We start from the raw sequence: 56,586 nt of genomic DNA, 5'->3' as shown, positions 1-56,586 counted from the left end.
TTGGCAATCTTGTGAAAACGGTCCAAGGTCTAGAAAGCGCTTGTGAGTGACGGTACGGTCCCCGCCAGGCCCTGTCGGAGTGACTGTCCCGTGACGGAGGAGTCCCGAGTGAGACGTTTCAACGGTGTTCGCGTCACTGCCCTCGCGGCGGTCGTCCTCGGCGCCTGCCTGACGACCGCTCCCGCCGCCCAGGCCCACGACCGGAAGCCGCCGCCCGGCATGCTCGGCATCGAGAACTGCACCGCGACCGCCTGCCACTTCGACGTGCCGCCCGGCGACTACGACGTGACGGTCCGGCTCGGCGGCGACACCGCGTCCAGCACCAGCATCAGCGGCGAGACCCGCCGCTCGCTGCTGCCGGAGACCGCGGCCGCGGCCGGGCAGCGCGTCACCCGCGCCTTCACCGTCAACGTCCGCACCCCCGAGGGCGAGCCGACCGGACCGGACGGAACTCCCGGCCTCGACCTGGCGATCGGCGGCTCCGCACCCGCCCTCGCCGACATCCGGGTCACCGCGGCCGCCCGGCACACCCGGCAGCTCTTCCTCGTCGGCGATTCCACCGTCTGCGACCAGCCCGCCGCCCCCTACACCGGCTGGGGCCAGCAACTCCCGCAGTTCCTCCGCAAGGGTGTCGCCGTCGCCAACTACGCCGCCTCCGGCGAAAGCACGGTGACCTACCTCCAGAAGCCCCAACTCTGGAGTACCGTCCAGCCGTTGATCCACCCGGGTGACCTGGTCCTGATCCAGCTGGCGCACAACGACAAGACCACGGACGAGGTCACGTACCGGACGAATCTGGAGACCCTCGTCGCGGGCGTACGGGAGAAGGGCGGGCGGCCGGTTCTCGTCACGCCGATCGTGCGCCGCTGGTTCAACGCCGACGGCACACTGAACAATGACATCGCGCTTCTGGTCAACGGGCTCGGCGTCAATCATCCTGAGGTGATCCGCTCGGTCGCCGCCGCCGAGGACGTTCCGCTGATCGACCTGACGGCGAAGACCAAGGCGCTGGTGGAGTCCCTCGGCGTGGAGGGCTCCAAGGCGCTGTACCTGTACAACGAGAAGAAGGACAACACGCACACCTCCGCGTACGGCGCGACCGTCTACGCAGGCCTGGTGCGCGACGCGCTTCTCGCCCAGCACCTGGTGCCCCGGGGCACCGTGCGGGTGGGATGAGCCCCTGGGGCGCCCCGACCGGAACCGGGGCGCCCCAGGTTCGAACGTCGAACGGCACGAGCGGAAAGAGTCCCGATGCAGCTGCCTCCCGAGGACCGCGGTCCCAGCCCGCGCACCGGCTACACCCGCGCCCACTGGGAGGCGGCGGCCGACGCGCTGCTGGCCGCCGTGGAGCCGTACGCCAGCGCGGACCGCGCCCTCTACCACTTCCCCGGAGACCACGGCAGCTGGTCCGGCCGCCTCTCCGACGGCCTGGAGGGCTACGCCCGCACCCTGCTCCTCGCCGCCTTCCGTCGCGACGAGACCGCCCTGCAGCGGTACGCGGACGGCCTCGCGGCCGGCGTGTCGGGAGTCTGGCCGCGCATCGAGGACCGCAGCCAGCCGCTCGTCGAGGCAGCCTCGATCGCCCTCGCCCTCCGGCTGACCCGCCCGCTGCTCTGGGACCGGCTGGACGACGCCGTACGACAGCGTGCGGCGGCCTGGCTCGCCGACGCGCTCACCGCCGAACCCTGGCCCTGCAACTGGGAGTTGTTCCCGGTGACGGTCGGCGGCTTCCTGGCCGGGATCGGCCACGAGACGGAGGCCGCGCACAAGGCGGTCGACCACGGCCTGGCCCGCATCGAGGAGTGGTACGTCGGCGACGGCTGGTACACCGACGGCGACGGCCGCAAGTTCGACTACTACAACGGCTGGGCGATGCACCTCTACCCCGTGCTGCACGCCTGGCTCGCCGACGACACGGACCTGCTCGACCTGTACGGCGGCCGCCTGGAACGCCATCTCGCCGACTACGCACGCCTGTTCGGCGGCGACGGCGCCCCCATGCACCAGGGCCGCTCCCTGACCTACCGTTTCGCGACCACGGCCCCGCTGTGGCTGGGCGCGCTCACCGGCCGTACGCCCCTCGCCCCCGGGGAGACCCGGCGACTGGCCTCCGGCGCCCTGAAGTACTTCCTGGACCGGGGCGCGGTCGACGGACGAGGCCTGCTGACCCTCGGCTGGCACGGCCCCGACGCGGCCGTCCTGCAAGGCTATTCGGGCCCCGCCTCCCCCTACTGGGCGAGCAAGGGCTTCCTCGGCCTGCTGCTGCCGCCGGAGCACGAGGTGTGGACGGCGACGGAGGAGCCGGGGCCCGCGGAACGCACGGACGCGGTCACGCCGATCACCCCCGCCAACTGGCTGCTCCAGTCGACGCGTTCGGACGGCGTGGTGCGCCTCCACAACCACGGTAGCGAGGACGTCCGCTACGACCCCTACTACACCCGCCTCGGCTACTCCACCGTCACTGAGCCCTCGCCGTCGTACGACAACAGCGTGATCGTCGGAGACGACCCGAGCCGGACGGAGATCGAGCCGCTGGGCGTGGGGGAGGGCTGGGCGGCCTCGCGGCACTCGGCCGGTTCGGGCGCCCGGGTGACGAGTGCCGTGCTGGTGCGCGGGGCCGCGGAGGTGCGTGCCTTCCTCGTGTCGGGCGCCGAGCCCGGGACGTCGGTGCGAGTGACCGGCTGGGCCGCCCGGGAGGGCCTCCGGGCGGAACTGCTCCCCGCCGTGGGCCTCGACGACACGCTGACCGGGGCCACGGGGGAGGGCGACACCCTGTTCGTCGCCCTGAGCCGGCTCACCGGGGCGGCGGATGCGGAGCCACTGGGGGACGCGGTGGCCGTACGCGCGGACGGGGAGCGGGAGTTGACGGTGCTGTGGAGCGAGGGTCCCGGCCTGCGGGTCCGGTGGCAGGGGTCCGGCGTGGATGTGGAGGACATCGCGCGGGACTGAGCCGCCTCGGGCCCCGAGGCGGACTTCCGGCCTGGTGGAACAGCTCGGTCGCGGCGCCTTGGGACCGCCGAGTGGCCGGCCGCCGATCCGGCGCGGCCCGTGAAGGTCGTGCGCCGGATGGCGGAGGCACTCGGGACAGCGGCTCACGTCACGGCGTGAGGCGGGCGATCCGTAGGGTCGTCGTGGTCGGTGACGATCCGGTGAGCGGGGTGCCGTAGGTCGGGGTGACGGGCGCGTAGGCCCACGTGAGGGAGCCGTCCTTGAGGACCGCGATGTCGCCGGTGATCCGGGCGCTCACCACGTTGTCCGCGCCCACGAACCTGCCGGTCCAGTCGACGAGTCGCAGATGCGTTCCCGTGAAGGTGCCGGTGCAGGTGCCCGCCGAGCACTTGGCGTTCTTCAACGACTCCCAGGAGACCAGGAGCTTGTCCTTGCCGTACGGCGCGACGTGCACATTGACGTTCTCGACCGTCCTGGCGCTGGTCAGGTAGATCGCCTTGCCGGGGCCGGAGTTGCGGTTCTTCAGGATGGCGATCGCGACCTGGTGGGTGGCGGCCTTCGGGGTGACCGACCAGCCGCGGCCGCTGCTGTCGGCGGAGTTCTTCTTGGCGGAGGCGGCGCCCCGGGAGGCGAACGCGGTGGCGTACCTGCCGGTGGACGACTTCACCAGGTCGCCGGTGCGGCTGGGGAAGGTACCACCGCAGTACCCTGCCCAGCACTGCTCCCGCTGGACGACCGGGGCCACGTCCGGGGCACCGATGCCGGTGGAGACGAACAGGCCCGAGCGCCAGTCGTCGAAGCACAGGGAGGTGAAGGCGCCGGAGGTCTCGGCGTGCAGGGCTATGCCCTCGTTGTGGCTGCAGCCCCAGCTCCAGCCGCCGCTCAGCTTCGTGCCCTTGGCGCTGACGTACGACAGCTTGTCGCCGTAGTGCCCGTCGGCGAAGCCGCCCGCGCCGTGCACCACGAAGTAGGCGCCGTACTTGCTGCCGTTCCAGGTGAGCTGCCCGTCGAGGGTCGGGGAGGTGTCGTGGCTGGCGGTACCGGTGAGCTTGGTGGACCAGGTCTTCTTCCCGCCCGTGTAGCGGACGATGGCGGCGGCCGTGTCCTTCCACTTGTTGGTGTCGGCGACCCGGGTGAGCAGGGCGAAGCCGTCGTTGTGGGCGACCAGTCCGCCGACCTCCTTGGCGCCCTTGACGACGGTGTCGGCTCCGGACCGCTTGCCGGCCGTCGTGAGCGGGGTGACATGGACGCCGTCGGCGGCGGGCCAGGCGACCCGGATGGTGCCGTTGGGGGCGACCGCCGTGGCGGTGCGGTTCCACTCCCGGGTGTTGTTGTAACCCGCGGAGAGATAGGGGTACTTGGCGCTGAGGGCCACCGCCGTGGACGTGACCTTGAGGTCCGGGGTCGGGGCCGCGCCGGCGGTGCCGGCGTACCAGGCGCCGGCCAGCAGTCCGCCGGCCGCGAGGGCGCCGATCGCCGGCTTGCGGAAGGCGTGGACCCGGCGGTGACGTGTGGTGCGTGGTGCGGTTGTCATGCCCTGTGGTTGCCGCCGGCGTCCGGAAGGTTGCCCTGCCGGGGCCGGGTTCTCACTCCGCGAAGATCTGCGCGATCCGGTCCGCGAACGAGCCGGGGTGTTCGAGGGTGCCAAGGTGGCCGCCGGGAAACTCGGTGAAGGTGCCGCCGGTGTGCCGGGCGATGGACTCCGCCGTCCGGTGCAGGAGTTGACCGCGGGAGTCGGTGCCCGCGGCCACGGTGAGGCGGGGCAGGCCGGCCTGCGGCCGGTAGGTGGTGAACGGGCAAAGGACATGGGCGAGGAAGACGGAGAACGGCGTCACCTCCCCGGAGTCCGGCCGTCCGCCGTCGAGTTGCCCGATCAGTTCCGCCCGCAGACGGTCGCCGTCCGGCAGCAACGTGACGCACGGCGGCTCATGGGCGATGACGTGCCGCAGCCGGGCGGGACGGCGGGCCAGCAGGTCGAGGGCGGCGATACCGCCGGCGCTGGTGCCGAAGACGTACGCCGAGTCCCCCTCCGCCAGCACCTCCTCCAGCACCCGGTGCGCGCCCTCGCTCCAGTCCGTGACGCGCTGGTCGGCGAACGTGTCGCCCAGCCTGCCGTGGGCGAGGCCGAGGGGGTCGTAGGTCACGACAGTGAAGTGCGGTGCCAGGTGCTCCGTGAGAGGGCCCAGGCCCATGGGGTGGCCGGCGCCGCCCGGGATGACCAACAGGACGGGGCCGCTGCCGGTGACGTCGTAGTACAGGTCAGACACGGTGGTCGTGCTCCTCTCGGGGCCAGTGTTCGAGTGCGATGTGCAGGGCGTCGATCGCCCGGTCCCAGGAGGCGCGGACGTCCCGCGGCGCGTTGAAGCCGCCGCCGGCCTCCAGGGCGCAGTAGCCGTGGAAGGCGGCGCGCAACAGGCGTACGGCGTCGGTGAGATCGGGCTCGGCCAGGCCATAGCCGCGCAGCATGCCGTAGGTGATCTCCACCGTGCGGCGCATGGCGGGGGCGTCGGGGTCGACGAGCGTCGGGTCGATCCGGATCTGGGTGGCCGCGTAACGACCCGGGTGGGCGAGGGCGTACGCGCGGTACGCGCCGGCGTAGGCGGCCAGCGCGTCCTTGCCGGAGAGCCCGGCCACCGCCGTGGCGATGCCGTCGATCATCTCGCCGCCGGCGAGCAGCGCGAGCCGGTGACGCAGGTCCTGGAGGTTGCGGACATGGGAGTACAGACTCGCGTCCTTCACGCCGAACCGGCGGGCCAGCGCGGACAGTGAGACCTGCTCGAAGCCGACCTCGTCGGCCATCTCGGCCGCCGCCGCGACCAGCCGGTCGGCGGTGATTCCGGCACGGGCCATCCGACACCTCCCTTGGGTTCCTAGGCTGAATCCTAGAGTCCCTAGGTTTGGCTGGCCAGGCGATTGTTCGCGGCTCGCCGGGGCGAGGGATGCCCGCGACCGTCGGCATTCTCCTTGCGGGGATTCGTCCCGTACCGGTCGTCATCGCGCGGAGCATAGGGTTGCCGGGACGGAAGGGGAGCCGTGACACACGAGGCGCGGCGCGTGGCACGGGCGGCGGCGCGGGAACGTACAGCGAAGGCCCGACCCCTTTGGAGACAGCGGGACTTCGGTTTCTTCTGGCTCGCTCAGACACTGTCCGTCCTCGGGGACTCCTTCAGTCTGATCGCGCTGCCCCTGCTGGTTCTGCAGGCGACCGGCTCGGTGGCCCGGATGGGACTGCTCACCGGCGTCGGCGGCGCCGCGATGGTGCTGGCGGCTGTCTTCGCCGGTGTGGTCGTGGACCGCGTCGACCGCCGGAAGCTCCTCATCGCCTGCGACCTGGTCCGCATGGCCCTCTACGGACTGGTCCCGCTGGTCTGGCTCGCCGGACCGCGACTCTGGCTCCTCTATGTCGTCCTGCCCTTGTGCGAGGCCGTCGGCATGCTCTTCGCCGTCGGGTACGTCACCGTCGTCCGCGGACTCGTCGGCACCGGCCGGATCACCGAGGCGAACGGCAGGCTGAACGCCACGGCCGCCGCGGCCGGTGTCCTGGGGCCGCTCGGCGCGGGCCTGGTGGCCGCCTGGGCCGGACCGGCGAACGCGGTGGCCGTGGACGCGGCCAGCTACGCAGTCTCGGCCGCCTGCCTGCTTCTCGTACGGCTCCGGGAGCGTGCCGAGGACGACCGTGCACCCAAGGACACGAGCGTGTGGCGCGACCTGCGCACCGGGATCTCGTACCTCGTCCGCCACCCCGTCCTGCGCTCGCTCACCGGCCTTCTCGCCGTCTTCAGCTTCCTCAGCCTCGGCATCAACGACCTGCTCATCTACCACCTCAAGCACGACCTCGGCCATGGCGACGGCACGGTGGGCACGGTGCTGGCGGTCGGCGCCGTCGGCACGATCACCGGGGCGCTGCTGGTCGCCCGGCTCCGCCGCCGGCTGGGGTTCGGGCCGACCTGGATCGGTGCGACCGCGGTGTGCGGGCTGGCCTTCGCCGGGCTCGGCTGGACGCGCACGGTCCCCGCCGTGGCCGCCCTGAGCGCGGTCTACCTGGCCTGTGTGGGCGTGGCGGGCACCTGCTCCATGTCCCTGCGCCAGGAGATCACCCCCGAGCCGCTGCTGGGCCGCGTCACCTCGGCGCACTGGACGCTCCAGTACTCGGTGGCCCCGGTCGGCGCGGCCGTCCTCACCTGGGCGGCCGAGTGGTACGGCACCGCCCATGTGGCCGCCCTGGCCGGGGCCTGCTGCGCCCTCGTCGCCCTCGCCGGCCTGTGCACCCCGATCCGCGGCGCGGGCCGCACCTGACAGCGCGGGAGGATCAGCCGTTCACCCCCGTGTAGTGGTCCAGCGCCCAGCGCCACAGCAACCTCGCGGCCAGGTAGGCGAGCAGGCCCAGCAGCGGTGAGCTCGCCGCCAGCCAGTACGGGGCGCCGGTGCTGTGGCCGTGGCCGGTGAGGACCGCCGCCGGGAAGTACGCGACGAAGGCGAGCGGGAGGCCGAAGGTGAGGAAACCGCCGACCGCCTTCGGGAGGACGTTGAGGGGGTAGCTGCCGAAGGTGCCGAGGAGTTCCTCCAGCCAGCGGCCCCAGTAGTCGGCGGCCGGGAAGCGCAGCGAGGCCGAGGCCACCACCGTGAACAGGGCCGCCTCCAGCAGCATGCCGCCGAGGACCGCGGCGATCAGGTACGAGATCCGCCCCGCCGTCCAGTCCAGGTGGCTGCGGCTCAGCGCGCCCGCCATCAGGCCCACCGCCACCGTCAGGTCGCCGATCGCGTTGGTCGGGAAGAACTGGAGCTGGACCTGGCGGTAGACCGGCATGGGACGCAGCAGATACGCGTCGATCTTGCCTTCCTGGATGTGCTGGCCCAGACCGTGCACCCGGCCGAGGAAGAGCACGAACAGGCCGTGGGCCAGCATCCGGGTCGCCGGGATGAGCAGGACGTCCGAGCTGTCCCAGCCGCCCATCCCGGTGAACCGGGTCAGCAGCACGGTCGCGAACACGATCACCGACACCTGCCAGACCGCGCCGACCGCGATCATCATCAGGAACTCGGCGCGGTACTCCAGCTGGGCACGGAAGTTGAGCTGGGTGATCCGCCACATGATCCGTAGGGCGTTCATGGACGTCAGCCTCCCTGGGATACGACTCGACGGGCGGCGCGCCGCCACAGGAACCGGGTCAGCAGGCACAGCGCGACCACCCAGGCCGCCTGGACGCCGAGCTGGAAGCCCGCCTCGGACAGTGGAATACGGCCGACGTACAGCGACAGCGGCACGTTCAGCGTGGCCTGGAAGGGCAGGAAGGAGCTGAGCGTCAGGAACCAGTGCGGGAAGAACCAGAGCGGGGCGTACACCCCGGACATCAGGTTCTGCGCGAAGATCAGGATCAGCAGGGCCGCCGTGTTGCGCATCGTCCAGAAGCACAACTGGTTGATGAGCAGCATGATGTAGTGCAGGACCCACTGGCCGAGGAGGAGGCTGAGGGCGAACACACCCGCCACGGCAGCCGACTCGGGGGGTACCACGACACCGGCCGCCAGGCAGATCAGGTATCCGGTCAACGCCCAGGCGAGACCGTACAGTTGCTCGCCCAGTGCGCGCAGCCCGTAGTAGCGCTGCGGGGAGAGCGGACGCAGGTACCAGTAGACGATCGTGCCGTAGTACATGTGCTGCACGATCGTGTCCCGGGCCGCGTACTGGTCCAGCTCACGCAGCCGGGAGGCCAGTACGGCCAGTACGGCGAAGGTGACCGCCTGGTCCCGGGAGAGCCCGGCCGTCGTACCGGTCCGGGCGTACAGGCCGTGCCACAGGGACGCGACCAGCACCACCTGCACGGTCAGCCGCAGCAGCGCGGCGGTGATGCGGGGCGGGGTGTACAGCTCGCCGAGCGGGGTGACCCGGGCGGCGCGCCAGGCGTACGTCAGTGCCATCGTCACACCGCCTCGGCCTTGGCCGCCGACCTGGCCTCGGCGTAGGCCGCCCGCATCACGTCCTCCAGGTCCGCCTCGTCCACCGCCACGCCGGTCACCTCGTACCGCTCGATGACCAGCTTCAGCGCCTCGTGGACGGTGGGCGCGGCCGAGCCGTCCGGGCCGAACACCACCTGCGGCCCGTCCCGGCGCACCAGTGTGATGCCCGGCAGCGGGCCGACCGGGGTGTGCGGGTCCGCAAGGGTGGCCCGCACCTGCCAGGTCGAGCCGAAGTCGCGGCGGATCTCGTCCAGGGTGCCGTCCAGCACCAGCCGCCCGTGGTTGACCAGCACGACCCGCTCGGCGAGCCGCTCGACCTCGGTCATGTCATGGGTGGTCAGCAGCACGGTACGGCCGCGCTCGGCCACCTGGTACCGCAGGAACTCGCGGACCTGCTCCTTCACCACCACGTCCATGCCGATGGTCGGCTCGTCCAGGAAGACCACCGGCGGATCGTGCAGCAGCGCGGCCGCGAGGTCGCAGCGCACCCGCTGGCCGAGCGAGAGGTGCCGCACCCGGGTGTCCCAGAAGGCGGAGAGCTCCAGCAGGTCGTCGAACTCGCGCAGCCGGGCCGCGTGTTCGGCCTTCGGTACCTCGTAGATGTCCCGCAGGATCGCGAACGACTCCCGTACCGGCAGGTCCCACCACAGCTGGGTCCGCTGCCCGAACACCGCCCCGATGTTGCGGGCGTTGCGTTCCCGCTCCCGGTACGGCACCACGCCCGCGACCCGGGCCTCGCCGGAGGTCGGGGTGAGGATCCCGGTGAGGATCTTGATGGTGGTCGACTTGCCGGCGCCGTTCGGGCCGAGCAGGGCGAGGAGTTCGCCCGGGGAGACGTCGAAGGTGATGTCGGAGACCGCGTGTTTCTCGACCCGCTCGGGGTTGACCAGGGACCGCAGGGCGCCGGTGAAGCCCGGGCGCCGGACGGTGGTGTGGAAGGTGCGGGACAGTCCGCGGACCTCGATGCTTCCGGCCACGCCGGGGCCTCCCTCGTTCCGTGCACGACGTACGGCCGGCCGGTTTGGGAGGCCGACCGGCCGCGGATACGTCTCGACGGTCGCAGAGCGCCGAATAGCCCGGCAATGGATTAATCGACCCGCGATTTGGACTTATTCGATCACCGGGAGGGCGCTCCCGGACCCGGGAGGACGGGCGCTGGTCAGCGCGAAGACGGCGCGGTACGGCCCGTCCGTCCCCCGTTCCGCAGCCCCACCGACCGCAGGGCGCCCTCCAGCGCGAACGTGGCCGCGCCCAGGCACACCGGGTCGGTGGGGATGGGGGAGAGGACGATCTCCATGGCGGCGAACGGCCGCCCCAGCGCGTGCCGCCGCACGGCCTCGCGCACCTCGTCGAGGAGCGGTTCGCCGAGCCTGCGGGCCACCCAGCTGCTGAGCACGACCAGTTCGGGGTTGAGCAGGTTGACCAGGTTGGCGATACCGGCGCCGATGTAACGGGCCGTGTCCCGGACCACCTGGAGGGCGACCGGGTCGCCGTCCGCCACGCCCCGGGCCAGCGCGTCGATGGTCGCCGTCTGGTCCTCGGGGTGCAGCAGCGGGCTCCGCGGGCTCGACTCCCGCAGATTCAGCATGATCCCGGGCGCACCGACGTACGTCTCCACACAGCCGTGGTTCCCGCAGTGGCACAGCCGTCCGTCCAGCACGAGCGTCGTGTGCCCCCACTCGCCCGCGCTGTTGCTGACACCCCGGTGCAGCCCCCCGCCGAGCGCGAGCCCGGCGCCGACACCCGTGCCCAGGTTCACCACCACGGTGTCCCCGCGCCCGCGCGCCGCCCCGAACCACTGCTCGGCCACCGCGCAGGCCCGCAGCGGATTGTCCAGATGGAGGGGGTAGGCGATGTGTTCGGAGAGCAGGGCCAGCAACGGCACGTCGTGCCAGTCCCAGTTGGGCGCGTACTCGGCGATCCCGGTGTCCCGGTCGACCTGGCCGGGCACGCTCACCCCGACGCCGAGGACCCGCGCCCCCTCGACACCGGCCTGCGCCACCACCGAGCCGACCGCCGCGGCGGCATGGCCCACCACCTGCTCGGGCCGGTTCTCACCGGGGCGGATGTTCTCCTCGGCGCGGGCCAGTACGTTCAACGCGAGGTCGAACAGCTCGACATGGACGTAGGTCTCCGCGATGTCGACACCGATCAGCGCGCCTCCCGACGCGTTGACCGCCACCAGCCCCCGGGGGCGGCCGCCCGCCGAGTCCTCGAAGCCGACCTCGGTGATCATCCGCAGTTCGAGCAGCTCGCCGACGAGGGTGGCGACCGTGGCCAGGCTCAGCCCGGTGACGGCCGCCAGCTCCTGCCGGGAGGTGGGCGACTCGGCGATGATGTGGCGCAGCACCTCGTAGCGGTTCGCGGTGCGGATGTCCCGTGATGTGTGCTTCACGCGGCGCAACGCTATGGGCTGCGAGGACTTTCGACAAGATATTAGGAAAAGGGTTTTATTAAGTCGCCCGCCCGTTCGGGGGTATCCAGTCCCTCACTCGCCCAGTACATCCTGTACGAAGGGGTTCGCGAACTTCCCACCGGGGTCCAGGGTCCGGACCAGGGACCGGAAGTCGTCGAGCCGCGGATAACGGCCGCGGAGCAGTTCGGCGGGGGCGGTGTACACCTTGCCCCAGTGCGGCCGCGGGTCGAACGGCTCCAGCGCCGCCTCCAGTTCACGCACCACCGGCAGTACGGCCGCCGTGTCGTCGGTCCAGGTGAAGTGCAGGGCGACCGAGTCCCGGCCGTGGGCGGGGCTGAGCCACTGCGGATCGGCGGCGATCGTCCGCACCTCGCAGGTCTGCAGTACCGGGGCGACCGTGCGCCGGATGCCGTCGACGGCATGCAGCGCGTCCAGCGCCGTCGACCGCGGCAGCAGGTACTCCGACTGGAGCTCGTCCCCGCTGCTCGGCGTGAACTCCGCGCGGAAGTGCGGGAGTCGCTCGTGCCAGGGCCCCGGCACCCCGAACTGCTCGGTGCAGTTGCGGCCCGGCATGCCCGGCACCGGGTGCATCGCCTCCGTCGCGGGCGCGGCCCAGTGGAAGTCCACGGCGGGCCGGTCGGTGCGCCGCTTCACCCACACCTGCCTGAAGCCCGGTTCCCGCCAGTCGGTGAACAGGCTCACGCTGTACGCGGCCCCGGACACGGCGGCGAAGTCCAGCCCTTCCAGGGGCAGTTCGACGTACACCGTCTGCTCGACCCGGTAAGCCGGCTCCAGCTCCAGGGTGAGCGCGGTGACGACACCGAGCGCGCCCAGCGAGGTCACGGCCCCGTCGAAGCCGGCGTCCCCGCGTGCCAGGGTCCGCGTCGAGCCGTCGGCGAGGAGCAGCTCCACCTCCCGTACCGGCGCCGCGAGCGACCCGTTGGCCACGCCGGAGCCGTGGGTGCCGGTGGCGACGGAACCGGCCACCGAGATGTGCGGCAGCGAGGCCATGTTGGGCAGCGCCAGGCCGTGCGCGTGGACGGCGCGGGCCAGTTCGGCATAGCGGACCCCGCCCGCGACCCGGACCGTACGGGCGGCCGAGTCCACCTCGATCGCGGAGGGCAGTTCGGCGATCGAGACCAGCACGCCCTCCGGGCCCGGATCGGCGATGCGGTTGAAGGAGTGCCCGCTGCCCAGCACCCGCACCCGCGCACTGCCGGCCACCAGGGCCCGGAGCGCGTCGAGCGAGTGCGGGCGGTGGAACTCCTTGGCCGTGTAGGTGATGTTGCGCGCCCAGTTGGTGACCGTCTGCACCGGATCCGTCATCTCTGTCGTCCCATCCGTGTCGTCCTCCGACGTCCTGCGTCGCACTCCGTCGTCCTGTGGGGAGTGCGTTTCCATTGACCCTCTCATTCGCCGAGACCTACGGTAGAGACCGGTTGCTATCCGCGCGTCACCGAGCCGGAAGGTCACTTCCTTGCCCGAGCGTCCCCAGGCACTGTTCGCCATGACAGCCGAGAACATGCCGCACATCTTTCCGCCGGAGGTGCTCGCGCGTCTGCGCGAGTGTGTAGAAATCGATCCCACTCTGGTGGCACACGACCTCACCGATCCCCGGGTACGGGAGACGCTCGCCCGCACCGAGGTCCTCGTCACCGGCTGGGGCTGCCCGGTCCTCGACGCGGCGGCCCTGGACGCGGCGCCCAGACTGCGCGCGGTGCTGCACGCGGCCGGCTCCGTGAAGGGGTTCACCACGCCCGAGGTCTGGCGGCGCGGCATCGTCGTCTCCTCGGCCGCCGCCGCCAACGCGCTGCCGGTCGCCGAGTACACCCTCGCGATGATCCTGCTCGCCGGGAAGGACGTCTTCGCCTTCCGTGACCTGCTGCGCACCCGCCGCACCTTCCCGTACGGCGACATCGTCCCCGGCATCGGCAACTTCCACCGCCGCGTCGGCATCGTCGGCGCCTCCCGCATCGGCCGCCGGCTGATCGAACTCCTGCGCCCGTACGACCTGGTGGTCAGCCTTGCCGACCCCTATGTCGACGAGGTGGAGGCGGCGCGCCTGGGCGTACCCCTGCTGCCGCTGGACGAGCTGCTGCGCACCTCGGACATCGTCACCGTGCACGCCCCGCAGACCCCCGAGACCAGGCATCTCCTCGGCGCCCGCGAACTCGCGCTGATGCCGGACGGATCCGTGCTGATCAACACCGCGCGGGGTTCGCTCCTCGACCACGAAGCCCTGATCGGGGAACTGCGTACCGGCCGCCTCGCCGCGATCCTGGACGTGACCGATCCCGAGCCGCTGCCCGCCGACTCCCCGCTCTTCGACCTCCCCAACGCCTTCGTCACCCCGCACCTCGCGGGCTCGCAGGGCAACGAGGTGGCGAGGCTCGGTCTCACCGTCGTGGAGGAGGCCGAGCGCCTGCTGGCCGGCGACGGTCTGCTGTACGTCATCGACCACTCGGTCCTGGAGCGGGCCGCGTGACGTCCGTCTCGTAGGGTGACCTGAACATGCGAGGAAGGGGAGCCGAGCGGTGGTGAAGAGAACGCAGCCGGCGCCGAACGGGGACGCCTCGACGGTGCGGGACGTGGCCGCGCGGGCCGGGGTGTCCGCGTCGACCGTCTCCCGGGTCCTCGGGGGCACCTATCCGGTGGCCACCGCGACCCGCGCCAAGGTCATGAAGGCGATGCGCGAGCTGGACTACGTGGTCAACGCGCATGCCCGCGCGCTCGGTGGCGCCACCAACAAGACGGTCGCCTTCGTCGTCGACGACGTCACCGGCCCCTTCTACGCGCACATCGCCCGCGGGGTCGAGGAGCAGGCCTCGGCGGAGGGCCGGCTCTGCATGCTCTGCACCACGCACGGCGACCCGAAGCGCATCCTCGCCGTCGTCGAGACCATGCGGGAGCAGCGGGCCGACGCGGTGATCGTGGTGGGCGGTGCCCTTGAGGACAAGGCCTACCACGACCGGATGACCCACTTCGCGCACGCCCTGGACCGGGCCGGTTCCCGGCTGGTGCTGGTGGGCAGGCCGCCGCTCGGCCCGGGCGTCCCGGCCACCGTCGTCGACTACGACAACGAGGGCGGCGCCTTCGCCCTCACCGGCCACCTCCTCTCCGGCGGCCATCGGCGCATCGCCTACCTCGGCCGCGTCCCGGGGCTGTCCACCAGCGCCCGGCGCATCGCCGGTTTCACCCGCGCCCATGAACTGCTCGGCCTCGCGCCGGACCCGGACCTGATCGTCGACGGCGTCTTCTCCCGCTCGTACGGCTACCAGGCGACCCGTGAACTCCTCACCTCCGGGAAGGAGTTCACGGCGATCTTCGCGGCCACCGACATGATCGCCACGGGTGTGATCCAGGCGGTGCGGGAGTCCGGCCGCCGTATACCGGAGGACATCGCGGTGGCCGGGTACGACGACATCCCGGTCGCCCGGGACGTCCACCCGACACTCACCACGGTCCATGTGCCCCAGGAGGAACTGGGGCGCGCGGCCGTCCGCCTCGCCCTGCACCGCGACGAGCTGCCGGACGGCCAGCATCTGGTACTGGGGACGCATGTGGTGCTGCGGGAGTCGACGCGACGTGCCGGGAGCAGTTGAGGGGCGGAGCCGGGCTGCGGATTTCGTCGCCCTGTGATGGGTTATTGCCGTAATCGGCAATGGTGTGGCCATTGTGCTGCGGTATCGGTAGCGTGCCGGTATGGCCACCGACTCGCTGCCTCCGCTCCTCCCCCGTACCGACCTCACCCGGCACCGCCGGCTGCGTGAGCAGGGCAGCCTCGACCGGGCCGATCTGGAGGCGATCCTGGACGCCGGGTTCGTCTGTCATCTGGGGGTGGTGGTCGAGGGGCGGCCCCTGGTCGTGCCGACCGTCTACGGGCGGGACGACCGGCAGCTGTATCTGCACGGCTCGGTCGCCAGCCGCAGCCTCGCGGGCGGGACCCCGGTGTGCGTCACCGTGACCCATGTGGACGGTCTGGTGCTGGCCCGGTCCGTCTTCGAGCACGGCGTCAACTACCGCAGCGCGATGATCCACGGCACGGCCCGCAAGGTGACCGACCCGGAGGAGAAGCTGGCGGGCCTGCGTCTGCTCACCGAACACTCGGCGCCGGGCCAGTGGTCGTACGTCCGCCGGCCCAACCGCAAGGAGCTGGCGGCCACCACACTGCTCGCCCTCTCCCTGGCCGAGGCCTCCGTCAAGATCCGTACCGGCGCCCCGGAGGACGGCGACGGGCCGGACGCCGAGCTGGGGCTCTGGGCGGGGGTGCTGCCCCTGACCTCGGTGTGGGGTACCCCGGTGACGGATCCCGCACTGGCCCCGGACACGGCCGTACCGGGACACATCGCGCGCCGAGAGGGGACCCGGCACGGCTGACGAACGAGCGGGGGCATACCGTGAGGAGTCGAACGCCTGAGCCGGGAGGAGACACGGGATGGGCAGCCGTACCGCGCTGGTCGAGGATCTGATGGAGAGGTTCCCGCACGTACCGAGGGAAGCCGTCTTCAAGGAGGACCTGCTCCGGGGCGGTGTGGCCTTCGCCCCCTCCGCGCTGAGCGACAACGAGAACGGCGAGGTCAAGCCGAAGTCGTACTTCATCTTCTCCTTCGACCACGGCACCCTGCCCGAACTGGGCGAGGCCGCGCTGCGCCGGCCGCCGGAGGAGATCATCCTCACCGGCGGGCCGTACGACCTGCGCCGGACCGTGGTGTCGGTGCGGGTGAACCCGACCTCGCCGTACCGGGTGGCCGCGGACGAGGAGGGCATGCTCGGGCTCTACCTCGACGGGAAGCGGATCGCCGACGTCGGGGTGCCGCCGATGCCGGAGTACTACCGGCACAAGCTCTCCAACGGGAAGTCCGTGATGGAGGTCGCCCCTACCATCCAGTGGGGTTACCTCATCTACCTCACCGTCTTCCGGGTCTGCCAGTACTTCGGCGCCAAGGAGGAGTGCCAGTACTGCGACATCAACCACAACTGGCGCCAGCACAAGGCGGCCGGACGGCCGTACACCGGCGTCAAGGACGTGGAGGAGGTCCTGGAGGCGCTGGAGATCATCGACCGCTACGACACCGCGAAGACGTCCACCGCCTACACGCTGACCGGCGGCGCGATCACCAAGACCGTCGGAGGGCGGGACGAGGCCGACTTCTACGGCCGCTACGCCAAGGCCATCGAGGAGCGCTTCCCGGGCCGCTGGATCGGCAAGGTCGTCGCCCAGGCGCTGCCGCGTGACGACGTGCAGCGCTTCAAGGACTACGGCGTGCAGATCTACCACCCCAACTACGAGGTGTGGGACGAGTACCTGTTCAAGATGTACTGCCCGGGCAAGGAGCGGTACGTCGGCCGCGACGAGTGGCACAAGCGGATCCTGGACTCGGCCGAGATCTTCGGCGCGCGCAATGTGATCCCCAACTTCGTGGCCGGTGTGGAGATGGCCGAGCCCTTCGGGTTCAAGACCGTCGACGAGGCCATCGAGTCCACCACCGAGGGCCTGCGCTTCTTCATGTCGCACGGGATCACGCCCCGGTTCACCACCTGGTGCCCCGAGCCGACCACCCCGCTCGGCAAGGCCAACCCGCAGGGCGCCCCGCTGGAGTACCACATCCGGCTGCTCCAGGCCTATCGTCAGACGATGGAGGACTTCGGTCTCTCCTCGCCCCCCGGTTACGGCCCGCCCGGACCAGGCCGTGCCGTATTCTCCGTGAGCTCCTTCATGGACAGCCTTCCGGCGCGGGAGACGGCCGACGAGTCGGTCGCGGAGCGGGCGGGGGCCTGATCCGAACCGGAGAGGTGCAGGAGACTCACGGGAACGGTGAGTCGAATGGTGGTCGCGGTCCGTACAAGAGGCCGGAGTTGTGGGTCGCGGCACCGGGCACGGTGCTGAGCACAGTGGTTGACGTGACACCGGGGACCGGTGGTAAGGGTGACGGGGCGAACCCGTGGCACGACCACCGGTATCCGGTTTTGAATATGCCGCTTGTCAGTTGTGCAGGAGACGTGAAAAGCTGCGGTCCTGCCGCGAGGTTCCCCCCAACTCCATGGCCAATATGGTGAGTTGACCTCGCTTTGGATGCAGGAGACCATGACCGACCTGCCGACCCCTCAGGACGCCGCCGAGGCAGCGCTGTTCTCCGAATGCTGGGACGCGGTGCTCTCCTACGCCGACCTGTGCACGTCCGGCTCTCTGACGGCCAATCAACTGGCCACCGAGGCTTTCGCGCTCGGTATGCGCGAGGCCCGCGACACGGACTTCACTCCCGGGCGCGGCACCGGACGGCGCGCCGCCCGGCTGCCGATGATCCCGCTGCTGCTCACCGCGGTCCGCAACACGGCCGCCGGCTGGGAGACCTCGGGACTCGGGCACAAACTCGACCCGGACCTCAGGCTGTGGCTCAACTCCGAGAAGGCCGCGCGTTATACGGGGCTGCCGCTGCAGCGGCCCGTCGCGCTGCGCGGCCTGCGGGACATGCAGGAGGCGGACGCCGAACTGCTGTGGCTGGCCGAGGTGGAGGCGTTGCCCCTGTCCTCCGTGGCGCGCCGACTCGGCCTCGACCCGGTCATCGCCGCCCAGGAGCTGGAACAGGTGCGCGCGCTCTTCCGGGACCGCTGCCACCGCGCCCACCTCGACACGCCGATGGACGCCGAGTGCCGCAGCTACGCCCGGCTCCTCGACGCGGTCACCCGGTCCTCGGCCGCCGACACGCCCGACGACCTCTCCCGGCACCTCGCCACCTGTGTGCAGTGCGCCGAGGCCGCCGCCTGTCTGCGGCTGCACGGCGGCGGACTGCCCGCGGCGCTCGCCGGCGGGGTCATCGGCTGGGGCGGCCTCGCCTACCTGGAGCGCCGCCGCCGCGCGGCCGAGGTCCGGCTCGGGGCCCGGCCGGGCGTCGCCGACAGCGACGGCGACCCCAAGGACGGCAGCGGCCGGAGCAAGGTGCTGCGGCACGGCCTGCTCGGCGCGGCGGTGCTGATCTCCCTGGTGGCGCTCGGCGTGTCGATGATGCCGATGGGCGGTGGCTCCGGCGACGACACGTCCGCGGCCTCCCACGACGACCGGCAGCCGGTCGCCGACCCCACCGCCGTCATCCCGTCCGCCGATCCGACCCCCACCGCCCACACGGCCTCTGCCGCCCCGTCCACCTCGGCGAGCGCGGGCAAGCCGGGCGACAACAACCCCGACCCGGAGCCCCAGGGCACCTCCACGCCGACGGCGAGCACCAGCCACAAGGCAGGCAACTCCGCCGGCCCGAGCCCGAGCGCGGCGGCGGCCACCTGCAAGGTCTCCTACGACCTGGTCAACCAGTGGAACGACGGCTTCCAGGCCACCGTGACCGTCACCACCACCCGGGCGCTGGCCGGCTGGCGGGTCCAGTGGTCCTTCCGGGACGGCCAGAAGGTCACCCAGATGTGGGACGCCAGCGTCAGCCAGAGCGGCGCCCAGGTCACCGCGGACGCCGCCTCCTACAACCAGTCGATCGCCGCGAACGGCACGCTGTCCTTCGGGTTCCTCGGCACCTGGAGCGGCAGCAACTCCTCGCCGTACGGCTTCACGCTGAACGGCGTCTCCTGCTCCTGAGCTGAGGCGTTCGTACAACCGGCGGCCGGAGGGACCCAAGAGGGCGGGTCCACCCGGCCGTTGACTGTCCGTCAGCCTCGTCTGGGCGTCAGCACTGCGACTTGTAGAAGTACTTGCTGACCGACGGGTCGCCCATGTTGTCCTTCGTGATCGCCACCATGTCGGTGCCGATGCTCTTGCTGACCGACTTGCCCTCGAAGGCGTTCGCGAGCTGGTCCACCGCCTGCCGGCCGATCGCCGCCGGGTCCTGGGCGACCAGCACCTGGAGGGTGTTCGCCTTCAGCGCGGCGACCTCGTCGGGCTCGGCGTCGAACGCGGCCACCTTCACCGCACCCTGCTTGCCGGCCTGCTTCAGCCCGGTGGCGATACCCGTACCGGTGTTGGTGTTGCCCGCGAACACCCCTCCGAGGTCCGGGTGGGCGGCGAGTGTCGACTGGATCTGGGAGGCGGCGGTGGCCGGCAGGTCGTTGTCGTAGAGCGTCGGCAGCACCTTGATGTTCGGGTACTTGCCCATCTCCTCCGTGAAGCCCTTGATCCGTGCGTCGGTCGTCGACACACCTGGCTTGACGCTGATGACGATGACCGAGCCCTTCTCGTTCATCAGCTTGGCCAGCGCGTCGGCGGCGACCTGGCCGCCCTTCTCGTTGTCCGACGAGATCCGGGTGATGCCGATCGACGTGTCGGTCACCGTGGTGTCCACCAGCGCCACCTTGGTGCCCGACGACTGGATCTGCTTGAGCGACGGCGTCAGCGCGGTGGTGTCGACCGGCGAGATCAGCAGCCCGTCCGGGCGGGCCGCCGCCACCGAGTCGAGCAGCGGCCGCTGCACCGACACGTCCCACTGCGCGGAACCGTCCGCCGTGAAGTCCATGCCCTTGGCCTTGGCCTCCTGCTGGGCGGCACAGGTCATCGTGATGTAGAACGGGTCGCTCTTCACACCCGTGATCAGCCGGACCTTCTTGCCCTTGGCACCGCCCGAACTCCCCGAACTGCCACCGTCGTTGGACGAGCTGCATGCCGAGGCCGCGCCCAGGGCCAGAACCGTGCCCACCGCGACCAGCAACCCGCGCCTGCTGCGAATGCTCCCCATCACAGAGTTCTCCTTGTCCTGCGTCCTGCGCGATCGAGTAGTCATGCACGAATCCGTCGTCCGCGGGCCCGTCATGCGCGTTCCCGGGTCTTCCTGCGCATCTGGTCGATGTAGACGGCCACGACCAGCACCACGCCCACCGCCACGTCCTGCCAGTACTGCTGGACGCCGATCACGATCAGCCCGGTGGTCAGCACCGCCGGGATGAACACACCGATCACCGTGCCCAGCACCGAACCCCGCCCGCCGAACAGACTGGTCCCGCCCAGGACCACCGCGGTGATCACCTTGAGGTTGTCGGTGGAGTGCCCGGCGATCGACGTGGTGCCGTACGACGCCAGCCACATCACCGCGCCGAGCCCGGCCAGCAGCCCCATCAGGCCGTACACCTTCACCAGCTGGCGGCCCACCGGAATACCCGCCCGCCGTACGGCAGTCGGGTTCGACCCGATGGCCAGAGTGTGCTCGCCGAACCGGGTACTGCCCAGCACCGCGCCGAAGATCGCCGTGACCACGGCCGCCAGGATCACCATCCAGGGGATGCCGAGCACCTTGCCGAAGCCCAGGCTGTTCTGCAGATGGGTGGAGGCCGCGCCGGCCGGGTCCTGGCCGCCGGTGGCGAGTTCGGCGATCCCCAGCGCCGCGCCGAGCCCGCCCAGCGTCACGATCAGCGGCGGCACCTTGCCGGTCGCCACCACCGCGCCCTGCAACGCGCCCCACGCCGTGCCCACGGCCAGCGCGATGACGGCCGAGAACGCGACCGTGCCCCAGCCCGAAGCCGGCCCGCCGTGATGGATGTTGTACTCACCCGCCGCCACCGCGGCCAGCACCAGCACCGACCCGATCGACAGATCGATGCCCGCCGTGATGATCACGAACGTCATGCCGACGCCGAGGACCAGGTAGATGGCCGCGTTCACGGCGATCTGGGTGATGTCGTACGTGGTGAAGAACTTGCCCGGCGCGGCGATGGTGAAGAACACCACCAGCGCCAGGAGGATCACAAAGGTCCACAGTTCGTTGAGGGTTGCCGCACGCCGGAGCCAGTCCGGCACGCCGGCACGGCTGTCGACGGCCGCGGGGGCCTTCTCGCTCTCGGCCGTCATCGTCCGTCCTCCACTTCCTTGCCCCCGTTCGGCCCGTCCAGCGAGCCGGTCATCGCCCCGACGAGTTCCTCGATCGTGGTGTCCGCGGCGGTGTACGACGCGACGCGCCGGCCCAGTCGCAGCACCTCCACCCGGTCCGCGACCGACAGCACCTCGGGCATGTTGTGACTGATCAGCACGACACAGATGCCCCGGTCTGCGACCCTGCGGACGGTCTCCAGGACGCGGGCGCGCTGGACGACCCCCAGGGCGGCGGTCGGCTCGTCCATGAAGATGACCTTGTGGGCGAAGGCGACCGCACGCGCCACCGCGACGGACTGCCGCTGCCCGCCGGACAACGTTGTCACGGCGGCCGTCACATCCTTGAGCTCCACGCCGAGTTCGGCGAAGGCCCTGACCGCCTCCCGGCGCATCGTGGGCCGGTCCAGGACGCCGATGCGCCCGAGCAGCCCGCCGCGCAGGATCTCCCGGCCGAGATAGAGATTGGCCGCCGCGTCGAGATCGGGTGCGAGCGACAGATCCTGGTACACGGTCTCCACGCCGTGCCGTTGTGCGTCCATCGGCCCGGAGAACCGCACCGGCGCGCCGTCCAGGCGGACTTCACCGGCGTCGGGGGAGAGCACGCCCGACAGGACGTTCACCAGAGTGGACTTGCCGGCGCCGTTGTCGCCGATGAGGGCGACGACCTCGCCGGGGTATGCCGTGAAATCGGCGCCCGAGAGCGCCTGGACGTGGCCGAAACGTTTGACCACTCCATGTGCCGTGAGCAGTGGTTCCCTTGCAGAGGCCATGTTGTGCCTTCTGGTTGGTATCGTTAACAGCTTGGCTGATTCTTGGGGCGCTCACAGCGGGGTGTCAAGGGTGCTGCAGACGGCGGTCGGCACTCCCGGATCTGTCGCCATCTTCCGTTGTTTGCACGGGCGTTGATATGCCGCCGAGTTGGTAACGTTAACGAGTCGACGCTCAAACGTGACGCAGGTGGAGGACGTGGCGTGACAGCGACCCGGCCGACCATGAAGGACGTTGCCGCGGAAGCGGGCGTCAGCGCGATGACGGTGTCCCGGGTCGTCAACGGCGATTCGGCCGTCGCCCCGAGGACCGCCGCACGGGTGGAGGCCGCGGTCCGCAAACTCGGCTACCAACGCGACGACGTGGCACGCCAGTTGCGCCGTACGGACCAACTCAGCCAGACCATAGGGCTGTTGGTCGACGACGTCGCGGACCCCTTCATGGCGGCCGTGGCCTCCGCCGCCGAGGACGTCGCCCGGCAGCGCGGCAGCGTCATGCTCATCGGCTCCAGCCGCGCCGACCCGCGCCGGGCGCGCGAGGTGATCGCCGCGTTCACCGCCCGCCGGGTCGACGGTCTGATCCTCACCCCGGCCGCCGGCAGCCACCGCTTCCTGCGCCCTGCCCAGGCGCAGGGTACGAAGATCGTCTGCGTGGACCGGGCGGCGCCCGGCCTGGACGTGGACGCCGTGGTGGTCGACAACTTCGGCGCGGTGCGGGAGGCCGTCGGCCGCCTGGTGGCGCACGGCCACCACCGGATCGGGTACATCGGCGACACGCCGGAGATCTGGACCTTCGGCGAACGCCGACGCGGTTATCTGGCAGCGCTGGAGTCGGCGGGGATCGCGGCCGACCCGGCACTGGTCAGGGACGGTGTGCGGTCGGGCGCGGAGGCGGCCGCGGCCGTCACCGCGCTCCTGGCCCTCCCCGACCCACCGACGGCCCTCCTGGCCGGCAACGAACTCCTTGCCTTCGGCGCCCTCACCGTCCTCCCCGCCGATCTGGCGTTCATCGCCTTCGACGACTTCGCGCTCGCCGCCCGGCTGACTCCGCCGGTCACGGTGATCGCCCAGGACCCGGTGGCCCTCGCGACCAGCGCGGCACACCTCCTCTTCGCCCGGATCCACGGCGATGTCTCACCACCGCGCACGGTGGTCATGCCGACCCGGCTGATCCAGCGGGGGTCGGGGGAGATACCCGGGCCGTTCGCCGCGTAGTGAGCGGGCCGACGGGTGGTCGGTGGCGGGTGGATGGACGCTGGGTTGGCGGGTGGATGGACGCTGGTGCTGATTTCTTCGTGCTCGCCGCCCCGGGCGGGCCGGACCTGCTTGACGAGCGGGTCGACTGCCGGGTTGCGGTCAGCGCGTGTGTGGCCGGGGGCGGCGGGGCACTGGTGCCCGCGGGGAGCACGGCGCGAGCGCGGGCGAGCGCCCCCTGATCCGCCGCTCCGGCCTCGTCGTACAGGCTCGCGTGCCCCCTCGTGCAGGACGGCCACGGGGTGGACGTGGTCGGGGGCGGCGTCGAGCGTGCGCGGCCGTGCCCGGCAGACGGCGGCGGTCGGGGCCACGTCGTCGACATTGCGGCACTCCGCAAGGTGTCTCCCGCGATCTCCTGGGCCACAGGCGATGGCCGGGCTCGACAGCTCGGCTGAAACGCGGGTTTCCGACGTGCCGGCGGTGCCACGTGCGCATGGTTTGCCGGAGTTGCGCCGTCACTCCGGCGGGTGTTGCATGGCCGAGGAAAAGGGCTTGTGCCAGTACCTGGCCATGTTCGTGGTGTCACCGTCCGTGGCCGTCGGCGCCGCCGCGAACAAGGAGACGCAGCGATGGAAGAGCCCAGGTTCGCGCATAGTCGTCGCCGATTCCTCGGCGCCGCGGCGGTGGCTGCGACAGCCACCGAGTTCGGATTGCAGGGAAGTGCACAAGCGCAGTCCGAAGACGGAGAGCGCGCGGCTCGCCCTGTGGTCACCGGCGCGACGCGGAGATCATTCGGCCCGGTGAGGCAGATTTCGGCCGGGGATCTGAGCGTGGGCTATGCCGAGGTCGGACCTGTGCACGGGCGCGCGGTCGTACTCATGCACGGCTGGCCCTACGACATTCACAGCTACACCGAGGTCGCGCCCTTGCTCGCGGCAAAGGGATACCGGGTGATCGTTCCTTATCTGCGCGGCCACGGCACGACTCGATTCCTTTCCAGCACAACACCCAGGAACGCCCAACAGTCGGTATTCGCTGTCGACATCATCGCCCTGCTGGACGCCCTCAGGATCGACAAGGCCATCCTCGCCGGTTACGACTGGGGCTCGCGGACCGGCGACATAATTGCGGCTCTCTGGCCGCATCGCTGCAAAGCGCTGGTGTCCGTGACCGGTTACCTGATCGCAAACGTCGAAGCCAACAAGATGCCATCGCCGCCGAAGAGTGAATGGGCATGGTGGTATCAGTACTACTTCGCCACCGAGAGGGGCGTGCTCGGGCTCAAGGAATACCGGCGCGACCTGGCCAGACTCGTCTGGAAGTTCAACTCGCCGACGTGGAACTTCGATGACGCGACCTTTGATCGCACGGCAGCGGCCTTCGGTAATCCGGACTACGTCAGCATCGTGATCGACAATTATCGCTGGCGGCTCGGCCTCGTAAAGGGTGAGAGCCGGTACGACGGACTGGAAGAGCGTCTTGCCGCGGGCCCGGTCATTGCGGTGCCGACGATCACCATTGACGGAGCGCACGATCCCTTCACGCCTCCGGGAAACGGGTCGGCCTATCGCAAGAAGTTCACCGGCGCATACGCGCACCGGACCTTGGACGTCGGGCACAACGTTCCGCAGGAGGACCCGCAGGGCTTCGCGGCGGCCGTCGTCGCGGTCGACGGACTCTGATCGCCCGCGCGGCGACGGGACCTGCCCACTCTGATCGGGGGCCCGGACCAGGACCTCGTTGACCGACACGCGGCGGTCGCCCGTGACGACGAAGACCACCGTGTGGGCGATGTCCTCGGGACGCACACGCGCTGTCGCATGACCTCTGTTGACCGGGTCCGCGACGCCGCGGGGGAGACTTCGGCGGCGCGCAACAGGTGCGGCAGCGCCGCGTGGGGACCGGGATGGCCAAGCCGCCGCGTGGGGACCGGGATGGCCAAGCCGCCGAGTTGTGCGACCACATGCTCGACCGCGGCCGCCGCCCGGTCCTGTTCCGTGATGCCGGCCTCCACCGCGAGCGCCTTCCCGCTCTCTGCGCGGATCTTCTCGACCGGCCCTTCGACCCGGTCGCGGCGCCGGGCGACGAGCGCGACGACGGCGCCGTCCGCGGCCGGGCTCAGGGCGGTCGCCGCGCCGATGCCGGCGCCGGCCGGCAAACGGTCGCTCCGGGCGCGAACGGTCACGCGGCGGTATCGCGGAGATGGCCGATGACGTGGTCGTCAGACCGTCGTGCCGGCGGTTGCGACCATGGCGAGGGAGATCTGCCACAGGCTGGCCGCGCTTCTCGCGTCCACGGCGTGGGCGGCCACTCCCCGGCGCACACCGGGCCGGTGCGGGCCGGCCTCGTTGCAGTCCTCGAAGTAGCGGCCGGTCACACCTTCGACCAGCGGGGAGGCGGCGAGCAGTGCCGAGGTTGCCGCACCCTGCTCGATGTTCTTCCAGGACACATCGGTGCTGGTGGCGTCGAACGAGGACGGGCTGTTGGAGATGTCCCCGATATGGCGGCCGAGCCGGGTGCTGGTGATGCGGCCGGGGTTCAGGGCGTTGACGGCGATCGAGTCGGGAGCCCAGCGGCGGCCCGCCTCGACCGCGAACAGGACGTTGGCGGTCTTGGACTGGCTGTAGGCCGCCCAGGGGTCGTAAGGGCGCTGCTCGAAGTTGATGTCGTCGAAGCACACATCGCCGTTGACGTGGCCGACCGAGCTGACGGCGACCACGCGTGCGCCGCGGGCGGCCGCCAGGGCGCTGTGCAGACCGGCGGCCAGGGCGAAGTGACCGAGGTGGTTGGTGGCGAACTGCATCTCCCAGCCCTCCTTCGTCCGCTCCAGCGGCGAAGCCATCACGCCGGCGTTGAGGACCAGGATGTGCAGCGGTCCCCGCCATGCTTCCAGGAAGGCGCGTACGGAGGTCTGGTCGGCGAGGTCGAGCCTCGCGGCGCGCACCGTTCCGGGGCCGCCCGACGGGGTGATCTCCTCGGCGACCTGCACTCCTGCGGCCAGGTTGCGTACCCCGACGACCACCTCGGCGCCGGCGGCGGAGAGGACCCGAGCGGTCTCCCGTCCGATGCCGGAGGTGCCTCCGGTGACGATGGCGCGCCGGCCGCTCAGGTCGATGCCGGCCAGTGTCTCCGCGGCGGTCGTCTGCGCGCCGAACGGGGTCGTGACGAGGTTGTCGGTCATGGGAATCTCCAGCAAGAGGGGGGAATGGCGCGTCTGAGGGGACGGCCGGTGGCACAGGGGCACGGGCCGTCGTACGCTCATATCCGGAACTGGTTCCGGTTCACCTACGAGGCTAAGCGGAACCGGTTCCGGTAGCAAGTGCGGCAGGAAGGGAGTCGAGAGTGACTGGCCACGAGGGGGACGCGGTGCGGCCGCGGAGGCCGCTGCGTGCGGACGCGCAGCGCAATGAGGACCGGCTGCTGGAGGTGGCGGCGGCCGCCTTCGCACGTGAGGGGGCCGGTGCTTCGGTGAAGGACATCGCCCGTGCGGCCGGCGTCGGAGTCGGCACGCTCTACCGCCGGTTCCCGTCCAAGGAACTGCTCATCGAGGCGGTCTATCGGCAGGAGGTGCAGCGCCTGTGCGAGGTGGCACCGCACCTCACTGCCACGCAGCCACCGGTGGACGCGCTGCGGTCCTGGATGGAGCGTTTCATCGACTTCATGGCCGCCAAGCAGGGCATGGCCGATGCGCTGGCCGTGGTGCTGACCGACGAGAGCGAGCGGCTGCACACCCGGGCCCTGCTCGCCGACGCCATCTCCCACCTGCTCGCCGCCGCACAGACCGAGTCCAAGGCGCGACCGGGTGTCGATGCCCGGGACGTACTGATGGCCCTCGGCGGGATCAGCCTCATGGCCGGCAGCGAGGGGCAACGCGACCTGGCCGGCAGACTCATCGACCTGCTCCTGCACGGCATCGTGACGAACTGACTCGCCCGGCGTCCCGTCGGTCGTGCGACGGGACAGGCGCCGTCTTCCCGATCTCCAACCCCACCTCCCGTATCGAGGCCATGCCCGCCGACGTCATCGCCTGGTCCGGGGGGAAGGCGCTCGTCGCGACCGGAATCCCCGTTGCGCCCGTGGAACACGACGGCGTGACCCACCAGATCGGGCAGGCCAACAACGCGCTGCTCCACCCGGGCCTGGGCCTGGGCACGATCGTCTCCGGCGCGTCCCAGGTGACGCCGGGCATGCTGATCGCGGCCGCACAGGCCGTCGCGGACCAGGTCGACCTGTCGGAGCCGGGCGCCTCTCTGCTGCCGCCGGTGGACAACCTGCGGGAGTCCTCCCGCGATCACCGCGACCGCGGTGATCAAGGCGGCGCTCGACGACGGCGTGGCCACCTCCAAACCGATCGACATCGCGGAGGCTGCGCCGAGGACTTCGACCGCATCGTCGATCCCACCGCCATGGTCGGCCGGACATGGGCCAGCCGGCCATGAGCCCTCAACGCCCCCCGGAGTTCCAGCGAGCGGGGACAGCGGGGTTCCGTGGTTCCGGCCGAAGATCCCATGGTGAACGGGCCGAGGTGCGCGGGAGGCTGCGGTCAGTCGGTGATGCGCAGCAGCAGCTTGCCTGTGGACGTGCGTCCGCCGATGAGCCGGTGTGCGTCGGCCGCGTCCGACAGGGAGAACTCGGCGGTGACGGGAAGGACGACCACTCCGTCGCAGACGGTGCGCAGGCCGCGTTCGGTGAGCGCACGCAGGGCTTCGGGTGCGGACCGGGCGAGGCCGAGCACGGAGAAGCCCGCTACGGAGCGGCCCTGCGCGTACAGCTCGTCCTGTCCGGCCCGCCAGGGCTCGGCGCCCCCGGCGTTGCCGAAGGAGACCAGGCGCCCGAAGACGGCCAGCGCCTCCAGACCGCGGCGCAGCGTGTCGCCGCCCACCGGGTCCAGGACCAGGTCGACGCCCCTGCCGCCGGTCGCCCGGCGGACGTCCGTCTCGAAGGTGCCGGGCCGGAACACCTCGTCGTAGCCGTGCTTGAGTGCGTAGTCGGCCTTGGCGTCGCTGGAGGCCACCCCGTACACCGCGCCGGCGCCCGCTGCCCGGGCCAGCTGCCCGACCGCCGTGCCGATGCCGCCCGCCGCGCCGTGCACCAGCACGCTCTCCCCGGCCCGCAGCCGCCCCACCTCGTGGACCAGGGCGTGCGCGGTGGGCAGCACGGTGGGCAGCGCGGCCGCGGTCCGCAGGTCCAGCCCCTCGGGCAACGGGAAGACCCTCGCGGCCTGTGCGAGCACGACCTCGGCGTAGCCGCCGCCGTCGACGAGTGCGATGACCTGCTGTCCCGCCCGCAGACCCGCGACGCCCTCCCCGACCGCCCGGATGCGCCCGGAGACCTCCAGACCCGGACGGTGGGGCAGCGACGCCACCCGGTACCCCTCGGCGCGCGCCTTGACGTCCGCGAAGTTCACCCCCGCCCAGGCGGCCTCGACGGTCACCTGACCGGGGCCCGGCTCGGGTGCCGCGGTCCGCACGACGCGCAGCACCTCGGGACCGCCGTACTCATGGAACTCGACCGCACGCATACGCAGAACCACCCTTCCGCGAGTGTTCAACCGGAAGCGAACACTAGCACTGTACGATGGTCATCGAACACTGGGCGAGGAGGACATCGAAATGGCGGACCGGACCGAAGGCACGAGTCACCGTCCGGCACCCGTGCACACGCACCCCGACGACGTCCCGCTTCTCACCGCCCTGTCCGCGCTCGCGGATCCCGTGCGCATCCAGCTGGTCCGCGACCTGGCCGGCCACCCCGACTGGGCGCTCAGCTGCAGCAACTTCGACGTACCGGTCGGCCGGGCCGCGAAGAGCCACCACTTCTCGGTCCTGCGCGACGCCGGCCTGGTCGAACAGCGCGACCAGGGCCCCAAACGGCTCAACCGGCTACGCCGCGAGGAGTTCGACGCCCGCTTCCCCGGCCTCCTGGACCTGACCCTCCGCCCGGACGACACCGAGTGACAGCGGACGGCTGCTGGTCACGGCGTACCGGTGCACGGACTCGACGGTACGACAGCCGGCCCCGCACCGAGCCGATCCGCAAGGCCGAGCAGGTCCGCGAGACGCAGCACCCGTCCGTCGAATCTCGTCACACGCGGCCCGGAGTACGGGTCTTCATGGGCCGGCCGAGTCGGGGTGACGTCGTCCGGCGGGTGAGCATCACCAGTGCCGTGCCCGATGCCAGGCCCAGGGCCGGTAGTGCGGGGAAGCGGCCGTCGGGCGCGAAGCCCTGTACGGCCAGGCGGGCCAGGGCGGTGACGGCCATGGCCAGGCCGAGCCACAACGGCCAGGCCCGGCGCGGGGCGGCGTCCGGACTGGTCCGTTCGTACAGCACGGCCAGGCCGCGCTCCAGCGGCCCGAGCGCGGACACGGCGCCGGCCAGGACGAGGCCGAGGATCAGCAGCCACGGCACGCGCAGCGCCCACCATGCGGCGGACCCGAGACCCGGCTCGGGCGCGAGGCCGGTCAGGTAGAACGCGGCGGCGACGGCCAGCACCGGCAGCATGTGCCACAGATACAGCGTCATGCTGGCCGCGCCCACGGGGCGAACCACGCGCCACACCCGCTCGCGGTCCAGCAGCCGTCGCACCGGCGGCGCGGCGAGGAGGCACAGCCCGACCTGGGCCACCACCCACGCCAGCATCGCGGCCGACGGCGGATCGGTGTTGCCGGGGGCCTGCCCCGTCACCAGGATCAGGCTGACCGGGAACGGCCCGAAGGCCACGAGCGCGGCAAAGGCCACCCCGCCGCCCGCCGCCATCGCGAACGGCACCAGCCGACGCCCGGTCAGCAGCCCGTCCCGCCAGCAGAATCCCAGCTGGTAGGCGACACCCCATACGAGTAGGTAGTTGAGCAGCCCGACATACGGCATGTGCGCCGCCACCACGAGCACGTCGACCGCCAGGGCGACCGCCCCCGTCGCCGACGGGACGCGGAGCCCCCAGTGCCGGTGCGCCGCATACAGCAGTGGTGTCAGGGCGCTGAGCAGCAGATACACCGGAAGGAACCAGAACTGCATCGCCATCGCCCAGCCCACCAGCGCGAGCGTGTCCGCGTCCACGCCGGCCGCCGAACAGACACCGACGGCGAGCAGCACCAGACCGCTGTAGGCGCCCACCGGAAGGAGCAGCCGCAGCGCCCGCCGCCCCAGCCACCCGGCGGCCGTACCTCCGGCCGCCCGGGCCCGCGACCAGGAACCGCCCGCGGCATGGCCGCCGGCCAGGAAGAACAGCGGCATGATCTGGAACGCGAGGGTCAGCCACTGGGTCCAGGGAACGACCGCCAGCAACTCCGGGGCGGTGATCTGCCCACCGGGCTCCCGGACCAGGGCCGTGATCAGCCAGTGGCCGAGGACCACCAGCGCGATCGCCCACGCGCGCAGGAAGTCGACATAGCGGTCTCTGCTCATGGACCGTCATGCTGCCGCAGCTCAGGCGCCGTCGTGCCGGGACGCCCATGCCGCAATCATTCCGTGCCCGGTACGACACCGCCCGCGGAGACATGGCCCGTGGCCCTGCCATAAATCGTTGGCGCCCGAATGTGCGCGCATCTAGAGTGAGGCTCGCTTCACGCAGCGGCTGTTCGCCGCTGCTGTCGGCCGAGCGAGGAACGGGAGGTGTGACCGATGGCTGTCTCTGTGATGGGCGCTGCCCGCAACCAGAAGTTCATCCACTCCACCTCCGTGGTCTCCGGCTGACCTTTTCCACTCTCACGCCACCGTGCGTGTGCCGGGGCCACCCTTGTGAAGGGTCACCCTTGACTTCCAGCTCTGCTGTTTTCTCCGTGCTCGCTCCCTACGGCTGGGACGAGACCTGGGCGAAGGAGTTCGCCCCCTACGACGCCGAAGGACTGCTGGCCGGACGTGTCGTCCGGGTCGACCGCGGTCAGTGCGACGTCGTCACCGCCGGCGGGACGCTGCGCGCCGACACCGCGTTCGTCACCCCCAACGATCCGCTGCGGGTTGTGTGCACCGGCGACTGGGTCGCCGTCGAGCCCGGCGGCAACCCCCGCTACGTACGCGCGTATCTGCCGCGCCGTACCGCCTTCGTGCGCTCCACCTCCTCCAAGCGGTCCGAGGGGCAGATCCTCGCGGCCAACGTCGACCACGCGATCGTCGCGATCTCCCTCGCCGTCGAGGTCGACCTCGGCCGTATCGAACGGTTCCTGGCGCTGGCCTGGGAGTCCGGGGCGCAGCCGGTCGTGGTCCTCACCAAGGCCGACCTCGTCCCGGACCCGGTGACGCTCGCGCATCTCGTCGAGGACGTCGAGACGACGGCACCCGGCGTGCCGGTCCTGACGGTCAGCGCGCACCAGGGCGACGGCCTGGACGCGCTGGTCGCCCTGGTCGGCTCCGGTACGTCGGTGCTGCTCGGCCAGTCCGGCGCCGGCAAGTCCACCCTCGCCAACACGCTCCTCGGCGAGGACGTGATGGACGTCCGGGCCGCGCGTGACGTGGACGGCAAGGGCCGGCACACCACGACCACCCGCAACCTCCTCGCACTGCCGGGCGGAGGAGTACTGATCGACACACCGGGACTGCGCGGTGTCGGGCTGTTCGACGCCGAGACCGGGGTCGGGCAGGTGTTCGCCGAGATCGAGGAACTGGCCGAGGGGTGCCGGTTCTCCGACTGCGGGCACGAGAGCGAGCCGGGGTGCGCGGTCCGGCTCGCGGTGGAGACCGGGGAGCTGCCCGAGCGCCGGCTGGACAGCTACCGCAAGCTGATGCGGGAGAACCAGTGGATCGTCGCGAAGACGGACGCTCGGGTGCGGGCCGAGATCAAGAAGGACTGGAAGCGCAAGGGCGCTGAGGGGAGGGCGGCGATGGAGGCGAAGCGGGGGCGGTGGCGGTAGCCGTCCGGGCAGGGGTGCGTGGGGGCTGAGCGAGCATGTCCCCGCGCCCCTGAAGGGGCGCTGCAGTCGGCGCTTCTTCACCGGTCCCGGTACCAGCGTCGTGTCCGTTTTCCGCCGGTCGTGGGGCTCCGTATCGCTCACACTGGAACATGTGATGGACGAGGACACCAGGTACGAGGCGGTCCGCAGCCGCGACGCCCGCTTCGACGGCGCGTTCTTCTTCGCCGTCGAGACGACCGGGATCTACTGCCGCCCCAGCTGTCCGGCGGTCACCCCGAAGCGACGCAACGTCCGCTTCTTCCGCACCGCCGCCGCGGCACAGGGCTCCGGCTTCCGGGCCTGCCGCCGCTGCCGGCCCGACGCCGTCCCCGGCTCCGCCGAGTGGAACGTCCGCGCCGACGTCGTCGGCCGGGCCGTGCGGCTGATCGGCGACGGTGTCGTCGACCGGGAGGGCGTCGGCGGCCTCGCCGACCGGCTCGGCTACAGCGCACGCCAGGTGCAGCGGCAGCTCACCGCCGAACTCGGCGCCGGCCCGGTCGCCCTCGCCCGCGCCCAGCGGGCCCACACCGCACGCACGCTGCTGCAGACCACCGAGCTGCCGGTCACGGAGATCGCGTTCGCGAGCGGGTTCGCCAGCGTCCGGCAGTTCAACGACACGGTCCGCGCCGTGTACGCCACGACCCCCAGCGGACTGCGCGAGGCGGCGCCGGGCGGGCGGGGCGCCCGGCGCGGCTCCCCGGCCACCGGGATCCCGCTGCGGCTCGCCCACCGCGGCCCGTACCAGGCCCGCCCCGTCTTCGACCTGCTGGAGCGCGAGGCCGTGCCCGGCGTGGAGGAGGTCACCGGCACCGCCGGCGCCCGCACCTACCGCCGTACCCTGCGGCTGCCGTACGGCCATGCCGTCGTCGCCGTCGAGGAGCGCGGCGGTACCACCACCGCGAGCAGCGGTGCCCATCCCGGCGGCTGGCTGGAAGCCCGGCTCCGCCTCACCGACCCGCGCGACCTGACCACCGCCGTACAGCGCCTGCGCCGGCTGTTCGACCTCGACGCCGACCCGTACGCCGTGGACGAGCGGCTCGCCGCCGACCCGCGGCTCGCTCCGCTGGTCGCCGCCCGGCCCGGGCTGCGCTCGCCCGGCGCCGCGGATCCGGCGGAGGCGGCCGTACGGGCGCTGACCGGGAGCGCCGACGCGGAGCGGCTGGTCCAGCGGTACGGCAAGACGCTGGACGCCCCGTCCGGGAGTCTCACCCACCTCTTCCCGGAGCCCGCCGTGCTCGCCGGGGCCGAGCCCGACGGGAGTCTGGGCGCACTCGCCACGGCGCTCGCGGACGGCACGGTACGGCTGGACCCGGGCGCCGACCGGGACGACGCGGAGGCCGCGCTGCGGGCGCTGCCCGGCATGGGGCCGGCGGTCGTCGCCACGATCCGCGTCCGCGCGCTCGGCGACCCCGACGTCGCCCCGCCCGGCCTCGACGTACCGGACGACTGGCGGCCGTGGCGGTCGTACGCCGTCCGACATCTGCTGTTGCAAGGAGAGTTGAGGAACTGATGGGTGTCACTTACTGGACGCGGATCGCCTCGCCGGTCGGGGAGCTGCTCCTCACCGCCGACGCCGACGGCGCGCTGACCTCGCTGTCCGTCCCCGGACAGAAGGGCGGCCGGAGCGTCGAGGCGGGGTGGCAGCGGGACCCCGGCCCCTTCCGGGCGGCCGAGGAGCAGCTCGCCGCGTACTTCGCCGGCGAACGCAAGGAATTCCAGCTGTCGTTGAGTACCCACGGGACCGTGTTCCGGGAGCGGGTGTGGGGTGCGCTCGACGATGTCCCGTACGGGGCGACGACGACGTACGGGGAGATCGCCGCGCGGATCGGGGCGTCCAGGATGGCGGTCCGGGCGGTGGGCGGAGCCATCGGCGCCAACCCGCTGCTGATCGTGCGGCCCTGTCACCGGGTCATCGGCGCGGACGGCTCGATGACCGGGTACGCGGGGGGACTTGAGCGGAAGGTCCGGCTGCTGGGGCTGGAGGGAGCGGTGGAGACCGACTAGGACTTGGGGGAGAGCCCTTGCCCGGGTGCGGGGCCGTATCGATGTACGGCTCCACGCTCCGCCACCCGAGTGGAACCCCGGACGAGTTGCCGCCCGGCTCGGCCCCCGTATGTCACCTTCCCCTCCAGTGGGCCTACGGAAGCGGGTGTGGATGGGCAAGGTCGGGCAGGTTCTCGCGGTGGCGCTGCTGTTGCTGGTGGGTACGACGGGGCGGGCCGGCGCCGACGACAACCCCTCGCCCTGGACCGGGAGTTGGGAGGCCGCGCCCTCCGGTACCAGCCCCGCCGTTGCCGGCGCCGCGTTCCGCAACGTCGTGCACCTCAGCCTCGGCGGCAGCGCGGTGCGGGTGCGGATCAGCAACCGGTTCGGCAGTGTCCCGCTCCGGCTCGGCGCGGTCACCGTCGCCCTGCGACACGGCCACGGCCCGGACGCCGTACCCGGCTCGATGCGCATCGCCACCTTCCGGGGCGCCGGCACAGCCGTCGTACCCGAAGGGCAGGACCTGGTCAGCGATCCGGTGCCGCTCGCGGTTCCGGCCGCCGCCGATCTGCTGGTCACCGTGGAGACCCCGGGCGACTCCGGGCCGGCCACCTTCCACCGTGTCGCGCTCCAGACCAGCTACCTGGACCCGGACGGCGCGGGCCGGGCGGCCGACGAGGCCGGAGCCGCGTACACCCGGACCACCGACCACTGGTACTACGTCACCGGCGTCGACGTACGGGGCGACGCCCACGGCAGCGTGGTCGCCTTCGGCGACTCCCTCACCGACGGCAACGGCTCCTCGACCGACACCAACCACCGCTGGCCCGACCGGCTCGCCGAACGGCTGCGCCCCTTCCGGTTCGGCGTCCTCAACGCCGGGATCTCCGGCAACCGTCTGCTGGCCGACAGCACCGGCGGACCGGGCGCCCTCAACCGGCTGGACGCGGACGCCGTCGCCCGTTCCGACGTCCGGACCCTGGTCGTCCTCGAAGGCATCAACGACATCAAGGGCACCCCGGACGCGACGGATCCCGGTGACTTCGTGCGCGCCTACCGGACCATCGTGGCCCGCGCCCATGCGCGCGGGATCCGGGTCATCGGCGCGACGCTCACACCGGACGGCGGCTACAGCGGCTACACCGAGGCCCGGGAGGCCGTACGGCAACAGGTGAACGCGCTGATCCGCTCCGGACAGGTCTTCGACGCGTACGTGGACTTCGACGCCGTGGTCCGCGACCCGGAGGATCCGCAGCGCATCCGGCCCGCCTACGACCCCGGCGACCATCTGCACTTCAACGACACCGGCATGAGCGCCCTGGCCGCCGCCGTCCCGCTCGCCGACCTGTTCTGAACGGCCGGTGCCGGTCAGCCGCCCCAGACCACCGCCACCAGCCAGCCCGCCGCGATCAGCAGACAGGCGAACAGCTCGGCCAGCACGCTGGAGCCACCCGCGTTCATCGTGGTGCGCAGCGCGGCCGTCGCCTCGGCGCGCCGGCCCAGCCGGAGCCGTTCATGGAGGTAGACACCGGCCATGAAGCCGGGGACCGCGCCGACGACGGGGACGAGGACGAAGCCGAGCAGGGCGCCGAGCCCGGCGTACACGCCCATCCGGGGGGTCGCGCCGCTCGCCCGCAGCCGGCGCGGCGGCAGCGCCCAGCGCACCACCAGCGACAGCAGCAGCACCACGGTGGAGCCGACCAGAACCGCCCAGGCCAGCGGGCGCGGGTCGTACAGCGCCCACCACAGCACCGCGGCCCACACCAGCCACGAACCCGGCACGCCGGGCACCATCACTCCGCACAGGCCGAGCACCAGCACCAGGCCGACCAGCAGGAGTTCCCCTGCTCCCATCTGCCCAGAGTGCCGTGCGGGTCGGCCCCGGGCCACCCGGCCCCCGTCACGTATACGTGTGTCGATGGGAATCCGACGGGTGATTCACAGCTGTTCGCCAGGAACACCCGTCACAATCTGGCCCTCCGGCCGACGCGACCGCGTCCGGCCGTGCGAACGGTGACCCGGGCCCATGACGCGTGCGTAGGGGATCTGGGGCCGGGTCACTCCGGTGTCGCCGGGTGGTTCTCCCGTGGGGGGTGGGACCACCCGGCGACTCACACGTGTCAGCCGCGCCGTCCGCCCCACGCGTGTCGTCGATTCCCTTTCCTCGTACGGGCGTTCAGACTGTCACTCGATGCGCCGTTCGATACGGGTTCGGGTGCGGGATTTTCCGGATGCCCCGTTTTCATCCGGCCCGTGCGGTGGACAATTAGGGGCATGAGCCAGCCAGGGGGTAGGCCCGCCCGTCATGAGGACGACTGGTGGGGGCAGTTGTACGACGACTCCACCGAGGACACCGGCCCCACGGCCGCGCCCGATTCGCTGGACGACCGTTTCGCGTCGGCGAAGCACACGGTGGCGGGACGGCGGGGCGTCGCCGAGGATCCGGGCGACCACGACCGGCAGCCACCGCCGACCGTGCCCGCGCAGCGCGCGCCCGGCGCGGACGCCGAGGCGGACCCGAAGTCCTGGCCGTGGGACGAGGAGGACCAGGACCTGCCGCCGACGGTCGAGGCCCCGACGTCCCCCCACCCCACAACCCGCTTCGACGTACCCACCCTCCCGCCACCCTCGCCCCCGACCACCCCACCATCCGCCCCGATCCCAGCCCCGCCGCCCTCGGCCCCGGCTGCGCCGCCCTCGGCCCCGGCCGCCTGGCCTTCCACCCCGGCTGCGCCGCCCTCGGACCCGGTCGGTTCGCCATCCGATCCGGCTGCGCCGTCCTCGGCTCCGGTCGGTTCGTCCTTGGCCTCGGCCGCCTGGCCCGCCACCCCGGCCGCGCTGTCCTCGGACCCGGTCGATTCGCCCTCCACCCCGGCCACCTCGTCCTCGGCCTCGGTCGGTTCGCCATCCGATCCGGCCGCCTGGGCCGCCACCCCGGCCGTGCCGTCCTCGGCTCCGGGCGCCTCGTACTCCGCGCTCGGGGGCTCGTTCTCCGCCGTGGACTATGTCGGCTCGGGGCCGCCCACCTACGACGCGGAGCCCACCGCTCTGCCCGTCGCCGACCCGGACGAACTCGAGGATCTGGTCGCCGACACCGTGCTGGACGGCGCCCGGTACGGGGCCTGCACGCTGCGGGCCGTCTCGCAGCGCGGCGACTCTGCCCGGTACCGGGGCGAACCGCGCCGTGACGCGCTGCTCACCGCCCGGTTCGGGTCCGGTGACCAGGCCCTGGTCCTCGTCGCGATGGCCACCGGCGCCCGGGCCACCCCCGGCGCGCACCGGGCCGCCGCCGAGGTGTGCGAGTGGATCGCCCGCGCCGTGGGCCGCAGCCACCAGCGGCTCACCGCGGACATCCAGGCCGCCCGGCGCGGCGACCTCAAGTCAGGGCTGCACCGGCTCACCGACCGCAGCCTCGGCAAGCTCCGCGCCAGCGCCGCCGAACAGGGCATCGCCTCCGACGAGTACGCGGCCAGCCTGCGCTGCCTCCTCATCCCCGCCCACCCCCAGTGCCGTACCCGCGTCTTCTTCGGCGTCGGCACGGGCGGACTGTTCCGGCTGCGGGACGGCGAGTGGCAGGACATCGAGCCGCGCGTCGACGCCGACACCCCCGGTGAGGCCGTGGTCGGCTTCGGCTCGCCGCCCGCCGAGACCCCGGAGGGCGACCGGCTCACCATGGACCTCGGCATCCCGACCCCGCCGAGCCCCTTCGAACCGGCCCCCGAGCCGCCCCGTGAGCCCTTCCTCTTCCGGGCCTCGGTAGCCCGCCCGGGTGATGCCCTCGTGATGTGCACCGGAGGTCTCGCCGACCCGCTGCGCGGCGAGCCCGCGCTCTGCGCCTACCTGGCCCGGCGCTGGTCCGGCCGTACTCCGCCCGGCCTCGCCGCGTTCCTCGCGGACGCCCAGGTCCGGGTCAAGGGCTACGCCGACGACCGTACGGCGGCGGCCGTCTGGGAGGCGTGACGGCGGCCGCTGTGCGTGGATGGGAGGTATCCGCCCGGAGAGAAGGGGCACCCGTCCGCCATGGCCAAGCAGAACGTCGCCGAGCAGTTCGTCGACATCCTCGTCCGCGCCGGAGTACGCCGTCTCTACGGGGTCGTCGGCGACAGCCTCAACCCCGTCGTCGACGCCGTCCGCCGCAACTCCGCCATCGACTGGATCCATGTCCGCCACGAGGAGACCGCCGCCTTCGCGGCCGGCGCCGAGGCCCAGATCACCGGCAAGCTGGCGGCCTGCGCCGGCTCCTGCGGCCCGGGCAACCTGCATCTCATCAACGGCCTCTACGACGCCCACCGTTCCATGGCCCCGGTCCTCGCCCTCGCCTCCCACATCCCCTCCAGCGAGATCGGCCTCGGCTACTTCCAGGAGACCCACCCGGACCGGCTCTTCCAGGAGTGCAGTCACTACAGCGAACTGATCTCCAGCCCCCAGCAGATGCCCCGGCTGCTCCAGACCGCCATCCAGCACGCGGTCGGCCGCAGCGGGGTGAGCGTGGTGTCCCTGCCGGGTGACATCGCCGACCAGCCCGCCCCGGAACAGACCGCCTCGGCCGCCGTCGTCACCTCACGGCCCACCGTCCGTCCCGGCGACGACGAACTGGACAAGCTCGTCGCGATGATCGACGCGGCCGACAAGGTGACGCTGTTCTGCGGCAGCGGCACGGCAGGGGCGCACGCGGAGGTCATGGAGCTGGCGGAGCGGATCAAGTCGCCGGTCGGCCATGCCCTGCGGGGCAAGGAGTGGATCCAGTACGACAACGAGTTCGACGTCGGCATGAGCGGGCTGCTCGGCTACGGCGCCGCCTACGAGGCCACCCACGAGTGCGACCTGCTGATCCTGCTCGGCACCGACTTCCCGTACAACGCCTTCCTCCCCGACGATGTGCAGATCGTCCAGGTCGACGTCCGCCCCGAGGTGCTCGGCCGCCGCTCCCGGCTCGACCTTGCGGTGTGGGGCGATGTGCGCGAGACGCTGCGCTGTCTGGTGCCGCGCGTGCGGGCCAAGGAGAACCGGCGGTTCCTGGACCGGATGCTCAAGAAACACGCGGACGCGCTGGAGGGGGTGGTGAAGGCGTACACCAGGAAGGTCGAGAAGCACGTCCCGATCCATCCGGAGTACGTGGCCTCGGTCCTCGACGAACTCGCCGACGACGACGCGGTGTTCACGGTCGACACCGGGATGTGCAATGTCTGGGCCGCCCGCTACATCTCGCCCAACGGCCGCCGTCGCGTGATCGGTTCGTTCTCGCACGGCTCGATGGCCAACGCCCTGCCGATGGCCATCGGCGCCCAGTTCACCGATCGGCGGCGGCAGGTCGTGTCGATGTCCGGGGACGGCGGATTCGCCATGCTGATGGGCGACTTCCTGACCCTGGTCCAGTACGACCTGCCGGTCAAGGTGGTCCTCTTCAACAACTCCGCGCTCAGCATGGTCGAGTTGGAGATGCTGGTCGCGGGCCTGCCCGCCTACGGCACCAGCAACACCAACCCCGACTTCGCCGGGGTCGCCCGCGCCTGCGGTGCCTGGGGGGTGCGGGTCGAGAAGCCCAAGCAGCTGGCCGGTGCGCTCAGGGACGCCTTCAAGTACCCCGGCCCGGCTTTGGTCGACGTCGTCACCGACCCCAACGCGCTGTCCATCCCGCCGAAGATCAAGGCCGAGATGGTCACCGGCTTCGCGCTCTCCGCGTCCAAGATGGTGCTCGACGGCGGTGTGGGCCGGATGCTCCAGATGGCCCGCTCCAATCTGCGCAACGTGCCACGGCCGTAGGTCAGTCGACGGGCACCCATTGGCGGACGCCCGCCGCGGAGCCGTACCAGTAGTGCTTCAGGCCCTTGATGGAGCTGGTGCGGAACGGCCGGCCGTGGTCGTCGATCCGGACCGTGCCGGAGCGGCCCTGTGACGACCAGTCGAGTTCGAGGTACCAACGGCAGTCGCAGCCGGCCGTGTTCGCCTTGACGCGGAGCACCTCCGGGTCCGTGGCGGAGACCCGGTAGGGCAGGTGCATGGTCGAGACGGTCTTCCCGTCCGGGCCCTCACCGGCCACCGGACGGGCGATGGGGCGGTCCTTGTCCAGGTTCACGTCGAAGTAGCGGGGGGTGAGCCCGCCGCCGCAGCCGTCGGCCGTGGAGTAGGCGATGCCGGGCGCGGGCGCGGTACGGCCGACGACCCGCACCCGCAGGTCCTCCAGGACCACGGCCGTGGACGACCGCCCCTGCACCGAGACCTGCACGATCGTGTTGCCGCCGTGCACCGCGCTCTGGGTGGCCGCCCAGGGGCCGGCGTCCTGCGGGGCGGGCGGCGGCGGGACCTGGGCCGGCTGCTTGTCGATGACGTAGTCGTGGTCGCAGCCCAGCTCCCAGAGCTGGGAGTCGGCGGTCCAGGTGAGGGGGACGGCGGCGGGCGAGGAGGGCTGCGCGCCGCCCGAGGACGGTGTCGATGTCGGTGTCGGGGAGGTGGCGCTCGGCGTCGAGCCGACGGGTGAGGTGTCGTGCCGCTGTGCGCCGCCTGCCGCCGTTGTGCCGGAGGGACCGGGGGAGCGGGACGCCACGTCGGTGGTGGACCGGTCGCCCGGGAGGGCGGCCAGGGTGCCCAGTGTCGCCAGGAGAACGGTGGCCGCGGCGGCGGCGACCAGGGTGCGGCGACGGCGGTACCAGGGGCGCGGGGCGGGCTCCGGTCCGGGCTCTGCCTTCGGTTCGGGTTCTGGCTCCGGTGCCGGCACCGCCGTGCGCGGTCGCTGGCGTGCCGCCACCGCGCGCAGCCAGCGCTCGTGGAGTTCGAGCCGTTCCTCCGGTGCGGCCCCGCAGAACGCCGCCAGGCGTTCCACCGGAGCGAAGTCCTGCGGCACCGCCTCGCCCGCGCAGTAGCGGTGCAGGGTGGAGGTGTTCATGTGGAGTCGGCGGGCCAGCGAGCCGTAGCTCCGGTCCGTGCGGTCCTTCAACTGCCGCAGCAGCGCCGCGAACTCCTCGACATCGTCGCGCACGGGCACCTTTCCCCCGGTCGTCCCCATCCCAGGCACTCATATACCTGCACGTCAACGGGGCTGGGATGGTTCCAGGGCGGTGGAACGGGCGCTGTCCGTTGCGATCGCCGCAGACGACCGCCGATGCTTCTGGTGTCGCACCGACCAGGGCCGGACCGACCAGTCGGCCGAGTCGCGGCAACCCACTCGTACAGCACGCACAGAACACGGGGTACAGACATGAGCAGCAAGACCCGCGCCGTCCTCACCGCCGGCGTCCTCGCCGTCGCCCTCGGGCTCGGCGCCACCGCCCAGGCCTCGGCCGGCGCACCGCGCACCGTCAGCGGCTCCCCCGCCGACAACATCACCCGCATCGCCGACTTCTACGGCGCCTACATCGACGCCGAGAGCAACCCGGACACCGGCAGCCACCTGACCACCGCCCTGCGCGCGTACTACATCGACCCCACCTACCTGAAGAAGCTGACGGCCTGGGAGAACCGTGAGCACGCGGACGGGGTGCTGCGCGCCCAGAACACCCCGCTCAAGTGGAAGGTCACGGACAACGGCACGGCGAACCACACCGAGGCCGTCATCACCTTCACCTGGGGCAGCAACGGCCCCACGAAGGTGGTCGTCGACATGAACCGCCGCACCCACAAGATCATTCACATCGGCACCAGGGGTCTCGGGGGCAAGTAGCCGGCAGGGCGGGTTTTCGGCCAGCTTCGACGGTGCCGCTGACCGCGTGAAACAGCTCCGGGGGGTGCACGAGGGGCTGTTTCACGCCTGGTCCACGGCACCGTTGGCGCGTACGGGACGGTCCGGGAGGCGACGTACGAGCCGGGGCGCGCGCAGGACATGGCCGAACACCCCGGCGTCATCTCCGTGACATGACTGGCCCGTGCCCGAGCGGGCATGGATCCCCGTGAACGTGTTCGATCAGGAGGGGATCCGGCAACAGCGTGCGGGCGGGGGTCATGAAGAGTCAGGCACGAGGGGGCGGTCCCGTGGCCATCGGGGCCTCCTCGGCGAAGACCGCGGGGGAAGAGACCGACACGACGGAACGGGGACACCCGTCGCAGCTGAGTCGCCGGCTGGGGCGGGCGGATCTGCGGGCGGTGCCCGAGGCCCGCAGGGAACTGCGGGAACTGCTGCGGCACTGGGGGAAACCGGGCCGCTCCGAGATAGCGGAACTGCTCACCAGCGAACTCGTCACCAACGCACTCGTCCACACCGACCGCGAGGCCGTGCTGACGGCCGTCGTCGGTCCGAGCCAATTACGCGTGGAAGTGAGGGACTTCGTGGCCCGCAGGCCACGCGTGTGCGTACCGGGCAGCGGTGACGGCACACACGGCCGGGGCATGGTGCTGGTCGACTCCCTCGCGGACGCGTGGGGCGTACAGGCGCACGAGGTCGGCAAGTCGGTGTGGTTCGAACTGGACGCGGAGGCCGCGTAGCCGCCTCTTCGTGTCCTTCGTGCACCTCGTATACGACGGGACGGGGGCGTGACCTTCAAGGTCACGCCCCCGTCCCGAGGTGTCGTACGGCAGCCGGTGCTTAACCGAACTGCTGCTCAAGGTCCTTGAGCTTGCGCTCCAGCGAGTCGAGCCGCGGCAGCGCCATTGTGTCGTCCTCCGCGGTCAGGTCGACCGTGATCGGGTCAGACCCTTTGCGGACCGGCTGAAGGGAGGGCCGAGAGCGTACGGGCAGTTCCGGCGCCGATATGGCAGGCTCCGCTGCGGCCTGGGAGGGCGCGCGCTCGACCTGGTGCACCTCGTCCTGGCGGCCGAGACGCCCGGCGAAGCCCCGGTGGCCCCGGCTTATGGCCTTGAGCTGGGCCCGCTCCAGACGCTCCTGCTCGCGGCGGCGCAGACGGTTCTGCTCGCTCTGCCGCTTGTCCTCGCGTACCTCGTCGACCGCCTCGTCCAGGGAGCGCACGCCCTCCAGGAGCATCAGCGACCAGGCCTTGTAGGTCTCGCGAGGGGCGCGCAGCCAGCGCACGATACGGATCTGCGGCAGCGGACGCGGCACCAGACCCTGCTCACGCAGGGCGGCCTTGCGGGTCTGCTTCAGCGCGCGGTCGAAGAGGACGGCGGCCGAGAGCGACATGCCGGAGAAGAACTGCGGAGCACCGGCGTGGCCGCCGCCCCGGGGCGCGTGCACCCAGTTGAACCAGGCGGACGCGCCCGCGAACGTCCACACGAGGATCCGGGAGCCGAGCGCCGCGTCACCGTGGCTGGCCTCGCGCACCGCGAGGACGGAGCAGAACATCGCCGCGCCGTCCAGGCCGAACGGCACGAGGTACTCCCAGCCGCCGCTCAGGTTGAGGTTCTGCTGGCCGAAGCCGACCAGTCCATGGAAGGAGAGCGCGGCGGACACCGCCGCACAGCAGAACAGGAGCACGTAGGAGGCACTGGCGTAGATGGCCTCCTTGCGCCGACGCCGCTCCTCGCTGCGCTCCCACGAGTCGTCCTTCGCGTGCTCCCCGCCGGACCGCTTGGAGCGCGTCAGCACCGCCACCGCGACCAGCATGCCCAGGAGCAGTACGGCGCCGGGAAGCAGCCAGTTCAGCGATATGTCGGTCAGTCTCATCTAGGGGTCCCTTGCATTGGGATAGGGCGTATCGCCCGCCATAGTGGCCCAATCCCAGCGGCCCTCAGGGGGTTTCGGGGCAAGAGGCCGCCAAGGAAGTGCAAGGGGATGCCCCAGGGCGGCATTCTGCTCGAACTGCCGCATGAGGGGGCGGAGTTGAGTTCGAGTAAGAGTACCCATACGGGTGGTTCCTCGGAAAGTTCCTGCGACAAGTGAGGAAGTTGTGAATTCACTGTCGACGCAGGAGCGACCTCGCTCAACGGTGATCTTAGTGGATGCCGTACGGTGCTCCGGCCCCCGGGGAGCGCCCCGGGGCCGTCCTGAGGGCGTCTCAAGCCGCCGAGGCCGCCGCGAGTTTGACGATCCGGTCGTCGTCGCAGGTCCGCGGGCAGGTTGCGCAGGTGTCCGAGGGGCGCACGGTGTAGAACATGCAACAGCTCGCCCGGTCCCGGGTCGGCTGGGGCTCCCCGGCCGGACCGGTCAGCATGCGGAAGGCCGCCGAACCGACGTACGGCTTGGTGGCTCCGGGGAGGAGCTGTTCGAGTTCGCGTACGGCCCGGTCCTCGTCGCCGAGCAGATGGGCGACGTACCAGAGCCCCTCGACGATCTCGTCCGTCGCCATGCCCCACAGTGCGCGCCCGCGCCGCCGCATCCGCGGGCCGAAGCCGCCCAGAACCGGTTCCAGGTGCTCGGCGACGGCCGACCGCACCTGAGCCCGCAGCGCCTCCTCGTCGTCGACGACGACCGCGCCGGGCAGCGCCGCCGCCGGGTCGCCCGGGAGGCAGGCGAACGACGCGACGCGTACGGCCATCCGGCCGGCCGTGCGGTCGTAGGAGACATGGGTCACGGGCAGCCGCGGAACCCGGCGGTGCAGGAACCACGGGACGGTGATCAGGAGACAGGCGGGCCAGGCGTACCGGTGCAGCCCGAAGCTCGCCACCACGTCGGGACGCGCCCGCTGTCCGTAGTCCCGCAGCACCTGGTCCTCGTCCCAGGCGAGGAAGGCGTCCAGGGCGGGACCGCCCGCCGCGAGCTCGGCGGCGCCGATCCACCCGTCGCTCCGGGGTGCCGTCCCGTCCGGCCCCAGTTCCGTGACCGCCAGCCCGGAGTAGGCCTCGGTGAGGCGGACGTAGGCGGCGCAGACGGGGGACGTCATGGGCTACCACCGATCGATTGCCGGGCCGGCTGCGAGATAAGTAAGCCTTACCTTACCCATCTGTTCGGAAATTTGAACTATCGCCTTGTGCGCCTAAGGTGCTTGACGGACAAGTAACAACCCGCCGTTAATGACCCAAGTGCCGACGACCCGGAGGAGGACCCGTGAAGCACGACGCGCACGCGGCTCCCGCCGAGACGGCCAGGGTGCCGGCGCAGACGCGGTCCGAGGAGACGGCGGCCAGGGGGTCCGGGTACGCCGCCGGTGCGCCGTCGGCCCGGGGTGAACATACGCACAGTGAGCGGCCGATCCCGCAGCCGAGGCCGGCCGTGCAGCGGGCGTCCGTGCGGGGACAGATACTCGACGCGCTGCGTACGGCACTGGTGAGCGGTGAGCTGGCACCGGGCGAGGTGTACTCGGCGCCGGCGCTGGGGGAGCGGTTCGGGGTCTCCGCGACGCCCGTGCGCGAGGCCATGCAGCAGCTGGCCCTGGAGGGCGCGGTCGAGGTCGTGCCCAACCGCGGGTTCCGGGTCGTGGAGCGAGGGGCGCGGGAGCTCGCCGAGCTGGCCGAGGTGCGGGCTCTGATCGAGGTGCCGGTGATGATGCGGCTCGCGCGCAATGTGCCGGCCGAGCGGTGGGCCGCGTTGCGGCCGCTGGCCGAGGAGTCGGTGCGGGTGGCGGCGACCGGGTCCCGGGCGACCTACGCGGAGGCCGACAGGGCGTTCCACCGGGCGGTGCTGGCCCTTGCGGGCAACGAGCAGCTGGTGCAGATCGCGGAGGACCTGCACCGGAGGGCGCTGCCGTTGCGTGGGGCCCGGGCGGATCTGATGTCGGACGCGGCGGAGCACTCGGCGTTGCTGGAGGCGTTGATCGCGGGGGAGTTGGATGCGGTGCGGGCGTTGGTGACCGGCCATTTCGCTGACGCGAGGTGATGTGCGGGGCCGGCTTGCGCGGGGTCTCGGCGTAGGGGTGCGGATCGTGTGCCGGGTGCGGGTGAGTGGGGGCTGGCCGCGCAGTTCCTCCCCCAGCCTTCGGCCTGGGGTACCCCAGCGCCCCTGACGGGGCGCTGCACTCGCTGTTTCTTTCCAGTCGCCGTTTTTCCAGCCGCGGGCAGTCGTGCCTCCCCCAGAGGGGGGACCCCCAGGGCGGCACGGGTGGGCGCGACGGCACCCTGCAAGCGCCGGTAGGCGTCCCCACCCGCACGCCAGCCCCCACCCACCCGCACCCGGCGAACGCGGCTCAGTTCCCCTGCGCCGCCGTCTTGTCGTACGCGTCGTGCCACGCGGCCTTCGCGCCGGAGTCGCCTATGCGGTAGACGTCGACGACCGCACCGGCCGCCACGGCCACCGACAGCACGCCCACCACGATCCGCACCGGAAGGGACGACAGGCGTCCGCCCCCGCTGCGGTCCTGCTCCTGCCCGCCGCGCCGGGTCGCCCACCACACGACCGTGGCCAGTACGAACAGACCCAGCGCCCACGGCAGCAGGCCGTCGCCCAGATCGGTGTGCCGGCGGACCAGGGAGTCCTCGGTCACATGCCGTTCCAGCCACTCGCCGGCCTGGGTCGTCAGCGGCACGCTGACCAGGGCGACCAGGGCCAGTGCGGGCAGCAGCACGCCGAGCCGCCGGGCGACGCGCGGCCACAGCGCGGCCGCCACCAGGGCGAGGGCGGTCAGCGGGACCAGGACGACGACGATGTGGACCAGCAGGACATGGGCCGGCAGTCCGTTGACAGTGCTCATGGCGAAAGCGCTCCTGAAGGGGTGGATGAGGCGCGTCACACTGGCACAGCCAACTCTCAGTTTCCTCTGAGGCGGGTCTCAGGCGGTCGCCGCTCCCGGGGTGGGCGGCGTCAGCTGCCGTGCCAGCCAGGTCGGGACACCCCCCAGCAGCCGGAACAGCCGCCCCGCCTCCTCCCGCAGCCGCGAGGCCTCCGGCTCCGACTCCGCGTCGGCCAGGGACGCCAGCGCCGGTGCCGTACCCACCAGGTAGCCCAGCTCCTCCCGGATCCGCAGCGACTCGGCGAAGCCGTGCCGGGCCTCGCTCAACTCGCCTTCCCGCAGGGCCAGTCCGGCCAGGTGACGCCAGGTGAAGGACAGCAGCAGCGGATCGGCGTGGGCCGTGGCGGCGGCGTGTGCGCGGCGGTAGGCGGCGCGGGCCGCCTGCGGGGAGCGGGTCAGGTTCTCCGCCAGCAGGCCCCGGCGGAAGTCGAGCAGTGCCCTGCCCGGTGCCCCCGGAGGGATCAGCGCCGCCGCCCTCCCGAGCGCGGCGCGCGCCTCGTCGGCCCGGTCCCGGACCCCGTGCAGCGTTGCCGCGTAGGCGAGTTGGCCGCGCTCGCAGGCGGCCGCCCCCCGCTCCTCGTCGGTGCGGGCCTGCGCCTCCGCCGTTCGCAGCGCGTCCTCGGCCTCTTCCCAGCCCCGCTCGGTGTACAGACACCGTTCGACCATCAGCCCCGCCCGCTGCAGGGAGTACGTCGCTGTGTCCGACGGCAGCAGGGCCGCCGCGTCGGCCCAGCAGGCCCGCGAGCGCAGCCGCCACACCGCGGTCTGGAGCGGATCGTCACCAGTGTTCGTTCCGTTCCCAGACATGGCGGAATACGCCACGTTGCCCTCCCCTAGCGCGCCGTCGAGCAGTGAAGTGGTGGCGGCATTCCAGCACCGATCGCCGTGCGGGGCCAAGAGGGTGGGTGAATAATTTCACAAAGTCGTGGGACGGCGACGGCACTTGGCACGGACCGGTCGCACGCCCGCGTGACCTCAGCTCATCCGCAACGCCAAGAAGAAATCGAGCTTGTCCTCCAGCCGGGACAGGTCCCGGCCCGTCAACTGCTCGATCCTCCCCACGCGATAGCGCAGTGTGTTGACGTGCAGGTGGAGACGGGTGGCGCAGCGGGTCCAGGAGCCGTCGGACTCCAGGAACGCCTCCAGAGTGGGGATCAGCTCGGCACGGTGGCGGCGGTCGTAGTCGCGCAGGGGGTCCAGCAGACGGGCCGTGAAGGCGCGGCGGACGTCGTCGGGGACGAAGGGGAGCAGGAGGACGTGCGAGGCCAGTTCCTGGTGGCCGGCCGCGCAGACCCGGCCGGGACGGGCGGCGGCCACCCGGCGGGCGTGCCGGGCCTCCTCCAGGGCGCCGCGCAGCCCCTCCGCCGAGTGCACGGCCGCGCTGACACCGAGGGTGACCCGGCCGTCGCCGTCGAGGCCCGCCGACAGCGGGTCCCGTACGGACTCCAGGAGCACATCGGCGTGGATATCGGACTCGGAACCGTCGTGCTCGGTGGAGACGGCGGGCAGCGGGACGAGGGCGATCGCCTCGTCGCCGGTGTGGGCGACCGCTATGCGGTCGGAGGGCTCCGGGCCGGTGGCCAGCGGGTCGACCAGGATCTCTTCGAGCAGCGACTGGGCGACCGGACCGCCCTCGACCTCCCCGCCGTCCCATTCGACGCGGGCCACGACCACCTGCCAGTGCGGGGCGGCGCCCAGCCCCGGCAGCAGCACGGGTGCGGCGACCCGCAGCCGGGCGGCGACCTCCGCCGGGGCGGCGCCCGTCTGCACCAGTTCGAGGACCTCCTGGGCCAGCCGACGCCGTACCGTGCGGGCCGCGTCACGGCGGTCGCGCTCCACCGCGATCAGCTGGGTGACCCCTTGGAGCAGGTCGAGCCGCTCCTCGGGCCAGTCGCCGGCGTCGGCCTCGACCGCGAGCAGCCAGTCCGACAGGACCGTCTCGCGCACGTCCCGCGCGCCCTGCGACGAACGCCCGCTGGAGCGGATCGGGAAGAGCGCATAGGCGGTGCCGTCGAGGAGTACGCGGTGCGGGCCGCGGCGGCCGGTGCGGGTGGCGGCGAGGTGCGCGGCGGCCAGCCCGGCGCAGACGTCGGCGGGCAGCGCGGGCCCCGACACCTTGGAGCCCGCGATCAGGCGGCCCGTCGGGGACAGCACCCAGGCGCGAAGGTCCAGGTCGGAGCCGAGCAGGTCCAGGACCACGTCCGGGCCGCCGCCCGCCGGACCCGAGGTCATCATCCGGCGGTGCCGGTCGACGACGGCCGCCAGATCCCCGGCGCGCTCACCGCTGACCTGCCGTACGACATGCTCGGTGATCGTCGCGAACGCCACCGACTCGTGCACCGCGAAGAGGGGCAGACGGTGCCGGGCGCAGGCCACGACCAGGTCCTCCGGGATGTCGCCCAGCTCGGCCTCGCCGGCCGCCAGCGCCGCCACCCCGGCCTGCACGAGCAGTCGTACGAACGGCTCGGAGTCCGCCGCGTCCCGGCGCCAGGCCAGGCCCGTCAGCACCAGCTCGCCGCCCGAGAGGTAGCGGCTGGGGTCGCGCAGATCGGTGGTCATGACCCCGCGCACGGTACGGTCCAGCTCGTCCTCGCCGCCGAGCAGCCGCAGGCCCAGCGCATCGGTGTCCAGCAGTGCGCGCAGCCGCATCTCGTCGCCGCCGTTCTGTGTCTCGAAATCTACGATGAATCTTGAAGGGTCTCGGAAGAGGCGCTCCGGTGCGCGGATCCGCAGGCCGTGACCGGGGGCTGCCGGACCGCGACCGGCGGTCGCCAGGGCGTTTCCAGCGTTTCCACTGGAAAACCAGGAGGTTACTGATGACCCCCGTTCATACGAATCTACAAGATGGCCATGCTGGCCAGCCAACTCCTTCATGGTTTCGGTGACTGACCCCGCTGGAGTACGGGGCGGTGTACTGACCTCGTTCCGCGTAAACACGACATGAACGAGCCGCGCCCGCCGCACACGGATTGGCTCGATCCGCACGACTCACGTGACTCGACGAGACGGAGAAGAGAGCCGGTCATGGACTTCCTTCGCCCCGCCAGCTGGGAGGAGGCGCTCGCCGCCAAGGCCGAGCACCCCACCGCAGTGCCGATCGCGGGCGGCACCGATGTGATGGTCGAGATCAACTTCGACCACCGCCGGCCCGAGTACCTCCTCGACCTCAACCGCGTCGGAGATCTCTACGAGTGGGAGGTCGGCGAGGAGAGCGTACGGCTGGGCGCCTCCGTGCCGTACACCCGGATCATGGAGAACCTGCGCGCCGAGCTGCCGGGCCTGGCCCTCGCCTCGCACACGGTCGCCTCCCCGCAGATCCGCAACCGCGGCGGTGTCGGCGGCAACCTCGGCACCGCCTCCCCGGCCGGCGACGCCCACCCCGCGCTGCTCGCGGCGGGCGCCGAGGTCGAGGCCGAGTCGGTGCGCGGCACCCGGCTCATCCCCATCGACGACTTCTACACCGGCGTGAAGCGCAACGCGCTCGCCCCCGACGAGCTGATCCGCGCGGTCCATGTGCAGAAGGCCGACGGCCCGCAGCAGTACTCCAAGGTCGGCACCCGCAACGCCATGGTCATCGCCGTGTGCGCCTTCGGGCTCGCCCTGCACCCGCAGACGCGGACCGTGCGTACCGGGATCGGCTCGGCCGCCCCCACGCCGGTGCGCGCCAGGATCGCCGAGGACTTCCTGAACGCGGCGCTCGACGAGGGCGGCTTCTGGGAGAACGGCAAGATCATCACCCCGTCGGTCGCCAAGCAGTTCGCGGACCTGTGCGCCGCCGCCTGCAACCCGATCGACGACGTCCGGGGCACCGCGAGCTATCGCCGCCACGCGGTCGGCGTGATGGCCCGCCGGACGCTCACCTGGACCTGGGAGTCGTACCGCGGCACCACTCAGCAGAAGGGGAGTGTCGCCTGATGCGCGTCAACTTCACCGTCAACGGACGCCCGCAGGAAGCCGACGACGTCTGGGAGGGCGAGTCCCTGCTGTACGTTCTGCGCGAGCGGCTCGGGCTGCCCGGCTCCAAGAACGCCTGTGAGCAAGGGGAGTGCGGGTCCTGCACCGTCCGGCTGGACGGCGTCCCCGTGTGTTCGTGCCTGGTCGCGGCGGGCCAGGTGGAGGGCCGCGAGGTCGTCACCGTGGAGGGGCTCGCGGAGTACGCCAAGGAGCGCGCGTGCGGCACCTCCTGCGGGACCTCACTCGACGAGGCCAAGCGGTGGGCGGCCAAGGGGCATGACTCCCAGACCGGCGAGGGCACCGAACTCTCCCCGGTCCAGCAGGCGTTCATCGACGCGGGTGCCGTCCAGTGCGGCTTCTGCACCCCGGGTCTGCTGGTCGCCGCCGACGAGATGCTGGAGCACAACCCCAACCCGACCGACGCGGACATCCGCGAGGCGCTGTCGGGCAACCTCTGCCGCTGCACCGGCTACGAGAAGATCATGGACGCGGTCCGCCTCGCGGCCGCCCGGCAGGGAGAGGCGGTCTGAGCCGGATGCCCACCAACGGCGCTCCCACGAAGATCACGCAGGGTTCGCAGACCCGCGGCGGCATCGGCGAGTCCACCCTCCGCCCGGACGGCATCCTCAAGGTCACCGGCGAGTTCGCGTACTCGTCGGACATGTGGCACGAGGACATGCTCTGGGGCCAGATCCTCCGCTCGACGGTCGCGCACGCCGAGATCGTGTCGATCGACACCAGCGAGGCCCTCGCCCAGCCCGGTGTCTACGCCGTCATGACGTACGACGACCTCCCCACCGAGGTGAAGAACTACGGCCTGGAGATCCAGGACACCCCGGTCCTCGCGCACGGCAAGGTGCGCCACCACGGCGAGCCGGTCGCCATCGTCGCCGCCGACCACCCGGAGACCGCCCGCCGCGCGGCCGCGAAGATCAAGGTCGAGTACCGGGAGCTCCCGGTGATCACCGACGAGGCCTCGGCCACCGCGCCGGACGCGGTCCTCGTCCACGAGAACCGCGACGACCACCACATCGGCCATGTCTCGCACCCGAACATCGTGCACCGCCAGCCGATCATCCGCGGCAACGCCGACGAGGCCGCCGGGAAGGCCGATGTCATCGTCAAGGGCGAGTACTACTTCGGCATGCAGGACCAGGCCTTCCTCGGCCCCGAGTCCGGCCTCGCGGTGCCCGAGGAGGACGGCGGCGTCCACCTCTACATCGCCACCCAGTGGCTGCACAGCGACCTGCGCCAGATCGCGCCCGTGCTCGGCCTCCCGCCGGAGAAGGTACGGATGACACTGGCCGGCGTCGGCGGCGCGTTCGGCGGCCGCGAGGACCTGTCGATGCAGATCCACGCCTGCTTGCTGGCGCTGCGCACCGGCAAGCCCGTGAAGATCGTCTACAACCGCTTCGAGTCCTTCTTCGGGCACGTCCACCGCCACCCCGCGCGGCTCTACTACGAGCACGGGGCCACCCGCGAAGGCAAGTTGACGCACGTCAAGTGCCGGATCGTCCTCGACGGCGGCGCGTACGCCTCCGCCTCCCCGGCCGTCGTCGGCAACGCCTCCTCGCTCGGCATCGGCCCGTATGTGGTCGACGACGTCGACATCGAGGCCATCGCCCTCTACACCAACAACCCGCCCTGCGGCGCGATGCGCGGCTTCGGCGCGGTCCAGGCGTGCTTCGCCTACGAGGCGCAGATGGACAAGGTGGCCGCGCAACTCGGCATGGACCCGGTGGAGTTCAGGAAGCTGAACGCCATGGAGCAGGGCACCATCATGCCGACCGGCCAGCCGGTGGACTCGCCCGCCCCGGTCGCCGAACTTCTGCGCCGTGTCAAGGCGATGCCCCTCCCGCCCGAGCGGCAGTGGGAGAGCAGCGAGGGCGCCGACGTACGGCAGCTGCCCGGCGGTCTGTCCAACACCACCCACGGCGAGGGCGTCGTACGCGGCATCGGCTATGCGGTCGGCATCAAGAACGTCGGCTTCTCCGAGGGCTTCGACGACTACTCGACCGCGCGGGTGCGGATGGAGGTGGTCGGCGGTGAGCCGGTGGCCACCGTGCACACGGCCATGGCGGAGGTCGGACAGGGCGGGGTCACTGTCCACGCGCAGATCGCCCGCACCGAGCTGGGCGTCGCCCAGGTGACCATCCACCCGGCCAACACCGAGGTGGGCTCGGCGGGTTCGACCTCGGCCTCCCGGCAGACATATGTCACCGGCGGCGCTGTGCGCAACTCCTGCGAGCTGGTCCGGGAGAAGGTCCTGGAGCTGGGTCGGCGCAAGTTCGGCACGTACCACCCGGCCTGGGCGACGGCGGAACTGCTGCTGGAGGGCGGCAAGGTCGTCACCGACGGCGGTGAGGTGCTCGCCGACCTCGTGGACGTCCTCGGCGACGAGGCCGTGGAGATCGAGGCGGAGTGGCGGCACCGGCCGACCGTCCCCTTCGACCTGCACACCGGGCAGGGCAACGGCCATGTCCAGTACAGCTTCGCCGCGCACCGCGCGGTCGTCGAGGTGGACACCGAACTGGGCCTGGTCAAGGTGATCGAGCTGGCCTGCGCCCAGGACGTCGGCAAGGCGCTCAACCCGCTCTCCGTCGTCGGCCAGATCCAGGGCGGCACCACCCAGGGCCTGGGCATCGCGGTGATGGAGGAGATCATCGTCGACCCGAAGACGGCCAAGGTCAGGAACCCCTCCTTCACCGACTACCTGATCCCGACCATCCTCGACACGCCGACCATCCCGGTCGACGTCCTCGAACTCGCCGACGACCACGCGCCGTACGGGCTGCGCGGCATCGGCGAAGCACCGACGTTGTCCTCGACTCCGGCCGTCCTCGCGGCGATCCGCAACGCGACGGGCCTGGAGCTGAACAGGACTCCGGTACGTCCGGAGCACCTGACGGGCAACGCCTGAGCGGCGATGTCGTAACGCCGCACCCCGGCGCCGGGCAACTGCTCAACCCACGGCCACCCCGGCGCCGGTCGGCAAGTGAGTACCCCCGTTCGTCTCGGGCCGTCCCCCGGGTCGTGCACATCCCAACCCCCTTTGAACCTTGGGAGACGGCACCATGGCCCAGCAGTCACTGGAGCCCAGGACCACACCCGAGGACGCGGGAGCAGGCACCCGCGTCCCGGCCGGACGGTCCTGGCTCGACCGGTACTTCCACATGTCCCAGCGGGGATCGAGCGTCGCGCGTGAAGTGCGCGGCGGCGTCACCACCTTCATGGCGATGGCGTACATCCTCCTGCTCAACCCCCTGATCCTGTCCGGCAAGGACGCGGCCGGCGACACGCTCGGCCAGAAGGCGCTGATCACGGCGACCGCGTTCGCCGCTGCCTTCACCACGCTGCTGATGGGTTTCGTCGGCAAGGTGCCGCTCGCGCTCGCCGCCGGCCTCTCGGTCTCCGGGGTCCTGTCCTCCCAGGTCGCCCCGCAGATGACCTGGCCGCAGGCGATGGGCATGTGCGTGATGTACGGCGTCGTCATCATGCTCCTGGTCGTCACCGGCCTGCGCGAGATGATCATGAACGCGATTCCGCTCGCGCTCAAGCACGGGATCACCATGGGCATCGGCCTGTTCATCGCCCTCATCGGCTTCTACAAGTCCGGCTTCGTGCACCAGGGCAAGGCCACCCCGGTCACCCTCGGTCCCGCGGGCGAACTCGCCGGCTGGCCGGTGCTGCTCTTCGCCGGCACCCTGCTGCTGATCTTCATGCTGCAGGCGCGGAACGTCCCGGGCGCCATCCTGATCGGCATCATCGGCGGCACGGTCGTGGCGGCCGTACTGAACGGCTTCGAAGTCATCGCCCCCGGGCAGTGGGCCAGTGGCGCCGCCCCCGCACTGCACGGCTCCGCCGTGTCCATGCCCGACTTCTCGCTCTTCGGGCACGTCGAGTTCGGCGGCTGGGGCAAGGTCGGTGCGATGACGGTCGCGATGATCGTCTTCACCCTGGTGCTCGCCGGGTTCTTCGACGCGATGGCCACCATCATCGGCGTCGGCACGGAGGCCGAGCTGGCCGACGACAGGGGCCGGATGCCGGGGCTGTCCAAGGCGTTGCTGATCGACGGCGCGGGCGGTGCGATCGGTGGGGTGGCCGGCGGCTCCGGCCAGACCGTCTTCATCGAGTCGGCCACCGGCGTCGGCGAAGGAGCCCGTACCGGTCTCGCCTCCGTCGTCACCGGCCTGTTCTTCGCGGCCTGTCTGTTCTTCACCCCGCTCACCGCGATCGTCCCGCAGGAGGTCGCCTCCGCCGCCCTGGTGGTCATCGGCGCGATGATGCTGGCGAACGCCCGGCACGTGGACTGGGCCGACCGGGCCACCGCCGTTCCGGTGTTCCTGACGGTCGTTCTGATGCCGTTCACCTACACCATCACCACGGGGGTGGCCGCCGGTGTGATCTCGTACACCGCCATCAAGGCAGCTCAGGGCAGGGCGCGGGAGATCGGGGCATTCATGTGGGGCCTGACCGGGATCTTCCTGGTCTATTTCGCCCTCCATCCCATTGAGAGCTGGCTGGGCGTCCGCTAGGCGCTCCGTCGGCTTGGCCGTGAAGGGGCCGGTGGTCGGCTGCGGGTCCGTCGTGGCTGGTCGCGCAGTTCGTCCCCCGGCCTTCGGCCGGGGGTACCCCCAGCGCCTCTTTGGGGCGCCTGTCCTGAACCTCGTTAAGGAGATCCGGAAATGCTGGACATCGCCGAGGAGCTGAACCGGTGGGTCGCGGAGGGCCGTGACTTCGCCGTTGCCACGGTGGTGGCGGTCGGTGGGAGTGCGCCGCGCCAGCCCGGCGCCGCCCTCGCGGTCGACGCCGACGGCATCGCCGTCGGCTCGGTCTCCGGCGGATGTGTGGAGGGCGCCGTGTACGAGCTGTGCCGGCAGGCGCTGGAGGACGGGGAGACCGTCCTCCAGCGCTTCGGGTACAGCGACGAGGACGCCTTCGCCGTCGGGCTGACCTGTGGCGGAGTCATCGACATCCTCGTCACCCCGGTCCGGGCGGACGCCCTCGCCCGGCCGGTGGTCGCGGCCGCGCTGGCCGCCGCGGCGCGTGGGGAGGCGGCGGCGGTCGCGCGGATCGTCACCGGGCCGCAGGAACTGCTGGGCCGTGCCCTCCTCGTGGACGCCGACGGCTCCTGCGCGGGCGGCTTCGGTGCCCATCCTGAACTGGACCGCACGGTCGCCGCCGAGGCGATCGCCTTCCTGGACGCGGGCCGTACCGGCACCCTGGAGATCGGAGAGCAGGGATCGCGCTGCGGAGCACCGCTCACGGTACTGGTCGAGTCGTCCGTCCCGCCGCCCCGGATGATCGTCTTCGGCGCGATCGACTTCGCGTCCGCGCTGGTCCGCGTCGGCAAGTTCCTGAACTACCACGTGACGGTGTGCGACGCCCGGCCCGTGTTCGCCACGAAGGCCCGCTTCCCCGAGGCGGACGAGATCGTCGTGGAGTGGCCGCACAAGTACCTGGAGCGGACGCAGGTGGACGCCCGCACGGTCCTGTGCGTCCTCACCCACGACGCCAAGTTCGACGTCCCGTTGCTCCGGCTCGCCCTCCGCCTCCCGGTGGCGTACGTCGGCGCGATGGGCTCCCGCCGCACCCACCTGGACCGCAACGAGCGGCTCCGGGACGTCGGCGTCACGGAGTGGGAGCTGGCCCGCCTGAGGTCGCCGATCGGCCTCGACCTCGGCGCCCGCACCCCCGAGGAGACGGCCCTGTCGATCGCCGCCGAGATCGTCGCCAACCGCCGCGGCGGCACCGGCCTCTCCCTGGCAGGCGCACACACCCCGATCCACCACGACGTGACACCGGCCCCGACGGGGCGGATCGGGTCGGTGGCCTAGCCTCCCCCCGGTGGCCAAGCCGGCATTGTGCGGAGCGCCCGGTCCGTTCCCCCGATTGCCGTACCGGTCCGGGCGCCAGGGGACGATGGAAGCGTCTCGTCGGCCGTCTTACAGCGTCAAATGACGCATTCGGCGCCGGGAGTTCCGTTCTCATGCACGCGGAGTGCAAGCGGGGCGGGTCACTCCTCGGCCCAGCGCCGTAATCCGGCCAGGTCGAGTACGACGGTGCGGCCGCGGCGCGTCGCCACCAGGCCCTCCTGCTGCATGGCCCGCAGACAGCGCACCACCGACTCCCTGGACGCCCCGGTGGCGGCGGCCAGTTCACGCTGGTTGACCTGGACGGAGACAGCGCCGGGGAG

50 protein-coding genes (1 of these 50 cut by a window edge) are annotated in these 56,586 nt (G+C 71.7%); 27 read left to right on the top strand and 23 right to left on the bottom strand.

The genetic code is table 11. The features are described 5' to 3' along the window. The first annotated feature begins 108 nt into the window (after nt 1–108). Both ACIRR9_RS38910 and ACIRR9_RS38905 read left to right on the top strand, forming a co-directional pair. On the top strand, nt 109–1,176 hold the full coding sequence (locus ACIRR9_RS38910) for a rhamnogalacturonan acetylesterase (protein WP_403762213.1): 1,068 nt from the start codon (nt 109–111) through the stop codon (nt 1,174–1,176). 75 nt (nt 1,177–1,251) lie between these two features. Then, nucleotides 1,252–2,949, top strand: a complete 1,698-nt coding sequence (locus ACIRR9_RS38905) for a DUF2264 domain-containing protein (protein ID WP_403762210.1) — start codon at nt 1,252–1,254, stop codon at nt 2,947–2,949. A 148-nt stretch (nt 2,950–3,097) separates the two neighbouring features. On the opposite strand, the gene ACIRR9_RS38900 is transcribed toward ACIRR9_RS38905, so the two are convergent. From ACIRR9_RS38900 to ACIRR9_RS38890, 3 genes are read right to left on the bottom strand one after another with little or no spacing between them, the layout of a single operon-like run. Then, on the bottom strand, nt 3,098–4,483 hold the full coding sequence (locus ACIRR9_RS38900) for a hypothetical protein (protein WP_403762209.1): 1,386 nt from the start codon (nt 4,481–4,483) through the stop codon (nt 3,098–3,100). A 52-nt stretch (nt 4,484–4,535) separates the two neighbouring features. After that, nucleotides 4,536–5,216 carry an alpha/beta fold hydrolase gene (locus ACIRR9_RS38895; protein WP_403762206.1) on the bottom strand — a complete coding sequence of 227 codons (681 nt, stop codon included), beginning with the start codon at nt 5,214–5,216 and terminating at the stop codon, nt 4,536–4,538. Further along, entirely contained in the window at nt 5,209–5,799 is a 591-nt protein-coding gene (locus ACIRR9_RS38890) for a TetR/AcrR family transcriptional regulator (protein ID WP_403762203.1), read from the bottom strand. The genes ACIRR9_RS38895 and ACIRR9_RS38890 overlap by 8 nt, the downstream gene beginning before the upstream one ends. Nucleotides 5,800–5,982: 183 nt before the next feature. Here ACIRR9_RS38890 and ACIRR9_RS38885 point away from each other — a divergent pair, with 183 nt between their 5' ends. After that, entirely contained in the window at nt 5,983–7,245 is a 1,263-nt protein-coding gene (locus ACIRR9_RS38885) for an MFS transporter (protein ID WP_403762200.1), read from the top strand. Nucleotides 7,246–7,258: 13 nt separating this feature from the next. Here ACIRR9_RS38885 and ACIRR9_RS38880 read toward each other — a convergent pair whose 3' ends face one another. The 5 genes from ACIRR9_RS38880 to ACIRR9_RS38860 form a co-directional block, all read right to left on the bottom strand. Continuing rightward, nucleotides 7,259–8,059 carry an ABC transporter permease gene (locus tag ACIRR9_RS38880; RefSeq protein WP_403762198.1) on the bottom strand — a complete coding sequence of 267 codons (801 nt, stop codon included), beginning with the start codon at nt 8,057–8,059 and terminating at the stop codon, nt 7,259–7,261. Between the two features lie 5 nt (nt 8,060–8,064). Next, a complete protein-coding gene (locus ACIRR9_RS38875; protein ID WP_403762195.1) occupies nt 8,065–8,868 on the bottom strand; it encodes an ABC transporter permease in 804 nt (267 codons plus the stop codon). A gap of 2 nt (nt 8,869–8,870) precedes the next feature. Continuing rightward, nucleotides 8,871–9,884 (bottom strand): ATP-binding cassette domain-containing protein, encoded by a 1,014-nt coding sequence (locus ACIRR9_RS38870; protein ID WP_403762192.1) that lies wholly within the window; start codon nt 9,882–9,884, stop codon nt 8,871–8,873. A gap of 182 nt (nt 9,885–10,066) precedes the next feature. After that, a complete protein-coding gene (locus ACIRR9_RS38865) occupies nt 10,067–11,302 on the bottom strand; it encodes an ROK family transcriptional regulator (RefSeq protein WP_403762189.1) in 1,236 nt (411 codons plus the stop codon). A gap of 93 nt (nt 11,303–11,395) precedes the next feature. Further along, nucleotides 11,396–12,649, bottom strand: a complete 1,254-nt coding sequence (locus ACIRR9_RS38860) for an FAD-binding protein (RefSeq protein ID WP_403762186.1) — start codon at nt 12,647–12,649, stop codon at nt 11,396–11,398. 151 nt (nt 12,650–12,800) lie between these two features. Between ACIRR9_RS38860 and ACIRR9_RS38855 the strand changes: the two genes are divergently transcribed. The 5 genes from ACIRR9_RS38855 to ACIRR9_RS38835 all read left to right on the top strand — a co-directional run bounded on the left by ACIRR9_RS38855 (nt 12,801) and on the right by ACIRR9_RS38835 (nt 18,902). Further along, nucleotides 12,801–13,808 (top strand): hydroxyacid dehydrogenase, encoded by a 1,008-nt coding sequence (locus tag ACIRR9_RS38855; RefSeq protein ID WP_403762183.1) that lies wholly within the window; start codon nt 12,801–12,803, stop codon nt 13,806–13,808. 49 nt (nt 13,809–13,857) lie between these two features. After that, nucleotides 13,858–14,925 carry a LacI family DNA-binding transcriptional regulator gene (locus ACIRR9_RS38850; RefSeq protein WP_403762180.1) on the top strand — a complete coding sequence of 356 codons (1,068 nt, stop codon included), beginning with the start codon at nt 13,858–13,860 and terminating at the stop codon, nt 14,923–14,925. A 100-nt stretch (nt 14,926–15,025) separates the two neighbouring features. Continuing rightward, the gene (locus ACIRR9_RS38845) at nt 15,026–15,700 is read left to right on the top strand and encodes a pyridoxamine 5'-phosphate oxidase family protein (RefSeq protein WP_403762177.1); all 675 of its coding nucleotides are present in this window, start codon (nt 15,026–15,028) and stop codon (nt 15,698–15,700) included. Between the two features lie 58 nt (nt 15,701–15,758). Next, entirely contained in the window at nt 15,759–17,102 is a 1,344-nt protein-coding gene (locus tag ACIRR9_RS38840; protein WP_403762174.1) for a radical SAM protein, read from the top strand. Nucleotides 17,103–17,408: 306 nt separating this feature from the next. Beyond that, nucleotides 17,409–18,902, top strand: a complete 1,494-nt coding sequence (locus ACIRR9_RS38835; RefSeq protein WP_403762171.1) for a cellulose binding domain-containing protein — start codon at nt 17,409–17,411, stop codon at nt 18,900–18,902. Nucleotides 18,903–18,990: 88 nt separating this feature from the next. On the opposite strand, the gene ACIRR9_RS38830 is transcribed toward ACIRR9_RS38835, so the two are convergent. The 3 genes from ACIRR9_RS38830 to ACIRR9_RS38820 form a co-directional block, all read right to left on the bottom strand. Next, a complete protein-coding gene (locus ACIRR9_RS38830; RefSeq protein ID WP_403762168.1) occupies nt 18,991–19,992 on the bottom strand; it encodes an ABC transporter substrate-binding protein in 1,002 nt (333 codons plus the stop codon). A gap of 71 nt (nt 19,993–20,063) precedes the next feature. Beyond that, the gene (locus ACIRR9_RS38825) at nt 20,064–21,098 is read right to left on the bottom strand and encodes an ABC transporter permease (protein ID WP_365341309.1); all 1,035 of its coding nucleotides are present in this window, start codon (nt 21,096–21,098) and stop codon (nt 20,064–20,066) included. Further along, a complete protein-coding gene (locus ACIRR9_RS38820; protein WP_403762164.1) occupies nt 21,095–21,889 on the bottom strand; it encodes an ATP-binding cassette domain-containing protein in 795 nt (264 codons plus the stop codon). The genes ACIRR9_RS38825 and ACIRR9_RS38820 overlap by 4 nt, the downstream gene beginning before the upstream one ends. A gap of 201 nt (nt 21,890–22,090) precedes the next feature. Between ACIRR9_RS38820 and ACIRR9_RS38815 the strand changes: the two genes are divergently transcribed. Then, nucleotides 22,091–23,101 (top strand): LacI family DNA-binding transcriptional regulator, encoded by a 1,011-nt coding sequence (locus ACIRR9_RS38815; RefSeq protein ID WP_403762161.1) that lies wholly within the window; start codon nt 22,091–22,093, stop codon nt 23,099–23,101. Nucleotides 23,102–23,709: 608 nt separating this feature from the next. Next, on the top strand, nt 23,710–24,762 hold the full coding sequence (locus ACIRR9_RS38810; protein WP_403762158.1) for an alpha/beta fold hydrolase: 1,053 nt from the start codon (nt 23,710–23,712) through the stop codon (nt 24,760–24,762). Here ACIRR9_RS38810 and ACIRR9_RS38805 read toward each other — a convergent pair. Both ACIRR9_RS38805 and ACIRR9_RS38800 read right to left on the bottom strand, forming a co-directional pair. Beyond that, on the bottom strand, nt 24,645–25,265 hold the full coding sequence (locus tag ACIRR9_RS38805) for an SDR family NAD(P)-dependent oxidoreductase (RefSeq protein ID WP_403762155.1): 621 nt from the start codon (nt 25,263–25,265) through the stop codon (nt 24,645–24,647). The two genes, ACIRR9_RS38810 and ACIRR9_RS38805, sit on opposite strands and share 118 nt — an antisense overlap. A 36-nt stretch (nt 25,266–25,301) precedes the next feature. After that, the gene (locus tag ACIRR9_RS38800; protein WP_403762152.1) at nt 25,302–26,261 is read right to left on the bottom strand and encodes an SDR family NAD(P)-dependent oxidoreductase; all 960 of its coding nucleotides are present in this window, start codon (nt 26,259–26,261) and stop codon (nt 25,302–25,304) included. Between the two features lie 161 nt (nt 26,262–26,422). Between ACIRR9_RS38800 and ACIRR9_RS38795 the strand changes: the two genes are divergently transcribed. Together ACIRR9_RS38795 and ACIRR9_RS38790 are read left to right on the top strand one after the other, a co-directional pair. Next, on the top strand, nt 26,423–27,007 hold the full coding sequence (locus tag ACIRR9_RS38795) for a TetR/AcrR family transcriptional regulator (protein ID WP_403762149.1): 585 nt from the start codon (nt 26,423–26,425) through the stop codon (nt 27,005–27,007). Between the two features lie 80 nt (nt 27,008–27,087). Next, nucleotides 27,088–27,519, top strand: a complete 432-nt coding sequence (locus ACIRR9_RS38790) for a malic enzyme-like NAD(P)-binding protein (protein WP_403762146.1) — start codon at nt 27,088–27,090, stop codon at nt 27,517–27,519. A 104-nt stretch (nt 27,520–27,623) separates the two neighbouring features. Here the strand turns inward: ACIRR9_RS38790 and ACIRR9_RS38785 are convergent, their stop codons facing one another. Continuing rightward, nucleotides 27,624–28,601 carry a zinc-binding alcohol dehydrogenase family protein gene (locus ACIRR9_RS38785; RefSeq protein ID WP_403762143.1) on the bottom strand — a complete coding sequence of 326 codons (978 nt, stop codon included), beginning with the start codon at nt 28,599–28,601 and terminating at the stop codon, nt 27,624–27,626. A gap of 91 nt (nt 28,602–28,692) precedes the next feature. Here ACIRR9_RS38785 and ACIRR9_RS38780 point away from each other — a divergent pair, with 91 nt between their 5' ends. Beyond that, nucleotides 28,693–29,037: an ArsR/SmtB family transcription factor gene (locus tag ACIRR9_RS38780; RefSeq protein ID WP_403762140.1), complete on the top strand. Its 345-nt coding sequence runs from the start codon at nt 28,693–28,695 to the stop codon at nt 29,035–29,037. 127 nt (nt 29,038–29,164) lie between these two features. Here the strand turns inward: ACIRR9_RS38780 and ACIRR9_RS38775 are convergent, their stop codons facing one another. Beyond that, nucleotides 29,165–30,484, bottom strand: coding sequence for an acyltransferase (locus ACIRR9_RS38775; RefSeq protein WP_403762137.1), 1,320 nt, complete (start codon nt 30,482–30,484; stop codon nt 29,165–29,167). 347 nt (nt 30,485–30,831) lie between these two features. Here ACIRR9_RS38775 and rsgA point away from each other — a divergent pair, with 347 nt between their 5' ends. The 4 genes from rsgA to ACIRR9_RS38755 all read left to right on the top strand — a co-directional run bounded on the left by rsgA (nt 30,832) and on the right by ACIRR9_RS38755 (nt 35,302). Further along, nucleotides 30,832–31,926, top strand: coding sequence for a ribosome small subunit-dependent GTPase A (gene rsgA / locus ACIRR9_RS38770; RefSeq protein ID WP_403762134.1), 1,095 nt, complete (start codon nt 30,832–30,834; stop codon nt 31,924–31,926). 154 nt (nt 31,927–32,080) lie between these two features. Continuing rightward, complete coding sequence (locus ACIRR9_RS38765; RefSeq protein WP_403762131.1) at nt 32,081–33,475, top strand: DNA-3-methyladenine glycosylase 2 family protein; 1,395 nt, start codon at nt 32,081–32,083, stop codon at nt 33,473–33,475. After that, nucleotides 33,475–33,969: a methylated-DNA--[protein]-cysteine S-methyltransferase gene (locus ACIRR9_RS38760; RefSeq protein WP_403762128.1), complete on the top strand. Its 495-nt coding sequence runs from the start codon at nt 33,475–33,477 to the stop codon at nt 33,967–33,969. Before ACIRR9_RS38765 ends, ACIRR9_RS38760 begins: the two co-directional genes overlap by 1 nt. A gap of 151 nt (nt 33,970–34,120) precedes the next feature. Further along, nucleotides 34,121–35,302 (top strand): SGNH/GDSL hydrolase family protein, encoded by a 1,182-nt coding sequence (locus ACIRR9_RS38755; protein ID WP_403762125.1) that lies wholly within the window; start codon nt 34,121–34,123, stop codon nt 35,300–35,302. Nucleotides 35,303–35,316: 14 nt separating this feature from the next. Here the strand turns inward: ACIRR9_RS38755 and ACIRR9_RS38750 are convergent, their stop codons facing one another. After that, nucleotides 35,317–35,802 carry a DUF456 domain-containing protein gene (locus ACIRR9_RS38750; protein ID WP_403762122.1) on the bottom strand — a complete coding sequence of 162 codons (486 nt, stop codon included), beginning with the start codon at nt 35,800–35,802 and terminating at the stop codon, nt 35,317–35,319. Nucleotides 35,803–36,222: 420 nt separating this feature from the next. On the opposite strand from ACIRR9_RS38750, the gene ACIRR9_RS38745 reads away from it, so the two are divergent. Both ACIRR9_RS38745 and ACIRR9_RS38740 read left to right on the top strand, forming a co-directional pair. Beyond that, the gene (locus ACIRR9_RS38745; RefSeq protein ID WP_403762119.1) at nt 36,223–37,908 is read left to right on the top strand and encodes a protein phosphatase 2C domain-containing protein; all 1,686 of its coding nucleotides are present in this window, start codon (nt 36,223–36,225) and stop codon (nt 37,906–37,908) included. Nucleotides 37,909–37,968: 60 nt separating this feature from the next. Continuing rightward, nucleotides 37,969–39,711 (top strand): pyruvate dehydrogenase, encoded by a 1,743-nt coding sequence (locus ACIRR9_RS38740; RefSeq protein WP_403762116.1) that lies wholly within the window; start codon nt 37,969–37,971, stop codon nt 39,709–39,711. A gap of 1 nt (nt 39,712) precedes the next feature. Here the strand turns inward: ACIRR9_RS38740 and ACIRR9_RS38735 are convergent, their stop codons facing one another. Beyond that, entirely contained in the window at nt 39,713–40,951 is a 1,239-nt protein-coding gene (locus tag ACIRR9_RS38735) for a helix-turn-helix domain-containing protein (RefSeq protein WP_403762113.1), read from the bottom strand. A gap of 192 nt (nt 40,952–41,143) precedes the next feature. Here ACIRR9_RS38735 and ACIRR9_RS38730 point away from each other — a divergent pair, with 192 nt between their 5' ends. Both ACIRR9_RS38730 and ACIRR9_RS38725 read left to right on the top strand, forming a co-directional pair. Next, entirely contained in the window at nt 41,144–41,605 is a 462-nt protein-coding gene (locus tag ACIRR9_RS38730) for a hypothetical protein (protein ID WP_403762110.1), read from the top strand. Nucleotides 41,606–41,913: 308 nt separating this feature from the next. Then, the gene (locus ACIRR9_RS38725) at nt 41,914–42,363 is read left to right on the top strand and encodes an ATP-binding protein (protein WP_123973026.1); all 450 of its coding nucleotides are present in this window, start codon (nt 41,914–41,916) and stop codon (nt 42,361–42,363) included. 100 nt (nt 42,364–42,463) lie between these two features. On the opposite strand, the gene ACIRR9_RS38720 is transcribed toward ACIRR9_RS38725, so the two are convergent. Then, nucleotides 42,464–43,498: a DUF2637 domain-containing protein gene (locus tag ACIRR9_RS38720; protein ID WP_365341346.1), complete on the bottom strand. Its 1,035-nt coding sequence runs from the start codon at nt 43,496–43,498 to the stop codon at nt 42,464–42,466. Between the two features lie 331 nt (nt 43,499–43,829). Next, nucleotides 43,830–44,654 (bottom strand): (2Fe-2S)-binding protein, encoded by an 825-nt coding sequence (locus tag ACIRR9_RS38715; RefSeq protein WP_403762107.1) that lies wholly within the window; start codon nt 44,652–44,654, stop codon nt 43,830–43,832. Nucleotides 44,655–44,818: 164 nt separating this feature from the next. Here ACIRR9_RS38715 and ACIRR9_RS38710 point away from each other — a divergent pair, with 164 nt between their 5' ends. Beyond that, entirely contained in the window at nt 44,819–45,586 is a 768-nt protein-coding gene (locus ACIRR9_RS38710) for a GntR family transcriptional regulator (protein WP_403762104.1), read from the top strand. A 307-nt stretch (nt 45,587–45,893) separates the two neighbouring features. On the opposite strand, the gene ACIRR9_RS38705 is transcribed toward ACIRR9_RS38710, so the two are convergent. From ACIRR9_RS38705 to ACIRR9_RS38695, 3 genes are all read right to left on the bottom strand, one after another. After that, nucleotides 45,894–46,397: a DUF2231 domain-containing protein gene (locus ACIRR9_RS38705; protein ID WP_403762101.1), complete on the bottom strand. Its 504-nt coding sequence runs from the start codon at nt 46,395–46,397 to the stop codon at nt 45,894–45,896. A 78-nt stretch (nt 46,398–46,475) separates the two neighbouring features. Next, nucleotides 46,476–47,243, bottom strand: a complete 768-nt coding sequence (locus tag ACIRR9_RS38700; RefSeq protein WP_365341354.1) for a hypothetical protein — start codon at nt 47,241–47,243, stop codon at nt 46,476–46,478. Between the two features lie 168 nt (nt 47,244–47,411). Next, nucleotides 47,412–49,085, bottom strand: a complete 1,674-nt coding sequence (locus ACIRR9_RS38695) for a PucR family transcriptional regulator (RefSeq protein ID WP_403762098.1) — start codon at nt 49,083–49,085, stop codon at nt 47,412–47,414. Between the two features lie 375 nt (nt 49,086–49,460). On the opposite strand from ACIRR9_RS38695, the gene ACIRR9_RS38690 reads away from it, so the two are divergent. The 5 genes from ACIRR9_RS38690 to ACIRR9_RS38670 all read left to right on the top strand — a co-directional run bounded on the left by ACIRR9_RS38690 (nt 49,461) and on the right by ACIRR9_RS38670 (nt 56,227). After that, the gene (locus ACIRR9_RS38690; RefSeq protein WP_403762095.1) at nt 49,461–50,351 is read left to right on the top strand and encodes an FAD binding domain-containing protein; all 891 of its coding nucleotides are present in this window, start codon (nt 49,461–49,463) and stop codon (nt 50,349–50,351) included. Then, on the top strand, nt 50,351–50,920 hold the full coding sequence (locus ACIRR9_RS38685) for a (2Fe-2S)-binding protein (RefSeq protein WP_123973018.1): 570 nt from the start codon (nt 50,351–50,353) through the stop codon (nt 50,918–50,920). The genes ACIRR9_RS38690 and ACIRR9_RS38685 overlap by 1 nt, the downstream gene beginning before the upstream one ends. Before the next feature lie 5 nt (nt 50,921–50,925). Then, nucleotides 50,926–53,310, top strand: a complete 2,385-nt coding sequence (locus ACIRR9_RS38680; RefSeq protein ID WP_403762092.1) for a xanthine dehydrogenase family protein molybdopterin-binding subunit — start codon at nt 50,926–50,928, stop codon at nt 53,308–53,310. A 154-nt stretch (nt 53,311–53,464) separates the two neighbouring features. Beyond that, nucleotides 53,465–54,925: an NCS2 family permease gene (locus tag ACIRR9_RS38675; RefSeq protein WP_403762090.1), complete on the top strand. Its 1,461-nt coding sequence runs from the start codon at nt 53,465–53,467 to the stop codon at nt 54,923–54,925. A 150-nt stretch (nt 54,926–55,075) separates the two neighbouring features. Continuing rightward, nucleotides 55,076–56,227, top strand: a complete 1,152-nt coding sequence (locus tag ACIRR9_RS38670) for an XdhC family protein (RefSeq protein WP_403762087.1) — start codon at nt 55,076–55,078, stop codon at nt 56,225–56,227. Between the two features lie 179 nt (nt 56,228–56,406). Here ACIRR9_RS38670 and ACIRR9_RS38665 read toward each other — a convergent pair whose 3' ends face one another. After that, a protein-coding gene (locus tag ACIRR9_RS38665; RefSeq protein WP_403762085.1) for a Crp/Fnr family transcriptional regulator crosses the window boundary here: on the bottom strand, nt 56,407–56,586 show its end. Its footprint extends 474 nt past the window's final position; the window shows 180 of its 654 coding nt (coding positions 475–654); its start codon lies off the right edge, out of view; the stop codon is at nt 56,407–56,409.

This window comes from Streptomyces sp. NPDC101234, assembly GCF_044767525.1.
Taxonomy (GTDB): domain Bacteria; phylum Actinomycetota; class Actinomycetes; order Streptomycetales; family Streptomycetaceae; genus Streptomyces; species Streptomyces sasae.
Note: the sequence above shows the minus strand (reverse complement) of the source record. Positions and strands in the feature narration are given on the sequence as shown.

Coding starts and splice junctions, on each gene's coding strand:
- ACIRR9_RS38905 (WP_403762210.1), top strand. CDS start 1,252: ATGCAGCTGCCTCCCGAGGACCGCGGTCCCAGCCCGCGCACCGGCTAC.
- ACIRR9_RS38900 (WP_403762209.1), bottom strand. CDS start 4,483: ATGACAACCGCACCACGCACCACACGTCACCGCCGGGTCCACGCCTTC.
- ACIRR9_RS38890 (WP_403762203.1), bottom strand. CDS start 5,799: ATGGCCCGTGCCGGAATCACCGCCGACCGGCTGGTCGCGGCGGCGGCC.
- ACIRR9_RS38880 (WP_403762198.1), bottom strand. CDS start 8,059: ATGAACGCCCTACGGATCATGTGGCGGATCACCCAGCTCAACTTCCGT.
- ACIRR9_RS38875 (WP_403762195.1), bottom strand. CDS start 8,868: ATGGCACTGACGTACGCCTGGCGCGCCGCCCGGGTCACCCCGCTCGGC.
- ACIRR9_RS38860 (WP_403762186.1), bottom strand. CDS start 12,649: ATGACGGATCCGGTGCAGACGGTCACCAACTGGGCGCGCAACATCACC.
- ACIRR9_RS38845 (WP_403762177.1), top strand. CDS start 15,026: ATGGCCACCGACTCGCTGCCTCCGCTCCTCCCCCGTACCGACCTCACC.
- ACIRR9_RS38840 (WP_403762174.1), top strand. CDS start 15,759: ATGGGCAGCCGTACCGCGCTGGTCGAGGATCTGATGGAGAGGTTCCCG.
- ACIRR9_RS38835 (WP_403762171.1), top strand. CDS start 17,409: ATGACCGACCTGCCGACCCCTCAGGACGCCGCCGAGGCAGCGCTGTTC.
- ACIRR9_RS38830 (WP_403762168.1), bottom strand. CDS start 19,992: ATGGGGAGCATTCGCAGCAGGCGCGGGTTGCTGGTCGCGGTGGGCACG.
- ACIRR9_RS38825 (WP_365341309.1), bottom strand. CDS start 21,098: ATGACGGCCGAGAGCGAGAAGGCCCCCGCGGCCGTCGACAGCCGTGCC.
- ACIRR9_RS38820 (WP_403762164.1), bottom strand. CDS start 21,889: ATGGCCTCTGCAAGGGAACCACTGCTCACGGCACATGGAGTGGTCAAA.
- ACIRR9_RS38810 (WP_403762158.1), top strand. CDS start 23,710: ATGGAAGAGCCCAGGTTCGCGCATAGTCGTCGCCGATTCCTCGGCGCC.
- ACIRR9_RS38800 (WP_403762152.1), bottom strand. CDS start 26,261: ATGACCGACAACCTCGTCACGACCCCGTTCGGCGCGCAGACGACCGCC.
- ACIRR9_RS38790 (WP_403762146.1), top strand. CDS start 27,088: ATGCCCGCCGACGTCATCGCCTGGTCCGGGGGGAAGGCGCTCGTCGCG.
- ACIRR9_RS38785 (WP_403762143.1), bottom strand. CDS start 28,601: ATGCGTGCGGTCGAGTTCCATGAGTACGGCGGTCCCGAGGTGCTGCGC.
- ACIRR9_RS38780 (WP_403762140.1), top strand. CDS start 28,693: ATGGCGGACCGGACCGAAGGCACGAGTCACCGTCCGGCACCCGTGCAC.
- ACIRR9_RS38775 (WP_403762137.1), bottom strand. CDS start 30,484: ATGAGCAGAGACCGCTATGTCGACTTCCTGCGCGCGTGGGCGATCGCG.
- ACIRR9_RS38765 (WP_403762131.1), top strand. CDS start 32,081: ATGGACGAGGACACCAGGTACGAGGCGGTCCGCAGCCGCGACGCCCGC.
- ACIRR9_RS38760 (WP_403762128.1), top strand. CDS start 33,475: ATGGGTGTCACTTACTGGACGCGGATCGCCTCGCCGGTCGGGGAGCTG.
- ACIRR9_RS38755 (WP_403762125.1), top strand. CDS start 34,121: ATGGGCAAGGTCGGGCAGGTTCTCGCGGTGGCGCTGCTGTTGCTGGTG.
- ACIRR9_RS38750 (WP_403762122.1), bottom strand. CDS start 35,802: ATGGGAGCAGGGGAACTCCTGCTGGTCGGCCTGGTGCTGGTGCTCGGC.
- ACIRR9_RS38745 (WP_403762119.1), top strand. CDS start 36,223: ATGAGCCAGCCAGGGGGTAGGCCCGCCCGTCATGAGGACGACTGGTGG.
- ACIRR9_RS38740 (WP_403762116.1), top strand. CDS start 37,969: ATGGCCAAGCAGAACGTCGCCGAGCAGTTCGTCGACATCCTCGTCCGC.
- ACIRR9_RS38735 (WP_403762113.1), bottom strand. CDS start 40,951: ATGGGGACGACCGGGGGAAAGGTGCCCGTGCGCGACGATGTCGAGGAG.
- ACIRR9_RS38730 (WP_403762110.1), top strand. CDS start 41,144: ATGAGCAGCAAGACCCGCGCCGTCCTCACCGCCGGCGTCCTCGCCGTC.
- ACIRR9_RS38720 (WP_365341346.1), bottom strand. CDS start 43,498: ATGAGACTGACCGACATATCGCTGAACTGGCTGCTTCCCGGCGCCGTA.
- ACIRR9_RS38715 (WP_403762107.1), bottom strand. CDS start 44,654: ATGACGTCCCCCGTCTGCGCCGCCTACGTCCGCCTCACCGAGGCCTAC.
- ACIRR9_RS38705 (WP_403762101.1), bottom strand. CDS start 46,397: ATGAGCACTGTCAACGGACTGCCGGCCCATGTCCTGCTGGTCCACATC.
- ACIRR9_RS38700 (WP_365341354.1), bottom strand. CDS start 47,243: ATGTCTGGGAACGGAACGAACACTGGTGACGATCCGCTCCAGACCGCG.
- ACIRR9_RS38695 (WP_403762098.1), bottom strand. CDS start 49,085: ATGCGGCTGCGCGCACTGCTGGACACCGATGCGCTGGGCCTGCGGCTG.
- ACIRR9_RS38690 (WP_403762095.1), top strand. CDS start 49,461: ATGGACTTCCTTCGCCCCGCCAGCTGGGAGGAGGCGCTCGCCGCCAAG.
- ACIRR9_RS38685 (WP_123973018.1), top strand. CDS start 50,351: ATGCGCGTCAACTTCACCGTCAACGGACGCCCGCAGGAAGCCGACGAC.
- ACIRR9_RS38680 (WP_403762092.1), top strand. CDS start 50,926: ATGCCCACCAACGGCGCTCCCACGAAGATCACGCAGGGTTCGCAGACC.
- ACIRR9_RS38675 (WP_403762090.1), top strand. CDS start 53,465: ATGGCCCAGCAGTCACTGGAGCCCAGGACCACACCCGAGGACGCGGGA.
- ACIRR9_RS38670 (WP_403762087.1), top strand. CDS start 55,076: ATGCTGGACATCGCCGAGGAGCTGAACCGGTGGGTCGCGGAGGGCCGT.